We start from the raw sequence: 55,773 nt of genomic DNA, 5'->3' as shown, positions 1-55,773 counted from the left end.
AGACGTACTTCACTGCAGGCGTAAAGGAAGTCCGCGCCTGGACGGTCAAGCGCGGCGCCACCGCACCGCAAGCCGCTGCCGTGATCCACACTGATTTCGAGAAGGGCTTTATCCGCGCCGAAACGACTGCCTACGACGACTTCATTAAGTACCGCGGTGAGCAGGGCGCCAAGGAGGCAGGTCGTCTGCGTCTCGAAGGCAAGGAGTACAAGGTGCAGGAAGGCGATATCCTGCACTTCCGGTTCAACGTCTGAGCCCTTGTCTGCAATGAAAAACGCGCCCGGAGGCGCGTTTTTTTTGGTCAGCTGACTTTGAGTTTTTCCTGCAAGCGTGACTGCAGATAACCGCGAGCGCGGATATGTTCTTCCTGGATCGAACGCGTTGGCTTTTTCTCGAGCGTGGCGTTGAACAGTTCGCCGCCGGTTTCCATTTCCCACAGGCGCGCGTAGTAGAGCTTATCTTCGCTGAGGTGGGCCAGGACAACCATAGCGGTCAGCAGCGGGTGGTTGTTGGTGACATTGGCGCCACGGGTGCGGCCATGTTCAAGCTCTACGGCGAGCGCGTATTGGAACTCCCACAAATGTCCTAGCGTCTTGGCACCTTTGTAGCGACGGCCCTTGGGCAGAAAATCCGAAATGATGTCCATCTGCGGCTTGCCGCCTTCCTTGGGCTGCAGAATGTTCTTGTCGAGCGCATGCTTGATCTGTGCCAATACGGCGACGGCTTCCTTTTCTGGGACTACGTTCGGTCCCATCGGCGACTCGGGTGCAATCTTATCGAGCTCCAACAGTGCCCAGTTGCGATTCTTGGCAAATCCAAGCGCCCTGCAATAGCCGCCCACGGACTGGCGGCTCAGGAAGTTAAAATCCACCGTGTTGCCGAGATTGAACACCGACAACTCATGGATGATCCACGCCGTCAGTTTTTCGGCAGAGGCAGAGGCATTAATGAGGTCTTCGTAGTCCGGGCGTTTAGCCATGAGCAGTTCTCCGGGTTGGAATTAGAAATTGCGAATCACGAATGGATGACGGGCGAACGATCACCTACCGGCGCTGGCATCAGGCAGGAACAGCGCCAGCGTGTAACGGTCGAGCAGAATGATCGGCAGGATCAGTGCAAGGGTCAGCAGAAAGTTAAAGAGCACCCCGGTGCGGGCAATGCCTTCGACACGGTCCCAACGGCGTGCACCGACATTCTGTGCCGCCATCGAGGAGCAGGCAGCGCCAATCGCCATTGCCGGCATCTGCACGTAAGTCCATAGCTGCAGCGCGGCGCCGTAGGCCGAGGTCATGTCAACACCGTAGCTGTTAACCATGCTGATCATCATGATCATGGCCAGCGAGATCACTATCATCTGCAGGCCCATGGGCACGCCTTTGACGATCAGTGATTTCAGTATGGTCAGGTCGGGAATGTAGACCGCATTGTCGGCGCGACTGATCCACAGCGGATGTCGCCGATAGCGCAGCCAGAACACCAGTGCGATCAGGCTGATCACGTTGGAAACCAGGGTTGCCATCGCGGAGCCGGCAATACCCATCTTAGGGAAGGGGCCAATACCGAAGATCAGCAGGGGATTGAGCACGATATCGAGGAGAACGACCAGTAGCAGGAACGCAAATGGCGTGCGAGTGTCGCCGGCACCGCGCAAGATCGCGGAGAAGAACGCGAACATATAGAGGAACGGCACGGCCATAAAGATCACGCGCAGATAGCTCTCGGCCATGGCGAGTGCGGCGGGCGGAGTACTCATCCATACAAGGATGTGGCGTGACAGTGGTAAACCGAGTAGCGCGATGGCGATCGAGACACCAAAGAAGAACGTGGCACTGGTGCCGATCACGCGCTTGGCCTGCGCCTGATTGCCGGCGCCCATGGCTTGACCGACTAGAATCGTTGCAGCCATCCCCACGCCGAAGACCACACCAATCAGGAAAAACATGATGTTGTTGGCATTGGCCGTTGCGGTCAGGGCCTGTTCGCCGAGGTAGCGTCCCACCCATACTGCATTCACCGAACCGTTCAAAGATTGCAATACGTTGCCAGCCAAGATCGGCAGGGCGAACACCAGCAGCGTTGATGCAACGGGACCTTCGGTGAGATTGCGGTTTGGTTTCATCGCCCGAGTGTAGCCGAGTAATGGTCAAGAACCCGTGGATAAGATCGGTTATCCTGCATAGACGGTTTACCATTCGAGGGTATGGCTGATGACTATGGAGCTCGATCGTCCGGTTTCGCTTTCGGCGGCGGAGTTCACGCGTCGCGTGACTGCAGGTGAGCCTGTTTCAGGCTGCATGGTGACGGAGCCTGCGTATTTGCATGGCCAAGTCGACGCACCCATGCTGTTGCGAACCACGGACTGGAACCGCTGCGTGTTCCTGCACGGACTGCGACTGACCCACGTTCAGGCCGATGCCGATGGCATTCTCGCAACGACAGTCGACGAGCGCCTGCCGAATGAACTGACGCTACTCAATCTGCACGGCATTCAATGTCATGGCGACTTGGCAATTGACGGGCTGTATTTGCACGATCCGCAGCAGCGCCTTCGCCAGTCGCAGTTGACCCTGCGTATTAGCGGCTCCCGCATCACCGGAAGTCTTGGCGTTGAACGGTTGTTGCGTGATAGCAGCAATGTACCGTTCGCTGCAGCCTTGAATGTTCACCGCAGTATGATCGATGGCGATTTCGGCGTCTGGCTCAGCGGCCCGGTTGATTTGCACATCGATGGTGAGGCCTCGCGTATCGAGGGTTCTGTCGAGCTGACTGAGGGTCTCGGTGGACAAATCAGTCGTGCGTCATTTCAGGCGGCACGTATCAGCGGCGGGATGAGGCTGAATGTGTCAAGCGAAGAGCCCTGCAAGTTGTTTCTGCGGGGCATTCATCTCGGTGGCCCTTTGCGGGGTGACGGTACGTTCGCGTTTGTATCGGCATCGTATTCGCGATTCGATTCCGAGGTGGCGATCCGACATCAATGTGCGCCAGGTTCGGCTGATGCGGCGCCGATTTTCATGGACTTCACGGAGTCGGTGCTTGGCGCCGCCTTGCGACTGAAGGCAGACGCGCCGCAACGTGTGACCTACCACTTGTCCTTAGCGCGGATTACCGGCTCGGTGGTGCTCGCCGGTCGCATGCACGGTGAAGATGACAAACCGTCAGTGTCGGCAATCGGCGCATCCATTGGCGGAAATCTGGAGCTAGCGTTCGCTCCTTCGCCCGTGCGAGCGGATCAGCGCGGGCGTCGTATCGAGGCTGCCACCATCGAAGTCGGTGGTGATGTCAGTTTTTCGATCAGTGAAGATCGCGACGGTAACACCGACGCGTCCAGCTATGCCCTGGAGCTGTATTTCTGGAGTGCCAAGATCGGCGGCGAGTTCCGTTTGCGTGGCGATGAGATTCTGGATGCCGGCAACGCCGCGGGCCGCTTTGAGGTGCGCTGTCTCGTTCTTGATGGCGCCATCGTCCGAGGTTATATCGGAATTGGACGCGTGGATCTCACCGCAACATGCGGTTGGTCGACCGGCACCTCGTGCATCAATCTTCGTCACGCTCAAGCTCCGGAGATTGTTGTACGTGATGTCCGTATTCGCCTTGGCGGTAGCGAGGGTGCGGTATGGATTGATGGTGAGCAGGAGCTGAAGCCACTGGCAGGCAGATCGGATGCCCTCAATCCCTTCGCTGTGATCGACGCGCGTTTTGCCAAGATCTCAATGTCGCTGCGAATTGGTGATCTGCGCGGATCGTTCCGGACGCCACATGCAATGGCCTTTAAAGTCCCCGTCGCCGTACGGCTAAGCGGTGCCAAGTGCGGCGATGTAGACCTTGACGGGATCTTTGTGGAGGCAAATGACACGTATCTTCCGATCGTTGCAACGGATCTGGAGGTTGCCGGAACCTTTGATTGGCGCCCCGGTGAGGATACAAACCGTGATCAGACGTCATTGCCGCGGGTGCCCTCGCTGGATCTGAACAGTGCGCAGATTGTTTGCCTGCGATTGACTGATCCGCCGCCGCCAAAGCTGATCGATTTGCGTGGCGCGCAGGTGACACGTTGGCGTGTTGCTGATTCGCTTCAACCCGAAGTCGAGAGTGCGCCGGTTTACTTGCGGCTGCTGCGCACCCTTCGCGAGTTTGATAGCTCGGTCTATTCCGCCGTGGAGACCCGACTCGCAGACATCGGTAAGAAGGCCGATGCCGACGCCATCTTTATCGAGCGTCGAAAGTTGGAACAGGAGCGCGACCGGCAGGATGGCAATTACTTGCGCTGGTTGGGCTCGTGGTTGCATGGCATCACCGTCGGCTACGGCACCAAGCCGTTTGTGCGGCCCGGCTTAGCGCTTGCGCTGATTTTTGTGGTGGCCGTCGCTCTTTCCTATGTGAATTACGGTCAATGGTTTCGCCAGTCCACCGCATCATTAGGGGCAATGCAGGAATGCGGTGCGCCGTGCGAGGAGCGACTCGCGGCTTCGCAGGAGCAGTTCCATCGCATGAAAGCCCATGCGCCGGGTACCGCCGGTAAACGGCTTGCGGATGCGGCCGGATTCGTAACGCGCAATGTGGTGCCGCTTGTGGATCTGCAAGTAGGGGCGGGCATTGAGCCGATCAGCGGATCGGGTGCGGGTATTCTGTCGCTGCTGCTCAAACTCTGCGGTTGGGCCCTGTGGCCGATTCTGATCAGCAGTTTCGTCGTCACGATCCTGCACAGCCGCCATCGCGGCTAAGCGCCGGGCCCGCTATCGTTTGAATCCGATAAAACGCGGTGCCCATGACTTTTGCCATGGGCGCCGACGGTGTTCGGCAAGCAGAATCGAAGATTGCCCTTAATTTCGGATCGAACGACGACTATGCGGATCTCAACGACGCTCGCAGCTCTCACTATTGGCCTGACACTGGCAACGACCGGCAATGCTCAGCCTATGGATCTCAACGTCGTTAGCCGCATTCGCCAGGAGGCCTTCTACAACTCGCAGGTCATGCAGACGTTCACGCATCTGACCGAAGAGATCGGTCCGCGCCTGACCAACTCGCCGAACATGCAAAAGGCCAATGACTACGCCAAATCCAAGTTCAACGAGTGGGGCCTGAGCAACGTCAAAGATGTCCCGTTCGAAGACTTTGGCCGCGGCTGGGATTTCCGCAGCGCCCATGTCGAGATGATCGCCCCGCGTGCCTTCCCCTTGCATGCATTGCCTAAGGCCTGGACGCCCGGAACCAATGGCCCAATCGAAGGCGAAGCCATGGCCGTCACGCTCAAAAGCGCTGAAGATTTCAAAAAGTATCAGGGCAAGCTCAAGGGCAAGATTCTGTTCCTTTCCGAGTTGCGGGCATACAAGCCCGGCACGGAGCCCGATCAGCGTCGTTATGACGATGCGGGCCTGGCTGCATTGCAGTCGTTCGCAGTGCCCAAAACCATGACATCAGATCGCGCAAAACGCATCAAGGACTTCCGCGACCGCGAGAAGTTCACGCGCGAGTTGAACAAATTCTTAGTTGACGAAGGCGTGCTCGCCACCGTCAGCATCAGCGGTTGGGATAACGGCATCATCCGCGTTGGCGGTGCCGGCTCCCGACGTGCAGGGGAGTCGGTCGGCGTGCCCGATCTGGCCATGATTGCCGAGCATTACAACCAGGTCATGCGCATGCTGGATCACAAAGATGTAGTTCGGATTCGCGCCGACATCGAAGCGCGCTTTACTTCGGACAGCAACGACCCCGGGTACAACACTTTGGCTGAACTGCCCGGTACGTCTAAGGCCGATGAAATCGTGATGCTCGGTGCTCACATGGACTCGTGGCATACCGGTACCGGCGCCAACGACAACGCTGCAGGTACCGCCGTCATGATGGAGGCCATGCGCATCCTCAAGTCGATTGGTGTCAAACCCAAGCGCACGATTCGTGTTGCGTTGTGGGGCGGCGAAGAACAGGGTCTGATCGGTTCGGCAGACTATGTGTCTAAGACGTTTGCATCGTATCCGCTGTCGACCAAACCGGAAGATGCCGATCTGCCCAAGTCATTGCGTCCGCGCACCGGCGCCATGCAACGCAAACCCGCGTACGACAAGTTCTCGGTGTACTTCAATATGGACAACGGTTCCGGCAAATTCCGCGGCATCTATGCTCAGGAAAATCTGGCCGCCATGCCGATCTTCCAGGAATGGCTCAAGCCGTTCAACGATCTGGGCGCAACCACCGTGGTCTCGCGCAACACCGGCAGCACCGACCACATCAGCTTTGATCGCGTCGGTTTGCCCGGATTCCAGTTTGTGCAGGATGGCCTGGACTACTTCACCAACGTGCACCACAGCCATCTCGACACGGTCGATCACGCCTCCGAGGAAGATCTCAAGCACAACGCCGCCATGGTCGCTGCCTTTGTGTACGCCGCTGCCATGCGCGATGAACGCATGCCGCGCAAGGCCGTAATCGAGGAATAAGGAGTAGGACGAAGGCGCACTGTGCGGGGACACATGGTTTGCACAATGTGGGAAGAACTTAAATAACGTGGGTTAACACGGGACGGAGCCCACTGTTGAGCCTTATCAGGCATGTGGCGGTAAAAATTAGGCGGCAATTATGGTTTGCAAACAAATCGGCGTTTCAGCCGTTTTGGGACACATGGTTTGCAAAATTCAACGCGGCGGCAAAAAGCGTTTAAATCCCCTTCAAACCTTCAAATGCCAGGCGGGGCGTCCGGCGGCCCAAGGCCGTTCTGAAGACAGTCCTCCAGTTGGCGCAGGCGGCGACGCAGCTGGGCGAGCTGATCCCCACTCAGATCCTCGACGCGCCTGACGTCGGCAGCGGCCAGCGTCCAGGTGATCTCACGCTGCAGCCCGTACCAGGTGGCAATCCGGTCGATCTCGGCGACGTCGTAGGAGCGGCGCGCAGGCGGCGCGTATTCGCTTGAATCCCCTTGTAAATAAGGGGTTTGGTGCTCAACCGGCACACTGTCCCTCAGCAAATCCCGTACTTGGGCCACCCACCGCTGGTCCGCCATTTGTCTCCCTGATCAGTCCTCTAAGCCTTTAGATGCCGGCACGGCAAACTTCAGAATCTGCGCCTCGGGGAGTCCATTCGTGATGGCGTCATAAATGAGGGCTACCAGCTTTGCGTAGCTCTCACGACGCAGCGTGCGGCCTGAAAGTGCCTCGTCGGCGAGATTCATAGCAATTATCAGGTCCTCGGTTCTCACGGTTTGAGAATCGGCCGGGAGACCGAGTTGTGACGCATTTTGAGGGCCGGCACCAGTTGCAAGCCACTCTAGTGACGCATTCGCTGCGTGGCAAAGTCGCGCGGCCACGTCCAGCGGAGGCATATTCTCCCCGCTGATATACCGCTGTAGCGATGAGGGTGCTACACCCGCCGCCTTTGCCGCTTCTGGGCGTGTCCCTACCACTTTTGCGAGCGCAGCCAATCGAGTTCCGAGTTCTCTGGCAGAAGTCGGAACTAAGTCGGAACCGAGAGTGCTATTAGAGGCTATCTCGTAACCTACTGATATTGTTCGTTTTTTTGCCATTTAATCCCAGATGTAGTTGTAAAAGAAGTCGGAACTAGAAAAAAACTCCCAAAAGTAGTTGACATTAATCCCAGATGTGGGAATATTGGTTTTAGATGGGACGCCTATCTAAACCCTTTAAGCCGTTCACGTAGGGATCTGAAAAATGTCAGGAAAATCTCCAGTTCTAAATTCAAATGAGGCAAAAGCCCGGATCCGGGCGTCGGGAATAACGGTCACGCAGTGGGCAGAACAGCGGGGCTACCGGCGCGAGACGGTGTACCGCGTCCTCAACGGACAACTCAAGGCCAACTTCGGCCAGGCGCACGAAATTGCCGTGCAGCTGGGCATGAAAAAGCCCAGTGATGAGTTTACCAGCCACAGCATATCTGGCAATCCGCAAACGAAGGTCGCCTGATAGAAATGGGCGCCGCCAAATCCCCATCCCGACGTTCTCTCGTGGAGCGGGCCGAATCAAACATCAACATAGGACATTCCAATGAGCATCGATTTAGTTCGGCTGCCGCTTCGCTGTGCGCTTCGTCCAATCGTCCGGCTATTCCGCTGGGTGATGGCCGATACCCAACAGGAAATCGACGCGCGCAACTATCACTTCCTCATGAAACGCTTGCAAGAAACAGAACGGATGGAGCGCGACAGCGCGGACCCCAGCTAAAGCTTCAATCCAGCGGATCCAGTCCCAAGTTTTGCAGCACCTCATTGATGCCTGCGATGAATTCGGCATTTGATTTCAACGACATCGGTGCCGTCACCTTATGCAGCGTGACTGAATCCCGGACACTCGACCCTGCGCCTGTGGCGTTCATTAGGCCTTGGATTGCCGCGACTATCGCCAAGTGCTGTCCTGCCAATTTCTCGTCGTTCATCTTTTTGCCCTCCTTTGGGGCTGGTTTGTGTGAGAGCTTCCAGCGTAACCCAGAGGAGGGCTCCCCCTCGTATTTCACATGCCTGACCCGGGCTCAACGGGTGGGGATTGGCCGGTTCGTGCCCCGCGTTCATCCGCGCGAAAACACCGGCAGCACGGGAGCTGGTGGCCACGCAGTGGCATTACTCCTCGACCAGTGCGACCGTGGCCAGGTGGCGGTGGGGGTGGCGCGTGCTTAAGCGTGGCGACACCCTCACCGGTGACTTGTTCCCCGGATTGAAAGCGACACCGCTGCCGCCGCTCGGCAGCATGGACTACCGCGGCGAAGTTGCGTTGCTGGTCAGCAAGCTGCTCAAGGATTACGCGGCCAACGCCGCGCATCCGTTGACCGGCACCCGATACGAATTTGCAGCCCGCGTCAGCGAGCTCACTGACGTCGAGACTTCCAAGCTCGTGCTCGACAGCTACACCTCGGTTGCCCGAGAAGATTGCAACCTGCCGCTCTGGAAAGTGCCGGCGATGGACTGTGTGGCATCGGCCCGCGAACTCAGCGAATGGCCGGTGCTCAAACTCGGCGGTCGTGTCCTTTGGGGATCGGACATTGTGGACGCGGAAATTGTGCGCGCCCAGGCCGAAATGGACCAGCTGCGTGAGGAGATCCGCAGCCTGAAACAGATGAAGAAGAGGGCGGCCAATGGCTGACGGGAACTCACCGAACGAACGCTGGTACTCGACCGCCGAACTGGCGGGTCGTCCGGGCATGCCGACGTCAGAACGAGGCGTTCGAAAAGCGGCCGCAAATCAGGGGTGGAAGTACATCGCCCGAAAGGATCAAGGCGGCGGCAAACTTTTCGCTCTAAGCTCGCTTCCGCAAGTTACGCAGGTTGCACTCGCCAAGCCACTGCTTGAACTGCCTGATCACGTCCGCGACGTCGTCGAAGAGCGTGCGCTCGAAGAGAGGGCGGCATGGGAAACATACCGCCGGTCTCCGGAGTCGCTGCGCCTCGCCGCGGACCGGCGCGCAGGCGTACTCCGCTCGGTCCGCGCCCTGCGTCGCAACGGCACGTCGCTGATGACCGCGCGGCAGCTGGTGGCCGCCGCCGAATCCGCCGACGGTCACCCGATCTCAGCGGCTACGATCGCGCGTTGGGAGTCGGACGTCAAAGGCTACCCGTCAGCGCACTGGCCCGCACTTCTGATCCCCCGATACACCGGACGCGTGTCAGTTGCCGACATCGAGCCCGAGGCATGGGAAATCTTCAAGGCCGACTATCTGCGGCCGGAACAACCGACGATGGCTGCCTGCTACAACCGGCTGCTGCGCATTGCTGCGCAGCGCGGCTGGACGTTGCCCTCGTTGAAGACGTTTCAACGCCGCGTTAAGGACCTCCCCAACACGGTCGTCGTGCTCAAACGCCAGGGCGCCGACGCGCTCAGCGACATCATTCCCTCGCAGCGCCGTGACAAGTCCTCGCTGCATGCAATGGAAATGGTCAACGCCGACGGCCACAAGTTCGACGTGTTCGTGCGCTGGCCGGACGGCACGATCGCACGGCCGATTCTGCTCGGTGTGCAGGACATGTACAGCGGCAAGCTGCTCGCTTACCGCGTGGCGAGCACTGAATCGACGCAGCTGGTGCAGCTGGCATTCCGTGACCTCGTCGAACGCTACGGCATCCCGCGCAAGGTGCTGCTGGACAACGGCCGTGCTTTCGCATCCAAGAGCAACACCGGCGGCACCCCGAACCGGTTCCGCTTCACCGTCAAGGAAGAGGATCCCAAGGGCCTGCTGGTGCGCCTTGGCTGTGACGTTATCTGGGCGACGCCGTATCACGGCCAGGCCAAGCCGATCGAACGTGCGTGGCGCGATCTGTGCGAGACCATTGCCAAGTCGGTCGATTTTTCGGGCGCCTACACAGGCAACAAACCGGACGCCAAGCCCGAAAACTACCAGTCGGCCGCCGTGGACCTCGATACGTTCGTGAGTGTGCTCGAACGCGAAGTCACGCTGCACAATGCCCGCACTGGCCGCCGCTCGGCGGTCGCCCGCGGCCGGAGTTTTGATCAGGTGTTTGCAGAGAGCTACGCCGTGTCGCCGATCGTCAAAGCGACGGGTGCACAGCTGGCCGATCTGCTGTTGTCCACCAAACTGCGCAAGCTGAGCTCGCGTGACGGTTCGCTGACACTGTTTGGCAACCGCTACTGGAGCTCGGAGATGGTCGAGTTCCTGGGCATGCAGGTGCATGCACGGTTTGATCCCGACCATCTGGATCGACCGGTGCAGATCTACAGCGTCACCGGCACATGGATGGTGGAAGCGCCACTGCTGTCGGATACGCCGGTCTTGTCGGAGGAGGGAGCGCAACAGATTGCCCGCGCCCGCCGTCAGTTACGCCATGCGACGCGCAAGATGGCCGACGCCGAAATCAAACTCACGGTCGCACAGGTCGCGGCCATGCAGCCCGACGCACCGCAACCGGACGCACCGGTCAGCAACGTGGTCGCACCGTTTGCCATGCGTCGGCACGCCGCGGTCGTTCCGCTGCAACGCACCGGTACGGACGACGCGCCGATCGAAGACGACCTGTCCGAGATTTATGCACAGATGGCTGCAAACGCCGATCGCGCCAATAGCTGGAATTACGACGATGAGAACTGATGGACGCCCCGGCGCGCGTTTACGCGCCATGACCGAATTTAGGGCCTCACATCCCTGTGCCCCGATCCCATTTGGATCCGCTGCGCGTGACCTCGAACGATATTCCCATCGACGGTTGAAGGCGCCTGGCGCACTGGTCGCCGCCGAACTCGCGAAGCCGTCGCGTCGTGACAGCAGTCCGCCAATGTGGCGCTCAATTCCGACGTGCCGATATATCTACCCTCCCTTTCCGTCCAAAGAGCAGCAGCGCATGAACAAAACTCCTTCCCATGTCGTAACTCCCATCCGTCCCGAGGTCGAAGTGACCGTGACTGACGAGCAGCATCTGCGTGCCCAGGTCGACACCATCATGCAGGCCGAAGAGATGACGCAGAGCGAACTCGCGCGTCAGGTCGGCATTGCCTCGTCCACGCTCAGCCAGTGGATGTCGGGGAAGTACGGCGCCCGAACCGACAAGCTGGTCGCGGCCGTGCAAAAGTGGGTCGCCGACTACCTGCAGCGCAAGCAGCGCGGCGACATGCCGACCGCCCCCGATTTCATCATGACGCCGACGGCCAAGCGGATCTCCGGTGCGCTGGATTACGCGCGCTCCGCAGGCGACATAGTGCTCGTGTACGGCGGGGCTGGGGTGGGTAAGACGTCGACGATCATTCACTACCAGCGCACCCATCCCAACGTCTGGCATCTGCAGATCTCGCCCGCCACCTCGTCGGTCATGAGCCTGCTGGAAGAGATCGCCAGTGCCGTCGGCATTGTGGGCTACGTGCGCAACCGCGCCGCGCTGCAGCGCGAGATCGTCAAGCGCATGGCCGGTACGCGCGGCCTGCTGGTCATTGACGAGGCGCAGCACCTGGGCGTGGTCGCCCTGGAGCAGCTGCGCTACTTCACCGACAGTCTGGACATTGGCATGGTCCTGTGCGGCAACGTGTTTGTCGCCAGCCAGTTCACGGCCGGCAGCAAGGGCGCATATCTCGATCGCCTTTCATCCCGCGTGGGCATGCGAGTCCACATCAAGTCCTCGCTGCAGCCGGACATTGACGCGATCATCGACGCCTGGGGATTCACTGACGAGAAGTGCCGCGCCCACGCACGCGACATCGGCAAGAAGCCGGGGGCGCTCCGCTCGCTCAACAAGTGCTTCTCACTGGCCACCAACTATGCGAATGCGCGCGGTAAAGCCATGTGCTGCAGTGACCTGAATCGGGCCGCGAAGGAACTGGGGCTGTTCGAATGAATGCGAACGTCAGCCTCAGCAATGCGATTCTTTCCGTGCTTGAAGATGGGCCGGCACTCACTTCGGAACTTCGCACGCTATGCGATTGCGATTCGTCCGATGACTATCACGCGCTAAGAGTGGCACTCACATGGCTGTACCGCTGCGGCAAGGTGACACGGAAGGAGCACTACGGACACAACTGCACGCGCAGCGTGTTCTTGTGGAGTAGCGCAGAGCCGGCGAGCGACGGCTTGAGCTTCATAACACCAATGCAGCGCGCATTTGAGTATGTCAAGGCACACCCGGGTGTTTCTACGACCGTCGCTCGCACTGAGCTCGAATTGTCCAGTGCCACAGCAAACTACCTGCTGTCTTCGTTGTGTCGTCGTGGCTTGATTCAACGCACCGGAAGAACGGTTCTCAATGGCAATGCCTCGACCTGCTGGATTGCCATTGCCGAGTATTTTACTGCTCACTTGCGTCCTGGACAGGCATCGAACCGTCGGCAGACGGATGCCGTGCGTGTGGATAGGCCACTAGATCCTCTCAGTGAACCTTTTTCATACTGGCTCGCCGAGGATGCGCGCACCTGCATTCGGCCTGCGTTTCGCGCCTTACTCGCCGTAACCTCGTCGGAGACCGTTGCATGAATCTCGACATGAGCAAGGTGCATCAGCACCTCACCGCCAATGCCAACGCGATGGTCTGCGCCGAGCACGAGCTGTCGCAGGTGTTGGAATCATTGGAGCGCCAGGATCCGGCCGATCCCTTAGCCATTGAAGTAGGGATGGCGCTCGACGCGCTGAATGCCGCCGCGCGGCACATTTGCCGCGTCCGTCAAGGGCTCGGCCTACAGGGAGGCAACTGAGATGGAGATCGACCACGCCAAGCTGCTGGCGATTTTGCAGGATCGTCACCTCGGAGCCGCAAATGGGGCCACCGCCTCGCAACTGGTCTTTGAAGTCTGCGGCGGCAAGCGCGATGCCGCTCTGGAACGGCACCTGCGATCGGCGATCGTCGAGCTGCGCCGGCACGGGGTGCCCATCTGTGCCACGCCTGGCGAGGGCTACTTCTATGCCACCTCCATCGCAGAACTGGACCAAACCTGCGAGTTCTTATTTCAGCGATCGATGACGTCACTGGAACAAGTGGCCGCGTTGAAAAACGTGGCGCTGCCCGATCTGGCCGGCCAGCTCGGCCTTCAACTCCAATCCACTACGACTAAAGGGACCTCTAATGAATGACATTGCGAATCGTCTGCGCGCCGCTGCGGAAGCGGCAGACGCCCTCGTTGCCCAGGGAATTCCCGTGCATGGCGGCCACACTTTCTCGACCTCAGTAAACGACCCCGTGGTGCTGTTCGTCGCCCGCATGCCAGTCAATGCGATCCCGGTCGCGTCTCGGCGTGAGCAGGTCGTTGGCATGCCATACGCACGCCGTGTTCTGCGCGCGAGGTTTGGAGGCGTTCTGATTGAAACCGTCGAACACATCCCGAATGCAAAGCAGGGTGAATCGCATGTGCTCCACTGATCGCCCGCGCTACTTGGTGCTGCGCAATGCGATCGCGATGTCCGGTACTCCCTGCCAAACTCTGAAGGCCGCCACGGCGGCCGCCGAACAGGCCGTGCAGCGAACCGGCGAGTGCTATGTCGTCGTGGCCATCGAAGCCGAACTCTCCCGCGATCCACAGCCGCGCATCATTATCCGCCAGTTCCCTCAACCCCACTTCAAAGCCCCTTTAAAGGACCTGTAATGAGCAAGAAAACCCGCATCAAGGCCAGCGCGATCGAAGCGCCCAAGAACCGCGACGAAGCGGCGGAGATGGTCGGCCGTATCGGCGCCGCGCAACGTGAGCGCCAGCGCATCCAGGCGCAGATGAACGATGATCTCAATGTCATCCGCGCCAAGTACGAATACGACGGCCAAACGCAGCAGGCCATCATCGACGCCAACTTTGCCGCCGTGCAGATCTATGCCGAGGCCAACAAGGACGATCTGCTCAAGGGCAAGCTGAAGACCGTCAAGCTGTCCACCGGGGAGCTGTCGTGGCGCAAGCGGCCGGCGAGCGTCAGCATCCGCGGCGTCGACGGCGTGCTGGGCGCTCTGAAGTCGCTGAAGCTCGACCGCTTTATCCGGACCAAGGAGGAGATCGACAAGTCGGCGATTCTGGCGGACCGCGATGCGGCGGTCGTCGTCAAGGGCATCACGATCAACGACGATGCCGAAGACTTTGTCGTCAAGCCGTTCGAGACCGAACTGGAGGAGACGCGCTGATGGCCGTTCGCACGATTGAGGGAGTCCGCGTGCGTTCCCGCCACCACCAGCACTACGATGGCCGCGCGGTCGTCACGATCAGCTGGAACACCAAGACTCACAAGGTCGACGTTAACCTGCACTTTGCCAGCGGCAAGACGGAGGAGGCGTTCGACCGGGATTTTGACGTCGGCCGTTACGATCCCCTGATCCGAAACACGATCTCCGAGATCGACGAGCTGGTGACCTCATGAACCGCGGTCTCTGGATCGTGCTTGCGCTGCAGTTCGCGCTGTTTGTCGTCCTCGCACCGCCCGGTCCGCTGACCGGCTGGGCGCGAATCCTTGGGCTGGTCGAGACGGGTGTGTTGGCATGGCTGCTGTTCACCCTGCTGCGCTCGTGGATGCGATTTGTTGAAACCCTGGACGAGGCGCGCTACTGGTGAGCGCACGTCGAGCCCAGCCGAATCCGCGCAAAAGTCAGCTCGTGCGCATCCACATGGCCAAGTCCCAACTGGGGCTGGACGAGGACACGTATCGGTGTCTCCTTCGCCGTGTGACAGGTTTGGACTCGTCCGCCAAAATGTCCACCGCACAGCGCAACGACGTCATTGCGGAACTGGTCCGTCTGGGATTCAAGGATCGCGACCGCAAGGACGGCCGCCGGGTGTTCAAGGGCGAGCCGAAGAACTCCAAGCGCGACGACGTCATGAGCAAGATCCGCGCGCTGCTGACCGACGCCGGCCGTGAGTGGGCCTACGCCCATTCAATGGCCAAGCACATGTTCAAATCCGACCGCCTGGAGTGGCTGTCACCGGAGCAGCTGCACAAGCTGATGGTGGCGCTGCAGGTGGACGCCAACCGCCGTAAACGGAGCCAATCCCAATGACCGACAGCAATGACGATCTGTTTCAGGACACCCCGATGGACGCGCGGATCCTCGACGCCGGCGACGACATCCCCACGGAGTCGTGGGCCAAGACGCTGGTGCGCGTCATTGAGGTTCAGGAGGCCGCGTTCAAACGCGCCGGAAAAGGCGATGAAGAGGCGTTTAAACTCGCCCAGATTGCGACGCTTGCGCTGGCTCAGTACATGGGCGGCGCGAGCCTGTACATCCCCCGCGGCGATACGCTGGAGATGGCCGTGCGTGACGCCGCCATCTTCCGCGACGCGTTCCGCGGCAACGTGCCGGATCTCGCGCAGCGGTACAAGCTGACGCACCGACACATCTGGCGTATCCTCAACCGCCAGCAGAAGCTGCACATCCGCAAGCTGCAGCGCGACATGTTCGATGAGGGCTAATTTGACGAGGCGGCTGATTTTGAACATTCTTAGCTGAACGAAACTGCTTTCAGCTGGGGACCAATGAACTTGACACATCTCGTTTTTGACCTGTATCGGTATCAAATACTTCCCATCGATCGATTCGATGAGTTGCCGTTGGCACCCGGCGTCTCAACTCAGGAGACAGTTCCGAATAAGAATAGGTACTTTAGGGAGGCACTTACCGGAACCAAGAGTTATCAGTACACGACTCAGCGGGGAACTGATCGGACGGCAATTTTTAAGATTGACCTGGAATCAAAAAACGACCTGCTGCTGAGAATCGCAACAAATAAAACTGTTGTAGTGGAGAACGAGGACCTCGAGTCCATTGAGGTTGATGACCACCCATCGGTTTATGTAATTGTGTTGGACAGTGAGCAAATAATCGCAGTGCAACGCCGCGCAAAAGCCTTTAGCTCCACTGCTACCGCAATCCGATTAATTGCAGAGGTCGTGAATGACAAGCTGTATCAGAAGGAGTTGCAAGCCCACTTCGAACCGATACGAAAAGCTGCGGATTTTTGGAATCTCGTAAAGACGTACGAAAACCGCATTGTTCAGGTCCGTTTTGATATTGTTACGCCAAACATGTCGGACCTGTCAAAGGTGCTCAGCGACGATATCAAGGATTTTGCGAAGGCCACAAATGCCGTGAGGACAACCTATGACATCGAGTCCCACCACAATGCAGCGCTTAAGCTTGATCCAAAAAACGAAATATTGAACGGTCTGGTGGAGTACTCCTCAATGGGTGGCGGCTCCATCACGGTTAAAGTCCGATACGGTTCAATGAAAAAAACGGTTAGCACCAAGCAGGGCATTCAAACCGCAGAGTTGGAGAATGTGGAGTTGGAGGCGACCGGTACGCTGGAAAACATTAAGAGTCTACTTGGCCATTTCACACTCGGCGATGATTAAATCAGTCCTCAAGAAATCTCTTCAGTTTCTATTGGTGGCATTTGTCGTCACGCTCTTCATGCGCACGATTGGGTCGGCGTTTCTTTCAACCTTTCTGAAAGATAATTTGGTCCAATTGCAGGTAGCGTTGCTGGCGCTTAATGTAACGACGATTGCGCTAGTTTTGACGCGAATACGTGAATTGATTGAAATGGCTGCGCAACGAGGTCTGAAATCGGGGGCGACCTTTTTTGCGAAGTCAGTAAAGGAAATTAAGCTTTCACTCGCGGAACAGCTATCACTTGTGGCTGTCGCAATATTGGCTCTGTCGATCAATCAGGGGACTGCGTGGCCAGCGCAGGATTGGATTGCACTTGCCTGCAACACGGTGACATTAGCCGCGTTTATCTACACGCTGGATGTTACTTGGGACTTAGGGAAGGCACTCATTGGAATCATCAGCGCGTCAATTGAGTGACGCAGGTCAGCAGCGTCAGCACCCATTCTAAAGTGACACTTTAGGCTCAACGGAGCCACTTGTGTGTTGCGGCTCCGGGCGGGTCGCGACGGTCCCTCGTGCCCGCCATTTCATTTTCCATGAATGGGCGGTGCACGCATGAAGAACTACCTTTCCCTTTACCTCAAGGATCTCGGCCGCGCGTGGCCGCTGCTTCTGGTCTTCGCCATCACGTTTGCCGTCGTCCTGACGCTGAACCCGGCCAAGGCCGGCTTGGCTATCTGGGGTCTGAGCAAACTGGCGCTGGGCGCTTACGTCGGCTACTGGGCCGACCGTCTGACCTTCCGTCCGGAAGATCGCCCGCACGTGCTGCAGGGCGTTGAGCGGGGCACGGCGTGGAAGCGTCGTGCATGGATCGTCTCGGCTTCGATCGTCGCGGTGGCGCTGCTGCCGTGAGGATCCTGTTTGCCGCCCTGGCTCTCGCGCTCGTCGGCAACGCCGCGCATGCGCAGGTGCCGGCCGACTCCACGCGGTACCGTCTGCAGCTGGAACGCGAGGCGGTACGCAACTTTGGACTGACGCCACCGATTACGGTGCTGGCCGCGCAGATCCACCAGGAGTCGTCCTGGAATCCCAAGGCGGCTTCCGCGTTCGCCCAGGGACTCGCGCAGTTCACGCCGGCCACGGCCAAGTGGCTCCCGCAAGTCTGCCCAGCCGTTGGTACCCCAGATGTGTGGGATCCGGCTTGGTCCCTTAGGGCACATGCCTGCTACGACGCGTGGCTGTACCGCCGCGTGACGCGTTACGCGGCGCCTACGCCACCGCTGTCGACGTGTGACCGGCTGGCGTTCATGCTTCGTGCGTACAACGGCGGCGAAGGCTGGCTCAACCGCGAGCGCAAGCTGGCATTTGAAAAGGGTGCGAACCCCAACAGCTGGAAGGCAGTCGCGGCCTATCGCGTCCGCGCTGGCTGGGCCCATAAGGAAAACACGGAGTACCCGCACCGGATCCTGACAGTTCTGGAACCGCGTTACTACAACGCCGGCTGGGAACGACTGCTGCCGTGCGCCTGAACCTCTCCAGCCCGGTCCTGATCAAGGCGTGGCCTTACGCAGCCGGCGCGTTGCTGCTGGCACTGGCGCTCGGTGCGGCATCGGGCGGCTACGCCTCCTACAAGTGGATGTCCGGCAAGGTCGAGCGTGCGGAACGCCGCCTCCTAGAGAAAGAGCGCGACGATGCGGTCGACGCGGTCAGGCAAGTCAGCGACGCCGCGGAGGCCCTCCGGGCAGACGCGGCTGCGGCATCGATACGCCGACAGGAAGCGGCGCGTCGCATGGAGTCCATCGCCAATCAACTGGAAACCCAACGCCATGCGATCGAAAAATTCCAGCAACAGCAAAAGCAGTCTCTGGAGTCGCTGCTTCGCCAGCATCCTGATCTACGCTATTTGGATCTCGGTGACGACATCTTGCGCCACTGGAACCAAAGCAATAAAGGTGCCGCCACCGGTTCCGGAAGCGCCCCCGCCACCACCCCAGCAAAACGCGATGCGGCTGTGTCCGCCCTTGCCCCTGGCTGCGGGGTCCTCGTTGCCGGAACTGCTCGACAACCACGATGCGGTCACGGCGGCCTACCACGACTGCCGGGCGACACACGCGGCGCTGGTCGAGTCGGTCCAGGAGTGGCAGGCAACGGCACGTCGCTGGTATTGCTCCGCGCTCAAGCGCACCAACCTTCCGACGAAGGACTGCGCCAGTGACTGAGATCGTTCTCTCGACGCCGATTGTCGTCACCCTCATTCTCGCGTGGCTCGGCAGCATTGTGGCCTTCGGCAAAATCCTGCTCGCGCAATTTGAAAAGCGTGTTGAAACGCAATTTAACGCCGCCGCACAGACGCGAGACCAGCAGTACAGCTCCCTTTCAAGGGACTTTCTGACGGAGCGCGAACGCGTCACCGTATTGATTACCGAATTCCAAGGGATCTGCAAGGAGCTGCCGCTGGCCTATGTCCGCCGCGAGGATTGGATCCGTTTCTCCACGCAGATTGACCACAAACTCGACAAGCTCGCAGAACTTGTCATTTCCGCCGGAAATACCAATGCACGAAATTGATCTCGACAAAGCCCACCGCGAACAGGCGCGCTGGCGCATCCTCAAAGTGCTGGACTCCGGCCGCCCGATGGCAGTGTCGGAGCTTGTCATTTTGCAGGCCCTCAACGATGCGACCCTGTCGCTGACCCCGAACGGCCTGCGCCGCGAACTGAAGTACCTCGAAGACCGCCGGCTTGTCACGCTGGCCAATCTCTCGTCCACGGTCTGGGCCGCTGCGCTGACGCGATTCGGCGTGGACGTCGTGGAGTACACGGTCGACTGCATGCCGGGCATTGCCCGCCCGGCCAAGTGGTACTGAGCCATGCCCCCGCGTTCGAAGGTCCATCAGCTTCCCGAGGACATCCGTCAGTCCCTTGAGCAGCGCCTAATCCAGTCCGGATTCTCCGACTATCAGGGTCTCTCGGACTGGCTGGCGGAACAGGGCTTCGAAATTGCCCGATCGTCCTTGCACCGGTTCGGTCAGGGTTTCGAGGAGCGATGCGCGGCGCTAAAGATTGCCACCGACCAGGCGCGTGCGATCGTCGAGGCATCTCCCGACTCCGAGGGCGCGATGGGACAGGCGCTGACGCGTCTTGTCCAGGAGAAGATCTTCAGCGTCCTCCTGGACATGGAGATTGACCCGGAAGAGGTCGACATTTCAAAACTGACTCGCGCGATTGCCGACCTGTCGCGCGCGGCCGTCAGCCAGCAAAAACACGCCAGCGAAGTTCGCCGCGCGGCGCGGGAAGAAATGTTGGCCGCGCAGCGCGAGGAGCTGGCCAAGCAGGTTCGCAACGGCGGACTCAGTGACTCGGCGGCCAAGGTGATGCGCGAAAAGATTCTGGGGATCGCATGACCGGCACCAAACCCAAGCGCGCGCGCACGGCTCGCAGCAAGACTGACAAGGGGCCGCTGATCGGCCCCTTGTCGGCTGCGATCGCCAATGAGCTGCAGCGGCTCGACGACGCCGTCCTGCTGCGCTACCAGTCGGAGTGGATCGCCGATCGCTCCCAGCTCAAAGTGGCTGAGAAGTCCCGCCGCATTGGCCTGACCTGGGCGGAGGCCAGTGACAACGTGCTCACGGCCGCCAGCCAGCCCGTGGCCGGCGGCATGAATGTGTATTACATCGGCTACAACATGGACATGGCCATCGAGTACATCGAAGCCTGTGCCATGTGGGCGCGTGTGTTCAACGAGGCTGCCGAGGAAATCGAGGAGGGCGTTGAGGTATTCAAGGACGGCAACGACGAAAAGGCGATCAAGACCTACACCATCCGGTTTGCCAGCGGATTCCGGATCGTCGCGCTCAGCTCGCGCCCGGCCAACCTGCGCGGCAAGCAAGGTGTCGTCGTGATCGACGAGGCCGCGTTCCATCAGGATCTCGGCGAGCTGCTCAAAGCGGCAATGGCACTCACCATCTGGGGCGGCCAAGTCCGCATCATCAGTACGCACAACGGCGACCAAAACCCGTTCAACGAACTGGTCAATGAGATCCGCGCCGGCAAGCGCGCGGGCTCGATACACCGCATTAGCTTTGACGACGCGATCGCGGCCGGACTCTACCGCCGGGTGGCGCAGCGCCAGGGCAAGCACTGGACGATTGAAGGTCAGGACCAATGGCGGCAGTCAACCTACTCGTTCTACGGCGACGCGGCCGCCGAAGAACTGGACGTCATTCCGTCCCAGGGCAGCGGTGCGTGGCTGTCCACGTCATTGATCGAGTCGCGCATGGAAGACCGGCCGGTTTTCCGTCTGACGTGTCCGGTGGGCTTTGAGCAGCGTTCGGATCATGACCGCTGGCGTGAAGTGCAGGAGTGGCTGGAGTTCTATGTCGGCCCTGCAACCGAGTCCCTTGACGCCGCGTTGCTCAGCTACTTCGCACAGGACTTTGGCCGCAGCAGCGACCTGACCGTCATGGCGCCCTGTCAGGTCGACCAGAAACTGGTCCGCCAGGTGCCTTTTCTGGTGGAACTGCGCAACGTTCCGCACAAGCAGCAGACGCAGATCGCGGAGTTCATTCTGGACCGCATGCCGGGACTGGTAAAAGGCGCCGTGGACGGCCGTGGAAATGGCCATGCAGTTGCAGAGTCCCTGGCACAGAAGTACGGCTACAACCGCATCGAGATCGTCATGCTCACCGAGAGCTGGTATCGGGAACAAATGCCCGGGCTCAAGATAGCCTTCGAAGATGACACGATCCGTATCCCTCGCGACAAGGACACGCTGGGCGACCTGCGCTCGGTCAAGATGATCCGCGGCGTCGCGCGGGTTCCCGATACCAAGGGCACATCGCAGGATGGCGGCAAACGCCACGGCGACTCCGCGATCGCATTGGCACTGATGCACTACGCCACGCGTCAGGACATCGAGATCATCGACTTTCACCGCGTACCGCTGCATGGCGGCCGCGATTCCAAACTCGGCGCCGGCTGGCGTCAACGGGGACATTGAACATGGCCATGCGCCGCTCAACCATTCTTGACCACAACGGCAACGCAATCGAGCTCAAGGTGCTCGATGAAGAGGTTGCACGGCCGTCCGTCACCGGCATTCGCCAGGTGTGGCACAGTTCGGTCGCCGACAATCTGGGCCCTCAGCGCCTCGCGTCCATTCTGCGCAGCGCCGCAGAGGGCGATGCCTACGACTACCTGACGCTTGCCGAGGAGATGGAGGAGCGCGACCCGCACTACGCGTCGGTGCTCTCCACCCGCAAGCTCGCACTCGCCGCGCTGGACATGCGCGTCGACTCGTACTCAGACGATGCTCGGGACGTGGAAATTGCTGACGCGCTACGGGAGGTCATCGGCGGGCCGGAGTTCCGTGAAGCGGTGTTTCACCTCGCCGACGCGCTCGGCAAGGGCTACTCCGTCGCAGAGCTGATCTGGGACCGCAGCTCAACACCGTGGGTCCCGGCACGTATCGAGCATCGGGATCCGCGCTTTTTCCGTTTCGACCGCGACACCGGTCGCGAGATCCGATTGCTCACGGAGCAGGAGCCGGCGTTCGGTGAGCCACTGCAGCCCGCCAAGTTCATCGTCCACATGCCACGCCTGCGCAGCGGTCTGCCGGTACGCGGTGGTCTTGCGCGTCTCGCGGCGGTCGGTTACATGTGCAAAGCGTGGACGTGGCGCGACTGGATGGCGTTTGCGGACATCTACGGCCTGCCCATGCGTGTCGGCCGCTACGGACCCGGTGTGCGCGATGAGGACATTCGCAAACTGATTGCAGCGGTCAGCAGCCTTGGCAGTGACGCCGCGGCGGTGCTTCCGGATTCGACCCGCATTGAGTTCGAGCAGGCGGCCAACGTCGCCGGCAGCGCCGACTTCTTTGAACGCCTCGCCGACTGGTGGGACCGGCAGGTTTCCAAGGCGGTGCTCGGTCAGACGATGACCACGGACGATGGCGCCTCACTTTCGCAGGCGCAGGTCCACAACGAAGTGCGTATCGACCTGCTCAAGGCCGACGCAATGTCGCTCGACATCACCCTCAACCGCTACCTGATCCGCCCGTTCGTGGATCTGAACTTCGGTCCGGGCCGTTACCCGAAGCTGGTCACCGTGGTACCCGAGCCCGAAGACTTGCAGCTGCTTGTCAATTCGCTGGAGAAGCTTGTGCCGATGGGTCTGCGCGTCGAGGAGTCCGTAATGCGCGACAAGCTGGGGTTACCCGACCCCGGTGACTCGCTGGATGTACGGCTACTTCAAGTGCCCGCACAGATCGCAAACGCGATGTCTCCAATCGTTCAACGGCCAGTTGAACAGGCTTCAAACCGCGAACAGCGTAGGCCGGATGAGCCCGACCGCGAGGATCAGCTGGTGACTCTACTCAGCCAGTATGCGGATCCGGTGATTGACGGATGGGTTGGCCGGATGCGTCAGCACTTGGAAGAGAGTGAGTCACTGGAAGACTTCCGTGATCGGCTGCTGGATCTGCTGCCGGAGCTAAGTACTTCGGAATTGGCAAAGGCTATGCAGCACGCGCTGGCCGTCGCGCACGTCGCCGGCATGGCAGACGCGCTGGATGACAGCCGTGCCTGATATCGTCGGCAATTTCGGCTCAATGGACGAGGCTGTCCGTTATTTCCGCGACAAGAAAAATATCCCCACGCGACGCTGGGACGAACTGCTGCACGGAATGAACGCGCCTGCATTCACGATTGCCGGCGCAACCGAGGAGGCCTTTCTTGCTGACATGCACAAAGCGGTCGCGGCGGCGATCGAGAAAGGCGAAACTCTGGAGGACTTCCGGCAGCGATTTGACGACATCATTCGGCGTCAAGGTTGGAAGATGAGCGGAGCCGAGAAAGCCGACAACGCCGGGTACCGCGCTTGGCGTACCTCGGTGATCTACCACACCAACGTTCGCACGGCGTACATGGCGGGACGCTGGGAAACCCTTAAGCACTTTCCGTATCTCAAGTACAAGCACAACACCGTCAACAATCCGCGCAAAGATCACCAGGAATGGGACGGCCTGATCATTGCCACGGATGACCCCTGGTGGGAAACTCACTACCCACCCAACGGCTGGGGCTGCCGATGTACAGTGATCGGAATCTCGAAGCAACGACTGGGTACACAAAAGCCGGATGCGGCGCCAACGCCAGCAATGCGTGATGAAAAGGTGCCGGCCGAGTGGCGCTACAACGTTGGCATCGCCGCCTTTGGCAGGGCGATTGAAAAAACGGCAACTACGGATCCGCGAGACTGGCTGCCGATGGATCCTTATTTTCCTGACCACTATGATCGCCCGGACATCCCATTCGATGCTCCAACGGTTCCTCTCGCACCCAGAACCGACAGCATTCCCGAAATCCGGCAACGCTTTAGAGATCTCTTCGGTGGCGATTCGGTGACTTTTATCGACCCAACGGATGCGGTAATGAGCGTAACGCAGGCAATGATCACCCACTGGGCGGAAAAGCAGGGTGGATTCGAGGGGCGAGAAGCGTACTTGCCGCTGCTCCGAGAAATTATCGAAGATCCCTACGAAATCTGGGTAGGTTTTGAACGGCACCAGCGTACTGGCAAAGTTCGCATTCGCCGTCGATACATCAAAGGCTTGATGGTCGGAAAAAAGAAAATCGGAGGCGTGGTCCTGGACTCGATACCAGGGGAGTGGGTCGCACTGACGATGTTTCACGGCAGTCCTACCGGTGCAAAGAATTTACGAACCGGGCGGATGACGTGGTTTCGAAAATAGAAATGGTGACTATCGGCGTTCATCGCCACCGACGTCTCCCGATGCCTACCATTGAGCGATGACTCGATAGGTTCGAGGGTTTCGGATTTGAACCGTTACGCACCGTTTTCCAACAGCGCCCGTGAGCAAAGATTACCATGACTGACCGTTTCACCATTGAAGTCGACTCCGAAGACGCCGACCGTTGGTTCAGCAAGCTGACCCGAAAGCTAGACGACCTGACTCCCGTTATGCGCGACATCGGCGAGTTACTGATCGAATCCACGCAGGACCGGTTCAAGAAGTCGGAGGGCCCCGACGGCAAACCGTGGGCGCCCGTCAAGCGGGGCGGCCGGCCGTTGGTCAAGAGTGGCCGCATGCGCGACGACATCCATTCGCGCTTCGGCCGAGATTTTGCCGAGGTTCGCGCTACCGCCCGGCAGGCAGCATTTCACCAGTTCGGGACGCAGCCGTATGTGATCCTGCCCCGGAACAAGAAGGCGCTATTCTGGAAGGGCGGCCCGGGGCCGCGCCATAAGGTGAATCATCCCGGGTTGCCGCCTCGCCCATTCATGGGGCTCTCGGATGACGATCGGGCAAAGCTGGATCGTCTGACCGCCAACTGGCTTACAGAGGATTGACGGGCGTGCGTAAAACGCGCTGTGCGCCCCACGAAGCCCCAAGGGCGGGCGGAGATACCCCGAGCCCCCCAGAAGGCGAAATTGAACGCGTTTAAACGTGTTTTAAACACGGTCTGGGACCGCCTCGACCCGCCATTGTTGCCGGAAACGGCGAAATTGGTCGAAAGCGGCTTGAGTCCCCCCCCGAATCGATCCCTGGCGGCGGATCGTAACCGGCACGGGGAAATCTGTTAGGGTGAAGCCGGCTGCCGCCCCAAGACGCGTTCAGGCAGTGACATAGGTCAGCAGACCCGCAGGCGGATCCGCCCGAACAATGGGCCGATGAAGACGCTTTCCGCCGCCCTCAACTTTGAGCTCGACTTCCAGGGCAATGTTGCCCCCGCCTCGATCCAGCTGATCCCCGCTGGTGACATCCGCGGCATGGACGGTCGGCGTTGGACGATGGCGCCGGCCGATGCCGACCGGGTCGTCCAGTCATTCAACAGCCGCGGCCTGCAACTTCCGATTGACATCAATCACTCCACCCAGCTGGCGGCCCCGGCCGGCGGCGATTCCCCGGCTGCAGGATGGATTGAAAAGCTCGAAGTCCGGGACGGTGGCATCTGGGGCAACGTGCAGTGGACGACGAGCGGCGGCACCCGCGTGCTGAACCGCGAATACAAGTACATCTCCCCGGTGTTTGATTTTGATGCCGCGACCAAGCGCGTCGTGCGGCTGGTCAGTGCCGGCCTGGTCAACACCCCCAACCTGCGCCTGCAGGCGCTCAATTCCTTTTCCCCCTGCGAGAACGATTCAATGAACCGATCCACTGCTTTGGCGCTGGCCCTGTCCACCGCGCTCAACCTCGAAGCCACCGCCTCCGACGACGACCTCGCGGCTGCCATCATCGCGCTGAAGGATAAGGCCGACGAGACGTCCACGGCGCTGAATGCCGAAAGGGCCAAGGCGCCCGCTCTCGACCAATACGTACCGCGCGCGGATTACGACGCCACGCTTGAGCGTGCCAGCAATGCCGAAGCCGCACTTGCTGCGAAAGACAAGGAAGCGCACGACGCTGCCGTGTCGAGCGAAATCGACGCCGCGCTCAAGGCCGGCAAGATCACGCCTGCGACGGTGGAATACCACCGCGCCGCCTGCGCTGAGCAGGGCGGCCTGGAACGCTTCCGCGCCTTCGTCGCCGCCGCGCCTGCGGTGGCCGAACCGAGTGATCTCGGTGCCCGCAAGCCAACCGGCGACACTACCGCGCTCAACGCGGAACAGGCCGCGGTTGCACGTGCCCTGGGCATGAGCGAGGACGATTACCGCGCCGCGCTCGCCCTGAACTGATTTATCCACCCCACTGACACGGAAACGACATGCTTCTCTCTGCCGCAATCATCAAGGCCCTCTTTGTGGGCTACCGCTCCGACTTCCAGTCGGCGCTCTCCAACACCCCGACCTCGTGGCAAAGTGTCGCCACCGAAGTGCCTTCGTCCACGGCATCCAACACCTACGGCTGGCTGGGTCAATTCCCGCAGTTCCGCGAGTGGGTCGGTGATCGTGTCCTCAAGGACATGGCCGCGCACGGCTACTCGATCAAGAACAAGGACTGGGAGTCCTCGGTCGAAGTGCTGCGCACCGACATCGAAGACGACAACGTCGGCGTCTACAAGCCGCTGTTCCAGGAAATGGGACGCGCCGCAAAGGCGCAGCCCGACGAGTTGGTGTTCGGTCTGATCAAGGCCGGCCGCACCACGCTGTGCTACGACGGTCAGAACTTCTTCGACACCGATCACCCGGTTTATCCGAACGTGGACGGTACCGGTGCTGCCGTGCTGGTCAGCAACAGTGACGTCGATCTGGCCGCGCGTCCGAACAATCCGATCTGGTACCTGTTCGACACCTCGCGCGCGATCAAGCCGATCCTGTTCCAGAACCGCAAGTCGCCGGTGCTGACGGGTATGACCGATCTCAACGATGAATCGGTGTTCATGCGCAACAGCTTCCGCTTCGGTGCAGACTCGCGCAACAACGTCGGCTTTGGCTTCTGGCAGTTCGCCTATGCGAGCAACCAGCCGCTGACAGCCGCCAATTACGCAGCTGCCCGCGCCGCCATGAAGTCGTTCAAGGCTGACGGGGGCCGCCCGCTGGGCATCACGCCCAACACGCTGGTCGTGCCGCCTCAACTCGAAGCAGCAGCCCGCAAGCTGCTGATCAAGGACGAGAACGGCGGCAACGAGTGGGCCGGTTCGGCCACGCTCGTCGAATCCAGCTGGCTGTCCTAACCGTCATGGGTACGGTTATCACGCAAACGCGCCACGGCCAGCCGTACTACCGCTGCGGTCAGCGCCACCTTCCGGAGAAGGTGGCGTTTGACGCGGAGCTGTTTACGGAAGAGCAAATCGCGCAGCTGCAGGCAGATCCTCATCTGTTCGTGTCGCTGTCGGATTTCGACGGCGAGCTGGTGGATCCGGTGGATCCATCGGGCGACGGTGAGGGCGGCACGGACAGCGATGACAGCACGGACGACGACGACACGGCGGAGACCGCAAGCGAAACACTTCCCAAAGGCACCAAGGCCGCCAAGGCGACGCGATCCAAGAAATGAGCTACGTCCGGCCATCGCACTTGACCGACGGCGCGGAGACCTGGAGAGAGGTCTCCGAGCTGTATGAATTGACGGTTGACGATCTCAAGGTCGTCATCGCATCGGACGGGGTGACGGACAATCAGCAGGCCGCGGAGGCGTATGCAAGCCTGCTGCGGTTCTGCGCTCAAGCGGATGCTGAGGTGGACAGCCGCTTGGCGCGCCGCGGCTATCCCTTGCCGTTGAGTGCCACGCAGTTCCCGGTCCTCACGGTATGGGCCCGGGCCATCGCCCGATACCACATTCACCGCAACCGCGATCGGTCCAGCGAAGAGACCGGCCGTATCGAACGTGACTACCGCGACGCGCTTCGGGCGCTGGACATGGTTGCAGAGGGCACCCTCTCGCTCGGGGCCAATGATCCGCTGCTGGCTACCGCCGGCGAGGATCCGGCAAGCGTTGAGGTTCACTCCAACGCACGACTATTTTCGCGTGACACCCTGGGGGGCTTGTGAGCACCGGACCGTTTCCGACCGACGCGGTCATCGCGCGCCTGCGATCGCATGCGCCGTCGCTGCGTATCGTCGGATCCTCGGCCGACCTGCGCACGGCACTCGAACAAAAGCCGTCGGTTACGCCTGCGGTGTATGTCCTGGTCGAAGAGTCCGCGCGACCGCCTCAGCTCAGCGGACCGGCGACCGTGCAGCACGTTGCGGTCTCCGTCCAGCTGGTCGCCTTTGTGCGCAGCGCAACGTCCGAGCGTGACGGAGCCGGAGCCCGGTCCATTGCCGACCAGTCGGTCATTCCGGAAGTCCGCGCCGCGCTGATCGGCTGGGCCCCGGGTAACGGGTACGACTCTCTCTCCTTCAGCGCCGGCCGCGACGAAAACTACGAGACCGGCTACCTCTGCTTCCAACAAGTCTTTCAATCCGAATACCGAATCCAACACCAGGCGATGCCATGAACGAGACTCCCTTCCCGACCCCCACCACGCACGGTGACTGGCACATCATCGACGGCGAGCTCGTCGACCTGTCGCAGACCAAACCCGAACCCAAGGCATCTCGCAACCGCAAGGCCGATGCGACCGACGCCGCCGCAAATGACACTTTAAAGGAACAATAAACATGGCTCAACCACCTCTGGATTACTTCAAGAAGCGCGCGGTCGCCGTCAAGATCGAAGCGACCGAGGGTGTCGACGCGGTGCCCACTGCCGCGCTCAACGCCATTGTGCTGATGAACGGCTCGTCTGGCACCGAGATCGACAAGGTCGAGCGGCCGGTCGATCTTCCATTCTTCAGCGGCACCCCGTTTGTTGTGGGCAATAAGCGGGCATTCATCGAGGGCGAGTTCGAGCTTTATCCACCGGCGACGCCGGGACAGGCTGCTACATCGAACGCAGTATGTGAACCACTCCTGCTGCCCTCCGGCATGACGGCCGTCAAAGATGGAGTGGCCAAGACCACTCGATATAACCCGATCTCCAACGGCATCCCTTCGGCAACGGCCTATTTCTGGCACGCCGGCACCCACAAGAAAGTATTGGGCGCCCGCAACGAGCTGTCGGGTCTGTCGATCGCAATCGGCGACCGGTTCAAGGGCAAGGTCAAGCTGATCGGCTCGTACAACACGGTTGAAGAAGCGGCGTTGCCGACGGTTACGCTGCCGACAACCGTTCCTACAGTGGCCAAGGCCGAGAACACCGTTACCAAGCTGTCCACGGTCGGCGGTACGGGCGCAGGCGTTAACGTGACTGCCCTGAGCGTACTTGGCAAGAGCTTGGAGATCGATTTTGGCAACGACGTCAAGAGCGTGGAATACACGACGCTGCGCGTGGGACGCATCGCCGATCGATCGGCGAGCTTCAAGCTCCGTATCGCCCGCACGGCGTCCGCCGACTTCGATCCGTGGAAGATCCGCGACGCCGGTGTCATCCTGACCGGCAGCCTGCGACTGACGGAAGCGAACGCGCTGTATTCGGAGCTGGGATTCCGCGGCCAGATCGAAGAGATCAGCGAAGTGGATATCGACGGTGACTACGGCTGGGACATCAGCGGCCCCTGCGTGGCCAGTGCCACCGGTGGTGACGAACTCTACGTTTTGTTTGGCGGTCCGTAACGCGTAGCCCGCGTCACCCGCGTCACTGACACAGGTCCTCCCGCGCGCGTGCGGGAGGACTTTTAGTATGGGGTTTCAATTCACCTTTCACCCAGGGACATCCCCATGCTCAAGCTTAAAAAAACCGAAACTTTTAAGATGCCCGTTGAAATCCAGCTGCCGGACGGCGCACGCGGCACGCTGACCTTTAACGTCAAATACAAGTCCAAGGCCGACCTCAAGCGAATGGGCGATGAGGAGTTCACGGACGAGCAGTACATCGCTGAAATCCTTGTGGGCGCTCCCGAGGGTTTGGGCGACGAGAACGGCAACGCCATTACAGGCGACGAGGCGCTGCGTGAATTCAATGACGGCGTCTACTCCGCGTTCTTGCAGAACGCGTTCCTTCAGGAGTTCTTCGCGCGCTTCGGGGAAGCACGAGTAAAAAACTCGAAGTCGTCGCGCTTGCGTTAATAACGGGGCGCGGCGAACGGGAGCTGATCGATGAGGAGCACGCAGCCAGTCTGTCTTCCGGGGAGGTTTTGCGCGGTGACGCGGGCGATGCGCCCGTCGGCGACGAATGGGTCGAGGTCCTGGCTTGCAACGCGCGCTCGGTTGAAGTCTGGTGCGCGTGCAAGCCGGCGTGGCTCGTCACCGCAAATGCGGCCGTCTACCAGGGCATTACCGCGCTGGAGGCAATGGCTGCGTGCGATCTGCTCGGGATTCCGGTTCGGGCCCGGCGACGGATCTTCAACGACATCCAGCGGATGTCGCAGGTGGCGTCAGCGCACTATGCGGTACGCAAGTAGGGCGAAGCCGGCAGCACTCACTGCAAGAAACCAGAGCGACTGGAAAACAAATCCAGCGAGAATCCCGAAAAAAATCAATCCGAGACCTTCCAGCATTTCGCGTATCGAATCGTCCATATCTCCATCCTAACGCATTTCATGGCCACTCAAGACGTCACCCTAAGGATCACAGCAAACGCCAACGGCGTATCGGCCACGGTTGTTAAGGTCAAAGATGACCTTGGCAGCCTTGGTGGCGCGGGAAAACGGGCCGGCAATGAGATCGACGCGGGCATGACGCGGGCGCGGCGCGGGGTTGAGTCGATCAGTCAGCAACTGGCGCAGACCAAGTCTCAGTTTTTGCAGCTCATTGGCGTGAATCTTGGCATGCAGCTTGTCAAGGACGTCGCCCGCGTTGCGGACGAGTGGAACAGTGTGGCGTCGCGCATCGATCTGGCCACCAAGGGCGCGGTGTCGCAGCAAGCGGCGATGCGCGGTGTGTACGCCGTCGCGCAGCAGACCGGGACGCAGATGGGCATTACCGGCGATCTGGCGGCGAAGATGTCGACCACGCTGATCGACATGGGCCGCAACTCCTCGACCGCGTTTAAACAGTCGCTGGATCTGACGCGAACGATCAATCAGACCTTCGCTGTGTCCGGTGCATCGGCCGAGGCACAAAAAAACGCCATTACGCAGCTCACCCAAGGCTTGGCCGGCGGCGTGCTGCGCGCGGAAGAGTTCAACTCCGTCATCGAAAATTCGCCGCGGCTGGCGCGTGCGCTGGCGGACGGCATGAACCTGTCGATGGGCGAACTGCGGGCCGCGGTCAACTCCGGGCAGGTAAGCTCCGAGGCGCTGGTCGCGGCGCTGCAGAATCAGGCGTCCGTCATCGAGGCCGAATATAACAAAATGCCGCTGTCGATCGGCCGTGCGTGGACGATGATCCAGAATGGCGTGATGCAATACATCGGCATGGTCAACAGCAGCTGGGGCGCATCGCAGGCGATCGCTCAGTCACTGGCCTTTGTCGCACAGAATATTGGCCTGATTGCCAACGGCCTGCTGATGCTCGGCGGCGCGTGGGTTTCGACACTGATCGGCCGCGCGCTGCCGGCCCTCACGACGTTTGCCCAAGGCCTGATCGTCACCACCAACGTCACCCGGGCCACCACCGGCGCGACCCTCGGCATGTCCGTGATGCAGCAGGCGGCCGTCGTGACCACGACGCGCCTCACAGTCGCCCAGGTTGCAGCGACAGTCGCGACGCGAGCCCTCGGCGCAGCAATGGCGTTCCTGTCGTCCAGCACCGGTATTGGTCTGGTCATTACCGGCGTTGCGCTGCTGATCTCCTACCTCAACAACATGGGTGAGACGGCCAAGGTCAGTAGCGACGAAGCGGCGGCATCCTTCCGCACCGCTAAGCAAGCACTGGACGAGTACAAGAACTCGGCCGGTACAGCCAACTTCAAACAGTTGGTGGATGCCAACGTTCCGCAGGAGCTGGACAAGATCACCGAACGCCTGCAATACCTGCGGGCCGAAAAGGAAAAGTACGACAACACCACGTGGATCTACGAGAGCGAGCAGGGCCGGCAGGCCTATCGCGAAATGAGCAACGAGATCGACGTTCAGTACGAACGTCTGAAGCAACTCAATCCGGCGTGGGCACAGGCGACGCAGGACATGGCCCAGCACATTCTGACCACGGCCGGTGCCAAGAACGCCAGTGCCGATCTGACGGCGGAGGTCGCCCGCCTGATCGATATGCATGAGCGCAATAAGATCAGCACCGAAAACTACAAGATTCGCGTCGAAGCCGCTGTCAGAGCTTCGTATGACATGAATACGGCTTCGCGCGCGGCATCTCAGGGCATCGATGAGGCCGCGCGCGCTGCGCAGAATGCGGCCGCCAGCATGGACTTCTGGTCCGGCAAGATCAACGGTGTGCTCGTCAACCTCGCCCGACTCCGTGCCGGTCAGAAGGGCGCAATGCAAATGGAAGCCGGGCTGCGCATTCGTCAGATGGCAATAGAGCGTGGCGGTGGCAAGAACAAGCCCGGTGCATACGAACGCGGCCGCGCTGCCATGATCGCCGACGGGTCCTGGCAGGAGGAAGGCAAGGGAATCCTTGAGATGAACCGCCTGCTCGACCAGCAGGATAGAGAGCAGGCCGCAGCAGACGCGCGTGCCAAGGCGCAACGCAATGCGGCCTCCAGTGGGGCCAAGGCAGCACGAGCTGCAGCCGCAGCCGCCAAGCGTGATGAACGCCTGAATGTTCAACGTGACAACAAGGCAGAGACCGCGCAACAGCAACTCACCAACCTGATCGAAGAAATGAACGGCCGCAACATGGGTCCGGTGGCCAAGGTCAATGCTGACTACGCCAAGAAGGCGGCGGACATTGCCAAGATCGAAAAAGACCTTGCATCCGCGAAGAGGCTAACTGCGGAGAACCAGCAGCTGCTCACTCAGGCCACCGAAGCCAGCAACGCCGCCAAGGAACGCGCACTCGTCGTCGCGCAGCGCGAAGAGGACGAGAACAAGCGCAAGCTCGACATCGTCGGCAACTTGACTGAGGAGTACGATCGAGAAACCAAAGCGATCGGCATGAATGCGCGCGAGCAGATGATTGCGGATGCGATCGAAAAGGCCCGGGCGACCGCCAAGCAGCAGTACATCGATGGCCAGCGCACGAGTATTGAACTCACCGAACAGGAAACGGCCGCGCTGCGCGGATTCATCGGCACGTCTTACGATCAGCGGCAACTCGCCGAGGTGTCCAAACAGGCGGCCGACGATTTTCACCGTAACTGGACGGGTGCGATCGATGCCGTCGGCGATGCGTGGACGGACTTCATTTTCAGCGGCCTGCGCGACTGGAAGTCGTTTGGCAATTCGCTCAAGGATATTGCCCGCCAGTTCATGGGCAACGTCATGCGGCAAATGCGTCAAAGCGGTGGCCAGGGCGGCGTCGCACAGCAGCTGCAGCAGCTGATCTGGGGCAATGCGCAGCCCGCGTCCGGCTTCGCTTCCGGCGGCAGCTCAATCGGAAGCATGTTCACCGGTGCGATCGACAAGTTGAGCGCATCGAACAACTCCATGCTCTCCGGACTGGGCAACCTGTTCGGCCGCATGTTCGGCGGATCTGCGGCAGCGGGGTCGAGCGTCGCGATCGGCCAGTCAGCCGGCATGATCGCGCCGGTGGCAACCGCCATGCCGCGCGCGACGATCTCGCCGTGGATGGGCGCAATGGCCGGCGGCATGTGGGGTTTGCAGCGCGGCGGTGACGGTCTTATGGGCAAGGCTGGCTCCATGAGCGCCGGATTAATTGGTGGGATCTATGCGGCGAAAGGTGTGTCTGCTGCGGTATCAGCGTTCAGCGCCGGGGGCGGACTGATGGGTGCAGCGACGTCTGCCTTGAAGGCCATACCAGTGGCCGGGTGGATTGCGCTCGGCGCGATTGCCGTGGACAAAATCAGCGGCGGCAAGCTGTTCGGCACGTCCTACAAGAAAGAGTCGACCGCGACGGGCTTCAACATCACCGGAACCGGTGCGGACGGGTTCACCTCGGTCACCGAGTCCAAGCAAAAGGCCCTCTTTGGTGGCAAGAAATACCGCACGACGACGACCGGACTGGACGCGGAAGCGGAAGCGCAGGTTGATTCGATGTTCAAGGCGCTGTCCAAGTCCATCGCGGACGCCGCGGCGCAACTGAATGTCGACATGCCCGCGATGATTGCCGCCAGCTACAAGTCCGAATACGACAAGGACGGCAAACTCACTCGCCAAGGCGGCACGATTAACGGCCGCAACTACAACGAGTCGCAGGAGGCATTCGTGGCACGGCTCGTCGGCGAGAACCTGCTGGCCGTGGCCAAGGGTGCTGGATCCTCTGCAGAGATCGAGCAGCTGGCCGAAGCCTACCGCAGCACCGGAGAGGAACTGCAGGCGTTCTCGGCTTTTATGCTGGCCGTTCAAAGCGACCTCAAAAACGGCACCAATCTCTGGAACGCATCTCAAGTCTCGCTCACGCGCCTGACCGAAGTGGTCGAGTCCCTGGGCAAGGCCGGCGAGACGGTTGCCGAAACCTACGGCCGCATCGTGAGCGTGGCCAACGAGTACGGAACTCTCATCGCGGGCATCGACACCCAGCTGCGCACGGCCGGCCTGAGCGACTACCAGCGGCAGGCGCTCGAAATCGAGACGGCGTACCGTTCCCAGATCAAGCAAGCCAACGCACTGGCCAAGTCTGTCGGTCTCGCCGGTGCCCGCACCGAGGATCTTGCCAAGGTCGAGATGCTGCGTGCCGTGAGCATGGCGAAACTGCAGCAACAGATGGAGGCGCAACGCGATTCGTTCCTGCAGGACTTGCAACTGTCCAACCTCTCACCGCTACGCGACGACCAAAAGTTGGCCGAGGCAATGGGTCAGTTCCGAACTGCCGTGGCCACCGGTGACCTTGCCCGCGCTCAGCAGCTCTCCAATACCGCGCTGCAGCTGGGCCAGACCCTGTTCGCATCCGGCGCGGATTACAACGCGCTTTACAACGAAATTACCGAGTCTTTGAAAGGCATTCAAACGCCCTCGCTAATTCTCGATGATGGCACCACGATGGGCGATCTTGCGCAGCTCCTGATGGACCTCCCGCACCAGTTCGCAAGTGAGTTCGCCTCTCTGATATATACCCCGGCCGCACCGGTCGTGTCCGCGCCGATTCTGGCGCCGTCAGTCGGCACGCCGTTGGTCGATAGCGGCAAGTCCGACGCGGTACAGCAGCAGCAGCTCGAAGCCCTCAACACGCTGGTCGACCTCACGACGCGCACACAGCGCATGACGCGCGCGGAGCAGATCCTGACATGAGCGAAAACATTATCCTGGTCGAGGTCGGCGCCGCTCCGCTACCCAACACCACGCCGGTGGTCCCCGTCTACCGCAACTGGTTCCCGGTACCCAACACGGCCGCACCGATCGCTTCGCCCGCCGTCACGATCGCACCGGTGGCGAACGGCCTGCTGCTGACGTGGCCCTCCTCTATCGCCGACGCCGAATACCGCATCGAAGGCGCAGACGACAACTCCGGGTCTCCCGGCACCTGGTCCCTGATCGGCACCACCTCCGACCTGCGCTACACCGTCACCACTGCCAGCCTTGCCACGCGCTGGTACCGCGTCACCGCCACGCTGCGCGGCCGCGTCTCCTCACCGTCTGCCGCCGTGCAGGGCACGCCGATCTCGCCGGCACAGCTACAGCAGTTCAACGATCTTGCCAACGACAACCTGCTGACGCCAGACGAAAAGCCGCGCGTCATCCAGGACCGCGACACGATCAACGGCGAACGCACCGGCCTCGAAGCCCAGGCCACCTCATACGGCATCACCGCTGAAAAGACGACCTACAGCAACGCGGTGGACGCGCTGACGGCATACCTCGCCACGCTGACGTCGCCGGTGCTTTGGAGCAACATCTCCGGCAACACCACCATTGTCGGCACCACGCTTCGCCAGAAGTTCGTGGACGTCGCCGTCGCCCGCCAAGCGCTTGTAAATAAGTTCGCGGCCGAAGCAAAGCGCCTGCTTGATGACATCGTCTCCGACAACATCATCTCCCGCGCCGAGAAACTGGGCGAAATCGTGCGTTGGAACGAAGCGGTAGCGGCGCTGTCAAGCGATCAGTCCAAGGCCGATGCCGCTGGGGTCTCGCGCACCGCCTACGATGCCGCGTACACTGCGCTCGAGACGCACATCAACGGGCTGTCTGGGTTTACCAACACAACCGTGGACACGCCCATTGTTGGCGCGACGTACCGCACAAAGTGGGGCGACTACCTGACGCAGCGGACCTTGCTGCTGAATGCGATTGCCGACAAGGCACGCACAATGGCGGCTGAAGCCAATGCAAGGGGCAACGGTTCGAACCTCGTGCCCTCTGCATCGTTCGGTCCCAATGACGGCTGGTATGACGGATGGGGTGAAACGTCTGCAACGTGGACGCTCAATAACGCGCCTGGCGGGCTGGCACCGATAGGTGTCAACGTTTATTGGACACAACCGACAGGCGTGCAAAATGGTTGGCTGACTTCCCGCGATGCACCGCCGTTCGGAATTGAAGGCGGTAAGCGATATTGCTGGCAAGCGAGGGCCTGGGCACAGCGCGCTAATGTTGGCATTGGCATCATCTGCTTCGACAAGGACGGCAACAACGTTTACGAGAGTGTAGTGCCGTATCCGCTTCGTGGGAGCGAACCGGCAAGCGCCGACGCATGGAAGCGCGTCAACGGCTATGAACTGTTCTTCGGGTTCTTTGATGCACCGGTGACTGCGGTGAGAGCAGTGATTTACTGCCGTCCTCACAGCAGCGGCGGTTTAGGCCCATACTGCGGATTCTTTCATCCGATGGTATCGGTGGCCACCGCAACGCAGACCGAGCCGCCGCCGTTCAGTGTCAACGATCAATCCCCGGCAATCAATGCGGCGCTTGCCGGTATTGACATCATCATTTCGGACGGCATCATTGACCGTTCGGAAAAGCGCACCGAAATCCTGCGCTGGACTAAGGCGCAAAATGAACGTGCAGATTTGGTTGCACGTGCGAGTGCGGCAGGTGTTTCCAGCACCAATTATTCAACCGCCTATACGACGCTATCCAACTACATCGGAACGCTGTCAAACTTCAACGATGTTGCGCAGGACACCGCCGCCAATGGCGTGACCTACCGTGGAAACTGGTCGGCTTACTACCTCGAATTTGAAGCATTGGTGCGTGCGATTGAAGCAGCGGCTGCTTCCACTTCGACGTGGAGTGGCGTGACTGGAAGTGGCAAGCCTGCAAACAACGCCACCGCAAACCCGATTTGGTACGGCGGCACGATGCCAGCCGTTCCGTTCGAGGGCATGATCTGGGTCAACGATACGGTCACGCCGAACGTTTCCCAAATGTATACAAGTGGCGCGTGGCGCATCACGGGCAAGAACGTCACTAACACCAACCAACTGACGGACGGTGCGGGGCTTGGCAATTCGTCGACCTGGACTGGCACGACCGGCAAGCCGACGGAGTTCACGGATGGTCGCGTTGCGGCTGGCATCAATTCTGACGGCACACTGGTATCGGGCAAGAATAACCTGGGGGCTATTGCGGACGGCGGGGGTTATTCGCGCACGATTCAAAGCCGTGTTTCGGGCGGCAAGCCAATCGTTGATTTCAGTGAAACGATCCACTTCAACAAGAACCTCGACAACGTTGGCGACGGCACCACATTCCGCCGTGTCGGTTCAGGCTATGCAGATGCAAGCGGTCGCATCACGAATGTCTACACTTCAAGCGGTCCGGCTTCCACGCAAACGGTTTACGACTATGCAAGTGCAGGAAAGGGCGCATCCGATGACCTGACCGCAGCGCCTCAGTTCGACCGGGTGAACAAGCGCATCAACGGCTTCTACGGTGAGGGCGCACTGGCGCGAAAGGGAAGCGTAGATTTTGCCACTGGCGATGTCACGAACCGGACCGCCAACAACATCACCTACACGGCGGGCGGAACGGTGGATTCGCTCAAACCTGCCGAAGCGGGTGCGCAGGTCACGGCAGGAAAATCCATTGACATCCTCGCCGACGGAACAACGTATCGGCGCACTGGATCGGGATACGTGGATTCATCGGGTCGCATCACGAATCTGTACACGTCAAGCGGTCCGACTTCCACGCAGACGGTGTACGACTACGCCGCAGCGGGTAACGGCGCAAGCGCAGACCTTTCCGCATCACCTGACTTCAACCGCACGACGAAGCGCGTCACGTCATTCGTAAATCAGGGCGGGCTGTCCATCAAGAACAGCGTTGACCTTGCAACGGGTGAGGTGATTGGCAAGGTCGCCACAAACATCACGTATTCCGGTGGAGGAACGGTTGAATCGCTGAAACCTGCGCAGGCCGGTGCAGATGCAACAGCGGGCAAGTCCATTGACGTATTGGTTGATGGTACGAATTTCCGCCGCACAGGTGCGGGCTACGTTGACACCACAGGACGGGTGACGGGTCTTTACGACCCCGCAGTTGGCATCCGTGACGGCGCTTACATCGGCTCCGCTGCATCACGCGCAACATCGGGCTTGCAGACCGACGGCAAGTTGGTAGCAGGCAAGAATGACCTCGACCTGATTAACGACAGTGCAACCTACGGAAAGGTGCGGGGCAGCACCCTGCAATCGGGCATCCCAAAAGGCATGTCAGCAGGTCAGAACACCATCCAGAACGCATCGTTTGAATCAAACCTTCTCGGAGTTGCCCTTAACCAATGGCGCTCGTCCGGAGACCTGATTGACGGCTGGAAAGTTTACGATGCAAGTGGCGGTTCAGTTATGGTGCAGAGCGGAAGTGGCGCAGCACCGCGGACTGGCTCGAATAAGTTGCTGGCAACCATCGGCAACTCAATTAACGTTCCTGCATATGGTCGCGTCGAGTCCTTCGCAAACACGCCTTACGAAATCGAGGTCCATGCCGGCGAGTGGTGGACAGTGCAGGCGTATGTCGGCATCTATTCGGATGTTGCAATCCCAGCCGGACTTTCCACGCGCACCCTTGTAGCCCTGATCTACCTCAATGCAAGTGGCGGCTACGTCGGAGAAACCTCTTTTGACCTCTGGAACAATGTCGGCGCGAATGGCATGGCGGGCGTTCCACATATCGCGACGGGGCAAGTTCCGACGGGGGCGGCAAAGGCAGAAATCTGGATCGGCGTAGCGGCTCACAACACAACGGGCGCTCCAATTTCGACACCTGCAAGCGGCAATGTCTGCATGCCGTACTTCGACGACATCCTAGTTGCACGTTTGAGCAACCTCGACACCGAAGTTCAGCACGGCACGGTGTATGGAAAGACGGCCAACGAAGACCTCATTGACAGCGCAGGCATCCGCCGCATCGGTCTCCGCGTTGCAGGCTCAAACCAGCGCATCGGCGACCAGCGCAATTTGCCACAGAGCCGCGCCACAAGCTACGGCGTGATCCGAAACGTTCCGACGCTCGCGGCGACTTCATCGGGCAGCGTGTCCGTCAACGCGCACGTGGCAAATTACGGCTCCGTGTCCATCAACTACAGCGCCGTCTCTAACGCGGTCACGGGCCTGACAGTAGGTAAGACGTACGTCATTTACGCCAGCGATCCGGACTACAGCGGCGGCACGCGCACGTGGCAGGCCAGTGAATCGGCGAACTTCGTCATGACGCAGGGCGATGGGATCGTCGTGGCTGGCTACGTCACCATTCCGTCCAGTGGGTCATCAGGCGGCGGTGGCGGACCGATTGGACCTCCGCCGAACGAACCTTAAAACAAGGAAAATACCATGCAAGCAACTGAACTGCCCAACCGCCCAGCGACCATTCCCACCAACTGCACAATCATGGACTTCGAGGATGGCGGCAAGTATTTCCGCGTATCCATGAAGCTGGTGGACGCATCAAGCGGTTCGATATCCATTGACGCACAATGCTTCGAGGTGGACGCGAATGGCAATTTCATGACGGCACCCGATGGGCGGCCAAGCCGCACCGCTGGCAGCGTCAAGACGGTCATGGCATCAAGCCTTGGCGACACGCACACGCTCAACCCCGGCTGGGTACGGAAAGTCGGCACGTATCAAGAGGCGGACTTCGAGAATGCCGCGCCGACCACGCCGCCTGCCATTGGCGATACGTACTTCGACACGGCAAAGCAAACCGCGTTCGAGTATGTCGAAGGCGAGAAAATGCGCATCGCAAAGGGCGCGGTGGACGACATGATGGCCATCATCGCCAACAGCAGCGCGATCGCGGGAATTGGCTGGTAATGCCCGTATACGGAAAATTCGCTGCAGCACCGATCGGCGCCGGCTTGGTCGCGCGCGACGGTGGCGTCACACTCGCCACCAACGCGGATGGAATTGGATTGAATCGGGTCGCCCGCAGCGATGTTTCTGTGACCACCGGTGTTCGTGGCGCAGGATTTGCATTCTGGGGCGATGCAAGCCTTGTGGCGGCGGTCGGTATCATTCAAACCGGCGGATCGCTCACTGCCGTGCTCGGCAGTGCTGCCGACAGTATTGGCTGGCGCGTGGACGCTGGTGTCGTCACCCAAGGGAACTCAACGTTGCGCAGCGGTCTGCCACTTGTCGTCAAAGGCGACACGGTTGGTATCCGAATCAATATCTCGGCAGGTACCATCGAGCTGTACCGTAACGGCGCGCTCATTGCGACGCTCAGCGTCATTCTGACCGGTTTTAGCTGGCACTTCGCCTGCAGCCTCTCCGCACCCCTGTCCGGACAACTTTTCGCCGCCGTAAACAGTGGACAATGGCCCGCGTCCAACGCCGCCGAGCTCGCAGGCTGGCAAGCGAATCCGATCGTTCCGGCGGCCGTCTACCTCGCCGATCGCGAGTTCATCACCGCCGCCACGGACACCCCGCCACACCTCCGTTACGAAGGCATTCTCGACAGCGACGACATCACACTCGCACAGGGTGTCACCTTCTGGCCGTGGTCGAACGAGCAGGCATCCCACGCTGCAGGCGGCGCAATCTGCCGCGTGTTCGACCCGCGTGGCCAGCTCGACGCGCTGGTCACTGCCGACAGCGGCTCCATGCCGGTGGCGATCGTCATTGCCGCACCGGGCAGCACGAGAGCGGCCGCTACCGTGGCCGCTCGCTTCCGCTTGGACAGCGTGGAAGTCGAAAGCGAGACCGTCAAAGTCCTGCACCTGACCGATGCCGATGAGGCTCTCGACACTCCAGTCGCGCGAGGCGTCTTTGCCCCCAATGTGCCTGCACAGGCGTGGAAGGTTCAGCCGGCCATCATCGGTGCGGTAGCTAACGTTCCCGGACTGTCTTGTACTGCCGACGGAAGCACGCAGTTTGTCGCGGACTCGCGTGTCACTGTTACCTCCGTCCGCGATCGCGGTGATTTGATGGAGAACGGGACGTGGGTCGCTGATGCCAGTGGCCAGCAGCTGATGTTCGTGTCGCCACCCCAGAATCCGGTCACGTGTGATGCCTCGTCACTCGGTGCGGGTCCGCAGGCTGCAACGCTGGCACAAGCTCTGACCGATCTGATGCAACGCGCTAATTCGGCCGCTTGGTCGCTTGCCGATGCGCAGTCTATCGATGCCGCAACCGGCTATGGCGTGGGCTACTACTCGGCAGACGCCACGAGCGTCGGTAAAGCGATTGACACGGTGCTCTCGTCGTTCACCGCTGCGCGCTACCGCGGAGCGGATGGTGTTCTGCGCCTGGTCCGCCTAATTGATCCGGAAACGGTCGCGGATGCGAGTCTGGTCTTTGACGTCGACGACTTCGAGGGCGACCTGCTGCGCGATCCCGACACCGCGCCTGGACTGACGCGCACCCTGAATTTCAGACCGAATGCCAAGGTCCTGGCCGAGAGCGATTTGGTCACCGATTACGTGGACGTACCGCAGTCCCTTCGTGACCGCCTCACGGCCACTCATCAGGGACGAGTCTACTCACCGGTCACGGTTTCTCGAATGTACGATCGCATTGCCGCAGCCGATGCATTTAACAGCGTGTTCTGGGCGGAAAGCCATGCTCGTGCGGAACTGGACCGAGTGCTCGCGCTGTACGCGGTGAACCGCTATTTCTACCGCGGAACGTTCGCATGGACAAGTGCAGTGCCGCCGCAACCTGGCCAGGTTGGCCGCGTCCGTTTCGTGGATAGTCAGGGCGCCGCGCAGGCACGCAAAATTCTAGTGCGATCGTGCGTTTTTGACCCTGTAAAGGGAACGGTCGACATCGTCGGATGGGGAGCGTAAATCATGCTTTTGGGAATGAATATGGCAGGCGGCTCTACGGTCTCACTCTCATCGAGCAAGAGTGGCGCGGCCGTCATGACCGCAGATGCCGGCTCGGCGCTAATTGATGGCGTACCCGGCCGCCGGACGCGTCTGCGTTGGATGACTGCCACAGGGCAGGTACTGACTGACCACGTCGTTTTAAAGTTCACGCTGCCGGGGCCAACCGCAGTCAATGCTGCGGCACTCCTGAACACATCTTTGCCTACGGGTGTCAAAGTCAATATTGAGCTCTGGAATGGCGGCGCCACACTAGGCAGCGGTTCTGTGCGAACGGCTCGACTTGGAGATGGGAACGTAGGTGCTGTCTGGCGGCCGACACGGCAGACGACCGTTACCGAAGTCCGAGTGGTAATTTACAACGATGTGAATGGGTCGGTCGGTATTCCCGCGGGGACGCTTTTTGACCTCGGCGAGGTCATCTTTGGTGATCTGGTGGACATGCCGCACGTTGACGAATGGGACAACGAACTGGTTGATCCATCGAGCGCCAGTCGTACCCGAGGCAGCCGGCCGATCGTCGCTTCAAAGACTCCTTACAGGCGCTTTGAGAGCGCATTGACGCCGCAGACAAAAGCCATCGCACGGCAGGGCGGCCTGACCAACGGTCAGGACTGGGAGACGCTCCGGAGGGCCATGCTTCCAGAGTCCGCTCGCACCATCGCGATCGTCCGTCACAACACGCCTGCTGGTGCGGTGGATCAGCCCGAAATTGAAGACACGCTGCTGTTCGGCATTGGCCGGATGGCGGCCATTTCACACCGAGGAGGTGACTGGTACGGCACGACCGTGACCGTCGAAGAAATCCCCTAAAACGAAGCGACGGCCAGCCACCGCCAAGTGGCCGGCCGCCGCCAGCACCACGTCTCATTCACGTGGATCGGCCAGGGCTCCGTTGCTCCCGGGGAGCACGGAGATTCTGGCCCACCCAAATCCCACTGAATGAGACTACTAACAATGACCAAACCAATCATCCCTTGGCCCGGCGGCAAGCGCCGTCTCGCCGACAAGCTGTTCCCGCTCTTTGACAATTCACACACCTGCTACGTCGAGCCCTTTGCCGGAGCCGGCGCACTCCTGTTCATGCGCGCTGACCCTGCCAAGGTGGAGGTTCTGAACGACATCAATGGCGACATCGTGAACCTCTATCGCTGCGTTCAGCATCACCTAGACGAACTCGTCCGCCAGTTCCGCTGGCAGCTCGTCAGCCGGGAGGAGTTCGACCGGCTTCTCCGATCCAGGGCAGACACGCTAACGGACATCCAACGAGCCGCCCGGTTTCTTTACCTGCAGAAGGTCGCCTTTGGTGCCAAGGTCACCGGCCAGACTTTTGGGGTGGCAAAGACCAGCCCGCCCCGGCTGAACCTGCTCCGGATCGAGGAGGATTTGTCGACCGCCCACCTGCGGCTGGCCAGAGTCTTTGTCGAGAACGAGTCCTGGCAACAGACGGTCAAGCGCTACGACTCGCCCGGCACGTTCTTCTTCATGGATCCGCCCTATTGGCAGACGGCTGGCTACGGTGTCGAGTTCGGCATGGAGCAGTATCAGCAGCTCGCTGACGTCATGCGGACGATGGCCGGCAAGTGCCTCCTGACGGTCAACGACCACCCGGACATGCGCGCCGTATTTAAGGGGTTCAAGACGAGCCGTCTGCAGATCGCGTACAGTGTTGGAGGACAGGGCAAGAGCCCCACGGTAGGGGAGCTGGCGATTCGCAACTACTAATAGACTCCCAATGCAATTTGAACGGGCTTCGGAGCGGTTTCAAACCCCGTTCGAATTGGGGTCCAACGAGGTCTCCAGGAGCGACTCGACATGCATCACGACCTCCGCAAGGTCGGGGTTCAGATCGTGAAGCGCGAGGCGCAGGCAGCAGAGCAGGGCCGCTATTAAGGTCGCTTGTTCTTCTTTCATGAGGGTCTCCGGGCCAAAATGACATGATCCAGTAGCCTCAGCTTGGTGTCTGTCAGCGGATTCTGATTTTGCTGTCAGAATCAACCTTGTTAGGGTGTAGGTAATCTGAACGCAAAATCTAGGCGATCGGCATACAGCGGCCCGCTAAACTGACTTCGCAAACCAAGTGTCCCGATTTTGCAAACCATGTGGCCGCTTACACGCACCGAGCTCCGACAGGTCGCCTCTCCATAGGGAAGGCCAGCCCGGCCTTCCTAAAAACAATTGAGAATTAGTGTAGAAATAAGAATCATTATCATTTAAGATATGTCCACGGCCCAAGGCCGCCGCAATTCATGCAATCGGACGTATCCATTCAATGATCAAATCCCGCAAGCTCGCTCCTCATCAATCCCTGTCCCGCTCCGTCATGGCGGGCGCCACATTGGCCACGGGTCTCGGCATGGCCTTCGCTGCCAATGCGGAGGCACTGGTTGGCGATGCCCACGTCAAGCATTTGGGCCATGTCGAAGTGAAGGGCAAGCGCGAGCACATTCCGGATCATGCTGATTCCGACAAGTTCACTCAGAAATTGCAGGACACGCCGCAAACCATCCAGGTCATCACTAAAGATCTGTTCAATCAGCAGGGCGCGACGACCTTGACTGAGGCACTGCGCAATTCGCCCGGCGTCGGCACGTTCTATGCAGGCGAAAACGGCAACACTGCCACCGGCGACACCGTGTACATGCGCGGCTTCGATTCTTCATCCAGTCTGTTTGTCGATGGCGTTCGTGACATCGGTTCGGTCGCGCGCGATCTCTTTAATGTCGAACGTGTCGAAGTGTTCAAGGGCCCGGCCGGTACCGACAATGGCCGTACGCCGCCCAGTGGTGCCATCAACATGGTCAGCAAGCGCGCCAAGCTGCGCCGCGATGCATCGGCTTCGGTCACTGTAGGGACGGATGCCCAGCGTCGCGCAACGTTTGATATCAATACGCCCTTGTCGCTGCCCGGTGCCGCCTTGCGTGTCAATGTGGTGGGGCAGGACAGTGGTGTCCCCGGTCGTGATCACGTCAAAAATCAACGCTGGGGTGTGGCGCCGTCGCTTGGCTTTGGCCTGGACACCGATACGCGTGCCTATCTGAACTTACTGTACGTGCAGCAAAACAACGTACCCGACGGCTACGTGCCGACCATTGGTCTCCCGGGCTGGACTCCGCAACCGGGTCTGGAGGCCTTGGTCGGCCATCCGGTCGATCCGAGCAATTTCTACGGAACGCGATCGGATTACGAAGACACCACCGGCAAGATGGCCACGCTGCGTGTGGAGCATGAAGTCTCCGACAACCTGCTGATCTCGAACACGCTGCGTTGGGGCGAGACGCATCAGGACTATATGCTGACGGCGTTCATGAGTACCGGTAACAACATCGGCACAGGTGCGTTGGGCAACATTCGCTATACCGACGTCAATGATCTGAGCAGCTACACTCTGCGTCGCAGTAATCCGACCTTTAAGGATGTCACTAACGAGATTCTTACCAATCAGTTCAATGTCAATGCCAATTTCAAGACCGGCAATATCGGGCACGCATTGAGCACCGGTATTGAACTGACGCGCGAAAAGCAGGCTTCGCTGGGTCGTGCCGCCACGAACGGTACGATCTGGACGCCGGCCAATCTCTATCAGCCCGACTGGAATGCGACCGGTCTGACTTGGGCGTATAACGGTGCGGATGGCTACGGCAAGACGCAAACGGCCTCCGTCTATGCCTTCGACACTTTGAGTATTGGTGAGCACTTGCTGGTGACGGGCGGATTGCGTGCCGATCGCTACAAAACCGCGTTTCGTAATTCGGTGGCCTGTACGGTCAATGCCAAGAACTGCGGCACCAACGCACTCGGGACTGTGGTTCCCGGTGTCGACCTGGAATCGTCGGACACGCTGCTGAACTGGAAGCTCGGCGCCGTTTACAAGCTCAACCCGACGGTGAACCTGTACACCAACTTTGCGGTGTCCCAGCAGCCTCCGGGTGGATCGAACTTCGATCTGAGTGCCGCAGCGAACAATCTCAATAATCCGAACATGGATCCGCAACAGGCTCGCACAGCGGAAATCGGCGCCAAATTTGCCTTCAACCGTGATCGTTTCTTTGTGGATGCCGCGCTGTTCCGCACGCAAGTATTGAACGAGATCAACACGCAGGATCTGGACAGCAACGGCAATCCGACGCAGACCGGTGAAAAGCTGGTGCGTGGTGCCGAACTCACTGCAACCGGCAATCTGACGCGTCATTGGTCTGTTTCCGCCGGCTATACCTATATGGATACCGAAGTGACTAAGGGCGCCGGTGTGACTGCCGATGGCACCAGTGATCTCGCGTACACCCCGGGTTCTGCGATCACCACGTGGACGACCTATCGATTCCCGTTTGGTCTGACCTTGGGTGGTGGTGCCCGTTACAACGAAGGCCTGCATCGCGGTACCGATGGCGCCGTCGGCACGCCCGCATTCACCAAGTCGTACACCGTGTGGGATGCCGTGGCTTCGTTCGATGTCACGCCGGACCTGAGTCTGCGCCTGAATGCCTATAACCTGTTTAATAAGCAGTACGTGGCCTCGATCAACAAGTCGGGTTACCGCTATCTGCCGGGCACGCCGCGCACATTCACGCTGACCGCCGACTTCCGCTTCTAACCGATTTGCAGGAGCCGCACATGTTGCTACACATTCCGGGAGTTCTGACCGCTGACGAGTTGCAGGCCATCCGTCATGGCCTGGAATCGGCAACATGGACCGATGGCAGGCAGACTGTTGGCGCGCAGGGCGCTCAGGTTAAGCGCAATCTGCAGGTGGACGCTGATGATCCGGCGAGAGCCGAACTGTCGGCCCTGATTGAAACTGCAGTACGTCGGCATCCGCTGTTTTTTGCCGCTGCGTTGCCGCTACGCATTCTGACGCCGCGTTTTAACTGCTATCAGCAGGGCGGCACTTACGGGATGCACGTCGATGGCGCCGTGATGCAGGTCGATGCGCAGACCCATTTGCGTAGCGATCTGTCCTGCACGGTGTTTCTGAGCGATCCCGACACTTATCAGGGTGGTGAGCTGGTGATCCGTGACACCTACGGCGAGCACGACGTCAAGCTCGCAGCCGGTGATGCCATTCTGTATCCCGCCGGGTCTTTGCATCAGGTCACGCCGGTGACGCAAGGTCAGCGTCTGGCAAGCTTCTTTTGGGTGCAGAGCATGGTCCGAGATCCGCAGCAGCGCTCGCTACTGTTCGATATGGATACCGCCATTCAGGCGCTAAGGCAGTCCGATGCCGACGAGCAAGCCATCGTGCAACTGACCGGCGTGTATCACAATCTACTGCGTCAATGGGCCCAAGTATGAGCGCAACCTCGACCGATTCCCAACGCCGCCGCGGCTACTGGATGCGAACCCTGCATCAGTGGCACTGGATCAGCTCAGCAGTCTGTTTAGTCGGCTTGCTGCTGTTCGCAGTCACCGGCATCACGCTCAATCATGCGACCCGTATCGAAGGCACCCCGACCGTCGTGACGGGGTCGGCGCAACTACCGGGCCCGATGCTGAAGCAATTGCAGGGTTCGAATAACGACCCGATCCCGGACGCTGTGGCGCGGTGGCTGCAGGATCGTACCCGGCAAACGGTAGCGACCGGCACAGCAGAATGGAGCGAGACCGAAGTCTATGTCTCCATGCCACGTGCCGGCGGTGACGCCTGGCTGAGTATCGATCGTGCCAATGGCGCTGTGGAGTTTGAAAACACGACGCGCGGCCTCATCTCCTATCTCAATGACCTGCACAAGGGCCGCAATACCAGCACCGCCTGGAATGCCTTCATCGATGTGCTGGCCGTTGGCTGCCTGGTGTTTTGCATCAGCGGCCTGTTTCTACTGGTATTCCACGCGCGGCAGCGCCGCATGACCTGGCCGCTGGTCGGTCTGGGTCTGATGGTCCCGCTGATCCTGTTACTTCTGTTTATTCACTGAGGTTGCTCATGTCCCGTACCACTCTCCCTGTTGGTGCCACCTTGCTGGTGGGTTCGATCCTGGTGGCATCGCATGATGCGGCTGCCACTGAAATGACAGTCAGCGTCGAGATCCCGCGCTTGAACGTTGCGGAATATCACCGTCCCTATATCGCGGTCTGGCTCGAAGATGCCGATCAGAAAATGGCCGCCAATCTGTCGGTCTGGTATCAGCAGACCACCGGCAAAGAGGGCGCTGGCACCAAGTGGTTGCCGGACCTGCGTCAGTGGTGGCGCAAAGGCGGTCGCAGCTTGAAAGTTCCGGTCGATGGCATCTCGGGGCCCACCCGTCCTGCCGGTCGTCAGTCGATCAAGTATTCGGCAGCCCAGCTGTCGCGCGTTGCTCCCGGCAATTACACGCTGGTCATCGAAGCCGTACGCGAAGTCGGCGGCCGCGAGCTGGTCAAAGTGCCGGTCGTGATTGCACCGGGTAAGTCGTCTACCGCTACGGCCAAAGGTAAGGCCGAACTCGGCGCCATTGCCGTCGCCATTAAGCCCTAATTGCACATCGAACGGAGCACACTCATGCAACTGAAAACTAAAGTCCTCGCAATTTCCGCCTTGCTGGCTTTGATGCCGTCCCTGGCGCTGGCTCATAAGGCGTGGATCCTGCCTTCGCAAACGGTGAATTCCGGGGAATCGCCGGTGGTGACCTTCGATGCCGCCATCTCCAACGATCTGTTCTATTTCAATCACGTGCCGCTGGGCTTGGATCGCATTGCCGTCACCGCGCCCGATGGTTCCAAGGTCGAAATTGAGAATGGCTCGACGCTTAAGTACCGCAGCGTGTTCGATCTGTCGTTGCGTCAACAGGGCACCTATCGCATTGCTGCGGTCAATAGCGGTCTTTCTGCAAGCTGGACGGAAGACGGCAAGCCCAAGCGCTGGCGTGGTAACCCTGCAGAGTTTGCTGCCGCGGTACCGGCCAATGCAACCGATCTGAAAGTGATGCAGTCGCTGGGTCGCATTGAAACCTTTGTGACCAATGGCAACCCGAACGATGTGGCGATCAAGCCGGTCGGACAGGGACTCGAAGTTGTGGTGCAAGGTCATCCCAATGATCTGGTCACCGGCGAAACCGGACAGTTCCAACTGCTGCTTGATGGCCAGCCCGCTGCCGGCATCGATGTGGAGATCGTCCGCGGTGCCACGCGTTATCGCAACAGCCAGGACGAGATCAAGGTCAAGACCGATGCGCAGGGCCGTTTCAGTGTCGAATTTGCCGAGCCGGGCATGTACTGGTTGGAAACGGCAACGTCCGATGCCAAGACCTCGCTCAAGCAGGCCAAGGAACGTCGTCTGACTTATGTCGCCACCTACGAAGTCCTGCCCGAGTAAGTGCAAGGTTTCGTTGAGCATGAGTGATTGGGCGCGCTTGGGCGGCGAAAGCATGGGCACGAGCTGGAGTGTCGTGATGCAATGCCCGCCCGCAAGCGATCTGCGTCGTTTGCATCAGGCCATTGAACACTGTCTGGATCGCGTCATCGCACAGATGAGCACATGGGAGCCGGACTCTGAGATCTCGCAATACAATCGCGGTGCGCCGGGTAGTTGGCATCGCGTGTCGTTCGAGTTCTTTAGCGTGCTCGAGTGTGCGCTGGATATCGCCCGTGCCAGCGATGGTGCCTTGGACCCCACCATTGGCCGACTGGTCGGTCTGTGGGGATTTGGCGCCAATGCCATCGCAGGCAGCGCCGGCATTCCGGACGCGGCTTCACTCGAAGCGGCGCGTCATGCGTCGGGTTGGCATCGCCTTCGACTGGATGCGCCAAGTCTGTCCGTATGTCAGCCCGGCGGACTGCATCTCGATTTGTCTGCCATTGCCAAGGGTTTTGCCGCTGACTGGGTCGCGATGCGCTTAAGTGAGTTGGGCATTCGCAACGCGCTGGTCGAAGTGGGCGGTGAACTGGTCGCGATGGGCACGTCCGAACGCGGCGCACCGTGGAACATTCTGCTGGAAAGTGGCGACGAGACCGACCGCGTGCAGCCACGTGTCATTGCATTGGGGCAGGGCGCCGTCGCTACGACCGGTGACCTTTGGCACGGCGAACGTCGCGGCGACCGTTGGGTCTCGCACAGTCTCGATCCGCGCACCGCTGAACCCATCCCCGCGGCGGTAAGTGCAGTAACTGTCGTAGCGGACTCGGCCATGCGTGCTGACGGTTGGGCTACAGCGCTGGCAGTGCTGGGGCCGTCGATCGGCTTACAACGTGCAACGGCTTTAAATATTCCCGCCCGATTTGTAGTGCGCGAAGGCACCACAGTCACCGAACACTGTACGCCCGCTCTCGAGCCTCTGCTGGTGGATGCATGAACTTACGCGTGATCTTCAACGGACTGGCGCTGCTGCTGCTGTTCGCTACAGCTGCAGCACTCATCTCGCTGCAGCCTTCGCTGCTGTGGACTACCGAGCGCAATCATTGGTGGCTCGCAGCCGGCTTGATGACTGCCTACGCCGTGATCTCCTGGTGGTGGGTTCGCCGCAGTCGCACACCGGCTATCAACCACACCGGCATGAGCGCGCAAACGGTACTGGTGGTGCATGCCAGTCAGACCGGTACGGCGACTGCACTGGCACAGCAGACCGTGCAGACCTTAAGGAGTAGTGGCGTGGCCGCTGAGCTGTGCCCGATTGGCGAGCTGCACTCGGATACATTGCAGAACGCTGCGCGTTCGTTGTGGATCGTAAGCACCACCGGCGAAGGCGATGCCCCCGACGAGGCGCTGGCCTTCCTGCAGACATTGGAGCAGCCGTTGCAATTTGCGGGCAATCATACCTATGCACTGCTGGCCTTGGGTGATCGCAGCTATACGCAGTTCTGCGCCTTTGGTCAGCGGGTGGCGCAATGGTTGGATGCCTCGGGTGCAAGAGCAGCGCGACCGTGGATTGCCGTCGACAATTTGGATCCTGAAGCGCTGGAGCAATGGCAACCGGTCTTGCGTCAGTTCGGAGCACACGAGGCCGGCTCCATGAAGACAACCCGTGCGCCCTTCGTTTACGGACAGCTGATGCAACGTGAATTGCTGAATCCCGGTAGCCTCGGCGGTGAGGCGCATCGGATTCGACTTGGCACCGAACTGGCATTGCCGTCGTGGCAGGCGGGCGACATCGTGCAGGTCGCGGTTCTGGACGAGCAAGGCGCATTGCCCGCGCCGGACGCGGCCGCCTCGCAATGGCGTGAATATTCGATTGCCTCTATTGAGCAGGATGGTGCCATCGAACTGCTGGTGAGGCTGATGCATGACTCGGCGGGACGGCCTGGGGCGATGAGCGGACTGCTGTGCCGGCACTGGCCGATTGGGGCGCGCATGGCATTGCGAATCCGCAGCAATCCCAGTTTTCATCTGCCGCAGGATAATGCGAGCCCGCTGATTCTGATTGGCAACGGCACCGGGATCGCCGGCTTGCGTTCGCTACTGCGCGAGCGGATTCGTCGTGGTGGCGGGCCGATGTGGCTGCTGTTCGGCGAGCGTCAGCGTGATCACGACGCATTCTTCAGTGAAGAGTTGCAGGCCTATGCCGATGCCGGCACTCTGCAACATCTCGATGTGACCTTCTCGCGCGATGGCGACGGGGAGTACGTTTGGCAGCGGTTGCAAAGCAGGGCAGCGCAGTTGCAGTCCTGGATCGAGCAGGGCGCCACCCTGATGGTCTGCGGAAGTCGGGCCAGCATGGCGACCGACGTCGACCGTATTCTGCGCGACTTGCTGGGCTCAACAACGGTCGACGACCTAGCGCGAACCGGCCGCTACCGCCGCGATGTGTATTGAGCACCGCGTCCGCCTTATAGCCATCTTAACGAGGCCGGTGGTAGCCTAAATTCCGATGCCACCTCCATTGCCCCAAGCCCAACTGAATCTGCGCGAACGCTTCAGCGCGATGCGCAATATCCGGCCGTTTCTGGCCGAAATCTGGTCGACCAGCAAATCGCTGACCATTGCGGCGGTGATCATCCGACTGCTGCGCGCGCTGTTTCCGATCATCACCCTGTATATCGGCAAGCTGATCATTGACGAGGCGATTCGCCTGGTCGGTGTTGGTGTCACCGATGACCTGATGCTGGCGCTGCAAAATGGCGCGCTGAACGACTTGCTGCTGTTCCTTGGGCTTGAATTCGCACTGGCGGTAGCGAACGATCTGTTCGGTCGGCTGTCGGGCTATGTGGACTCGGTGCTGTCCGAGATGTTCACTAACGCCACCTCGGTCAGGCTGATGGAGCATGCGTCGACCCTGGATCTCGAGGATTTCGAGAACGCCGATCTGCAGGATCAGCTGGAACGGGCGCGCCGCCAGACCATGGGGCGCATGAGTCTGATGTCGCAGCTGTTCGGTCAGGCACAGGATCTGATTACCATTCTGACGTTTGGCGCCGGTCTGCTGGCGTACGCGCCGTGGCTGATCGTGTTGCTGGCGGTTGCATTGCTGCCGGCATTCATTGGCGAATCGCACTTCAATGCGCAGAACTACTCATTGAACTTTCAGTGGACGCCGGAACGTCGCCAGCTCGAATATCTGCGGCAGATGGGATCCAGTGTCGAGACCGCCAAGGAAGTCAAGATTTTTAACTTGAATCGGTTCTTTATCGAACGATTCCGGTTTCTTTCGCAAAAATTCTTTGATGCCAACCGCAAGCTCGCGGCGCGCCGTGCATTCTGGGGCACCTTGCTGTCTGCCCTGGGTACGCTCGGTTACTACATTGCATATGCATACATTGCCTGGCGTACCGTTCGCGGCGATTTCAGCATTGGTGACCTGACGTTCCTGGCGGGTTCATTCCGCCGCCTGCGGCAGCTCCTGGAAAGCCTGCTGACGGGCTTCTCACAGGTTGCATCGCAAGCGCTTTATCTCGACGACTTGTACTCGTTCTTCCGCATTCAACCTGAAATCATCAGCAAACCCAATGCATTGCCGGTGCCTTCGCCAATCAGACAGGGCTTTGTGTTTGATGATGTCGGGTTCCGTTACGAGGGCAGCGACCGCTGGGCGTTGCGTCATCTGAGTTTTGAATTGCACGCCGGCGAGGTGTTGGCATTGGTCGGTGAGAACGGGGCCGGCAAGACTACCTTGGTTAAGCTACTTGCTCGTCTCTACGATCCGGACGAGGGACGCATTACTCTTGATGGCATTGACCTGCGCGAGTACGATCTCGACGACCTGCGTGCAAATATCGGTGTGATTTTTCAGGACTTTGTGCGTTATCACATGACGGCCGCAGAAAATATCGGTGTCGGTCAGGTCGAGGACATGACTAATCGCAGCCGCATCGAGGATGCGGCGCGACGCGGTATGGCCGATCAGGTCGTTGCCGGCCTCGAACGCGGCTACGACCAGGTCATCGGCCGACGCTTCAAGGAAGGCGTGGACTTGAGTGGCGGTCAGTGGCAGAAGATAGCCATCGCACGGGCTTACATGCGCGATGCGCAAGTCATGATTCTCGATGAGCCGACTGCAGCTCTGGATGCGCGCTCCGAGTTCGAGGTGTTCGAGCGCTTTAAGGAGCTCTCCGATGACAAGACCGCGATCCTGATCTCGCACCGGTTTAGCAGCGTTCGCATGGCCGACCGCATCCTGGTGCTGGCCGACGGCAAAGTGGAGGCAAGCGGCACCCACGCGGAGCTGATGGAGCAGGGCGGCCGCTACGCGGAACTGTTCGAATTGCAGGCTGCGGGCTACCGATAGGAGCGATTGATGAGAATGACGGCCAGTTCAATAGCAGCAGTATTGGCGATTGCTGCGTGTGACGGCTATGCGGGCATGCCGGCGGCGGAGACCAGTCAGGGTAAGACAATCGCTACTGAGTACGCATCCGTGCCGGCAACTGCATGGCGGGATGCCGGCGGTGGGGCGGTGTTCCGGGAACTGCACACCGAATTGTCACATCCCTGGTCCGTCGCAGAACTGCCTGGCGGTGATCTGCTGATCACGTTGCGCGAGGGCAAACTGCTCCGCATTGACGCGCATGGCCGCCGCCATGAAATCAGCGGCACACCCGAGGTCTTTGCACAAGGGCAGGGCGGTTTACTGGATATCGCGGTCGCACCCGATTTTGCGGTATCGCATCGGGTGTACTTGAGTTTTGCCGAGGCAGATGCGCAAGGTCTTGCAGGTACGGCGGTCGGCTTCGGCGAGTTGCAGGGCAATCAGTTGCGGGATTTCCGCGTGATCTATCGGCAGCTGCCGAAACTCGGCGGCGGAATGCACTTTGGTTCGCGTCTTGTGTTTGATCGTGACGGTATGTTGTGGATCAGTCAGGGGGAGCGCAATCAGAAGGAGCTGGCGCAGGATCTCGAAGTGCTGCAGGGAAAGATTGTTCGACTTCATGCTGATGGTGCGATGCCTGCGGATAATCCGTTCGCCTCCGGTGTCGGTGTGCGCAGAACCATCTGGTCGTTCGGGCATCGCAATGTGCAGGCCATGGCCATGGATCCGCGTACCGGCAAGGTGTGGGCAGCTGAACATGGCCCGCGCGGTGGCGATGAAATCAATGTCTTGCAGGCCGGCAAAAACTACGGATGGCCCATTGCCAGTTTCGGCATGGATTACGCCACAGGCAGGCCGTATCCGCAGACTCAGGCAGCATACATTGCCGGAACCGAGCCGCCGCATCACGTGTGGATGAAGTCACCCGGTGTCAGCGGTATGGCTTTCGTTGTGAATCGTCCGGAACATGCGTGGAACAATAGCCTGCTGGTCGGTGCATTGGCCGATAAAAGCCTGATCCGACTGACTCTGGACGGGGATAAAGTGACCGAGGCTGAGCGCCTTCTAACGGACTCAGGATGGCGCATTCGGGATGTGCGGGTCACGGCTGCAGGGCGAATTCTGGTCCTGACCGACGAGGATGACGGCCGATTGCTGGAAATTGTTCCAAACCGTTGACACGGCGAAAAAAACACCCGTATAATGCTGGGCTCATTGGAGGGATACCCAAGCGGCCAACGGGGGCAGACTGTAAATCTGCTGGCTTACGCCTTCGGTGGTTCGAATCCACCTCCCTCCACCATTTTGCCTTCGGGCGGATGGAGCTCCGTATGGAGCTGTGAAACAGCCGGAGTTACCACCCGGTTGTGCAGTACCCAAGCAACTTTGCGCGGGAGTAGTTCAATGGTAGAACAGTAGCCTTCCAAGCTTCTAGTGAGGGTTCGATTCCCTTCTCCCGCTCCATTGCACTTTCCTGTGTTGCTTGTCTTACTGCTCACGTAGCTCAGTCGGTAGAGCACCTCCTTGGTAAGGAGGAGGTCGATGGTTCGATTCCATTCGTGAGCACCAGTTTTTTAATCCACGCTATTTTTTGGGAATTTCCTCATGGCAAAGGGTAAGTTTGAACGCACCAAGCCGCACGTTAACGTCGGCACCATCGGTCACGTTGACCACGGCAAGACCACGCTGACCGCCGCACTGACCAAGATCGGCGCCGAGCGTTTCGGTGGCG

General features: G+C 60.1%; 60 protein-coding genes, 3 tRNA genes and 2 pseudogenes (1 of these 65 only partly in view). 58 read left to right on the top strand and 7 right to left on the bottom strand.

Annotated features, from left to right (window positions below):
* Positions 1 to 254: the final stretch of a redox-regulated ATPase YchF gene (ychF, locus tag V3390_RS00320; protein WP_331702869.1), read on the top strand. Its footprint begins 841 nt before the window's first position; 254 of the gene's 1,095 nt are visible here — the last part of the coding sequence; the start codon falls outside the window, past its left edge; its stop codon occupies positions 252 to 254.
* Between the two features lie 47 nt (positions 255 to 301).
* Here the strand turns inward: ychF and V3390_RS00315 are convergent, their stop codons facing one another.
* Positions 302 to 979, bottom strand: a complete 678-nt coding sequence (locus V3390_RS00315; RefSeq protein ID WP_331702868.1) for a DUF5661 family protein — start codon at positions 977 to 979, stop codon at positions 302 to 304.
* Positions 980 to 1,051: 72 nt separating this feature from the next.
* A pseudogene (locus V3390_RS00310) lies at positions 1,052 to 2,119 on the bottom strand (MATE family efflux transporter); the annotation flags it as partial.
* An 88-nt stretch (positions 2,120 to 2,207) separates the two neighbouring features.
* Between V3390_RS00310 and V3390_RS00305 the strand changes: the two are divergent.
* Complete coding sequence (locus V3390_RS00305; RefSeq protein ID WP_331702867.1) at positions 2,208 to 4,721, top strand: hypothetical protein; 2,514 nt, start codon at positions 2,208 to 2,210, stop codon at positions 4,719 to 4,721.
* Positions 4,722 to 4,844: 123 nt separating this feature from the next.
* Entirely contained in the window at positions 4,845 to 6,437 is a 1,593-nt protein-coding gene (locus V3390_RS00300) for a M20/M25/M40 family metallo-hydrolase (RefSeq protein ID WP_425492962.1), read from the top strand.
* A gap of 236 nt (positions 6,438 to 6,673) precedes the next feature.
* Here V3390_RS00300 and V3390_RS00295 read toward each other — a convergent pair whose 3' ends face one another.
* From V3390_RS00295 to V3390_RS10205, 3 genes and pseudogenes are all read right to left on the bottom strand, one after another.
* Positions 6,674 to 6,997, bottom strand: coding sequence for a hypothetical protein (locus V3390_RS00295; protein ID WP_331702866.1), 324 nt, complete (start codon positions 6,995 to 6,997; stop codon positions 6,674 to 6,676).
* A gap of 12 nt (positions 6,998 to 7,009) precedes the next feature.
* A complete protein-coding gene (locus V3390_RS00290) occupies positions 7,010 to 7,165 on the bottom strand; it encodes a hypothetical protein (RefSeq protein ID WP_331702865.1) in 156 nt (51 codons plus the stop codon).
* A 99-nt stretch (positions 7,166 to 7,264) separates the two neighbouring features.
* Positions 7,265 to 7,516, bottom strand: a pseudogene (locus V3390_RS10205) (helix-turn-helix domain-containing protein); the annotation flags it as partial.
* A gap of 145 nt (positions 7,517 to 7,661) precedes the next feature.
* Between V3390_RS10205 and V3390_RS00285 the strand changes: the two are divergent.
* Both V3390_RS00285 and V3390_RS00280 read left to right on the top strand, forming a co-directional pair.
* Positions 7,662 to 7,913 carry a DNA-binding protein gene (locus tag V3390_RS00285; protein ID WP_331702864.1) on the top strand — a complete coding sequence of 84 codons (252 nt, stop codon included), beginning with the start codon at positions 7,662 to 7,664 and terminating at the stop codon, positions 7,911 to 7,913.
* 81 nt (positions 7,914 to 7,994) lie between these two features.
* On the top strand, positions 7,995 to 8,171 hold the full coding sequence (locus tag V3390_RS00280) for a hypothetical protein (protein ID WP_331702863.1): 177 nt from the start codon (positions 7,995 to 7,997) through the stop codon (positions 8,169 to 8,171).
* A gap of 4 nt (positions 8,172 to 8,175) precedes the next feature.
* Here the strand turns inward: V3390_RS00280 and V3390_RS00275 are convergent, their stop codons facing one another.
* On the bottom strand, positions 8,176 to 8,382 hold the full coding sequence (locus V3390_RS00275; RefSeq protein WP_331702862.1) for a hypothetical protein: 207 nt from the start codon (positions 8,380 to 8,382) through the stop codon (positions 8,176 to 8,178).
* Positions 8,383 to 8,489: 107 nt separating this feature from the next.
* Between V3390_RS00275 and V3390_RS00270 the strand changes: the two genes are divergently transcribed.
* The 40 genes from V3390_RS00270 to V3390_RS00075 all read left to right on the top strand — a co-directional run bounded on the left by V3390_RS00270 (position 8,490) and on the right by V3390_RS00075 (position 44,115).
* On the top strand, positions 8,490 to 9,083 hold the full coding sequence (locus V3390_RS00270) for a hypothetical protein (protein WP_331702861.1): 594 nt from the start codon (positions 8,490 to 8,492) through the stop codon (positions 9,081 to 9,083).
* A complete protein-coding gene (locus tag V3390_RS00265; RefSeq protein WP_331702860.1) occupies positions 9,076 to 11,040 on the top strand; it encodes a transposase domain-containing protein in 1,965 nt (654 codons plus the stop codon). The genes V3390_RS00270 and V3390_RS00265 overlap by 8 nt, the downstream gene beginning before the upstream one ends.
* 250 nt (positions 11,041 to 11,290) lie before the next feature.
* On the top strand, positions 11,291 to 12,274 hold the full coding sequence (locus V3390_RS00260; RefSeq protein WP_331702859.1) for an AAA family ATPase: 984 nt from the start codon (positions 11,291 to 11,293) through the stop codon (positions 12,272 to 12,274).
* Entirely contained in the window at positions 12,271 to 12,906 is a 636-nt protein-coding gene (locus V3390_RS00255) for a MarR family transcriptional regulator (protein ID WP_331702858.1), read from the top strand. Before V3390_RS00260 ends, V3390_RS00255 begins: the two co-directional genes overlap by 4 nt.
* Positions 12,903 to 13,124 carry a hypothetical protein gene (locus V3390_RS00250; protein ID WP_331702857.1) on the top strand — a complete coding sequence of 74 codons (222 nt, stop codon included), beginning with the start codon at positions 12,903 to 12,905 and terminating at the stop codon, positions 13,122 to 13,124. Before V3390_RS00255 ends, V3390_RS00250 begins: the two co-directional genes overlap by 4 nt.
* 1 nt (position 13,125) lies before the next feature.
* Entirely contained in the window at positions 13,126 to 13,500 is a 375-nt protein-coding gene (locus tag V3390_RS00245; protein ID WP_331702856.1) for a hypothetical protein, read from the top strand.
* Positions 13,493 to 13,786: a hypothetical protein gene (locus V3390_RS00240; RefSeq protein WP_331702855.1), complete on the top strand. Its 294-nt coding sequence runs from the start codon at positions 13,493 to 13,495 to the stop codon at positions 13,784 to 13,786. The genes V3390_RS00245 and V3390_RS00240 overlap by 8 nt, the downstream gene beginning before the upstream one ends.
* Complete coding sequence (locus tag V3390_RS00235; protein WP_331702854.1) at positions 13,773 to 14,009, top strand: hypothetical protein; 237 nt, start codon at positions 13,773 to 13,775, stop codon at positions 14,007 to 14,009. Before V3390_RS00240 ends, V3390_RS00235 begins: the two co-directional genes overlap by 14 nt.
* The gene (locus V3390_RS00230; protein WP_331702853.1) at positions 14,009 to 14,530 is read left to right on the top strand and encodes a host-nuclease inhibitor Gam family protein; all 522 of its coding nucleotides are present in this window, start codon (positions 14,009 to 14,011) and stop codon (positions 14,528 to 14,530) included. Before V3390_RS00235 ends, V3390_RS00230 begins: the two co-directional genes overlap by 1 nt.
* Positions 14,530 to 14,763: a hypothetical protein gene (locus tag V3390_RS00225; protein ID WP_331702852.1), complete on the top strand. Its 234-nt coding sequence runs from the start codon at positions 14,530 to 14,532 to the stop codon at positions 14,761 to 14,763. Before V3390_RS00230 ends, V3390_RS00225 begins: the two co-directional genes overlap by 1 nt.
* Positions 14,760 to 14,954, top strand: coding sequence for a hypothetical protein (locus V3390_RS00220; RefSeq protein ID WP_331702851.1), 195 nt, complete (start codon positions 14,760 to 14,762; stop codon positions 14,952 to 14,954). Before V3390_RS00225 ends, V3390_RS00220 begins: the two co-directional genes overlap by 4 nt.
* Positions 14,955 to 15,007: 53 nt before the next feature.
* A complete protein-coding gene (locus tag V3390_RS00215) occupies positions 15,008 to 15,397 on the top strand; it encodes a gp16 family protein (RefSeq protein WP_331703611.1) in 390 nt (129 codons plus the stop codon).
* Positions 15,394 to 15,810: a Mor transcription activator family protein gene (locus tag V3390_RS00210; RefSeq protein WP_331702850.1), complete on the top strand. Its 417-nt coding sequence runs from the start codon at positions 15,394 to 15,396 to the stop codon at positions 15,808 to 15,810. The genes V3390_RS00215 and V3390_RS00210 overlap by 4 nt, the downstream gene beginning before the upstream one ends.
* Positions 15,811 to 15,873: 63 nt before the next feature.
* Complete coding sequence (locus V3390_RS00205) at positions 15,874 to 16,752, top strand: hypothetical protein (RefSeq protein ID WP_331702849.1); 879 nt, start codon at positions 15,874 to 15,876, stop codon at positions 16,750 to 16,752.
* Positions 16,724 to 17,209 (top strand): hypothetical protein, encoded by a 486-nt coding sequence (locus V3390_RS00200; protein WP_331702848.1) that lies wholly within the window; start codon positions 16,724 to 16,726, stop codon positions 17,207 to 17,209. The genes V3390_RS00205 and V3390_RS00200 overlap by 29 nt, the downstream gene beginning before the upstream one ends.
* A 138-nt stretch (positions 17,210 to 17,347) precedes the next feature.
* Positions 17,348 to 17,644: a putative holin gene (locus V3390_RS00195; RefSeq protein WP_331702847.1), complete on the top strand. Its 297-nt coding sequence runs from the start codon at positions 17,348 to 17,350 to the stop codon at positions 17,642 to 17,644.
* On the top strand, positions 17,599 to 18,261 hold the full coding sequence (locus V3390_RS00190) for a transglycosylase SLT domain-containing protein (protein ID WP_331702846.1): 663 nt from the start codon (positions 17,599 to 17,601) through the stop codon (positions 18,259 to 18,261). The genes V3390_RS00195 and V3390_RS00190 overlap by 46 nt, the downstream gene beginning before the upstream one ends.
* On the top strand, positions 18,252 to 18,947 hold the full coding sequence (locus V3390_RS00185; protein WP_331702845.1) for a hypothetical protein: 696 nt from the start codon (positions 18,252 to 18,254) through the stop codon (positions 18,945 to 18,947). The genes V3390_RS00190 and V3390_RS00185 overlap by 10 nt, the downstream gene beginning before the upstream one ends.
* On the top strand, positions 18,944 to 19,300 hold the full coding sequence (locus tag V3390_RS00180; RefSeq protein ID WP_331702844.1) for a protein kinase family protein: 357 nt from the start codon (positions 18,944 to 18,946) through the stop codon (positions 19,298 to 19,300). The genes V3390_RS00185 and V3390_RS00180 overlap by 4 nt, the downstream gene beginning before the upstream one ends.
* Positions 19,287 to 19,598 (top strand): hypothetical protein, encoded by a 312-nt coding sequence (locus V3390_RS00175; RefSeq protein ID WP_331702843.1) that lies wholly within the window; start codon positions 19,287 to 19,289, stop codon positions 19,596 to 19,598. Before V3390_RS00180 ends, V3390_RS00175 begins: the two co-directional genes overlap by 14 nt.
* A 3-nt stretch (positions 19,599 to 19,601) precedes the next feature.
* Positions 19,602 to 20,135 carry a DUF3486 family protein gene (locus tag V3390_RS00170; protein WP_331702842.1) on the top strand — a complete coding sequence of 178 codons (534 nt, stop codon included), beginning with the start codon at positions 19,602 to 19,604 and terminating at the stop codon, positions 20,133 to 20,135.
* A complete protein-coding gene (locus tag V3390_RS00165; RefSeq protein WP_331702841.1) occupies positions 20,132 to 21,730 on the top strand; it encodes a hypothetical protein in 1,599 nt (532 codons plus the stop codon). The genes V3390_RS00170 and V3390_RS00165 overlap by 4 nt, the downstream gene beginning before the upstream one ends.
* Positions 21,731 to 21,732: 2 nt before the next feature.
* Positions 21,733 to 23,316: a DUF935 domain-containing protein gene (locus tag V3390_RS00160; RefSeq protein WP_331702840.1), complete on the top strand. Its 1,584-nt coding sequence runs from the start codon at positions 21,733 to 21,735 to the stop codon at positions 23,314 to 23,316.
* Positions 23,309 to 24,481, top strand: coding sequence for a PBECR2 nuclease fold domain-containing protein (locus V3390_RS00155; protein WP_331702839.1), 1,173 nt, complete (start codon positions 23,309 to 23,311; stop codon positions 24,479 to 24,481). Before V3390_RS00160 ends, V3390_RS00155 begins: the two co-directional genes overlap by 8 nt.
* A gap of 137 nt (positions 24,482 to 24,618) precedes the next feature.
* Complete coding sequence (locus tag V3390_RS00150) at positions 24,619 to 25,101, top strand: phage virion morphogenesis protein (protein ID WP_331702838.1); 483 nt, start codon at positions 24,619 to 24,621, stop codon at positions 25,099 to 25,101.
* A 321-nt stretch (positions 25,102 to 25,422) separates the two neighbouring features.
* Positions 25,423 to 26,427 (top strand): phage protease, encoded by a 1,005-nt coding sequence (locus V3390_RS00145; RefSeq protein ID WP_331702836.1) that lies wholly within the window; start codon positions 25,423 to 25,425, stop codon positions 26,425 to 26,427.
* Positions 26,428 to 26,456: 29 nt separating this feature from the next.
* A complete protein-coding gene (locus V3390_RS00140) occupies positions 26,457 to 27,365 on the top strand; it encodes a Mu-like prophage major head subunit gpT family protein (protein ID WP_331702835.1) in 909 nt (302 codons plus the stop codon).
* Positions 27,366 to 27,370: 5 nt separating this feature from the next.
* A complete protein-coding gene (locus V3390_RS00135) occupies positions 27,371 to 27,688 on the top strand; it encodes an HI1506-related protein (RefSeq protein WP_331702833.1) in 318 nt (105 codons plus the stop codon).
* On the top strand, positions 27,685 to 28,182 hold the full coding sequence (locus V3390_RS00130) for a DUF1320 domain-containing protein (RefSeq protein ID WP_331702832.1): 498 nt from the start codon (positions 27,685 to 27,687) through the stop codon (positions 28,180 to 28,182). Before V3390_RS00135 ends, V3390_RS00130 begins: the two co-directional genes overlap by 4 nt.
* On the top strand, positions 28,179 to 28,631 hold the full coding sequence (locus V3390_RS00125) for a phage tail terminator protein (RefSeq protein WP_331702831.1): 453 nt from the start codon (positions 28,179 to 28,181) through the stop codon (positions 28,629 to 28,631). Before V3390_RS00130 ends, V3390_RS00125 begins: the two co-directional genes overlap by 4 nt.
* Positions 28,628 to 28,792, top strand: a complete 165-nt coding sequence (locus tag V3390_RS00120; protein WP_331702830.1) for a hypothetical protein — start codon at positions 28,628 to 28,630, stop codon at positions 28,790 to 28,792. The genes V3390_RS00125 and V3390_RS00120 overlap by 4 nt, the downstream gene beginning before the upstream one ends.
* A 2-nt stretch (positions 28,793 to 28,794) precedes the next feature.
* Entirely contained in the window at positions 28,795 to 29,787 is a 993-nt protein-coding gene (locus tag V3390_RS00115; RefSeq protein WP_331702829.1) for a phage tail tube protein, read from the top strand.
* Positions 29,788 to 29,892: 105 nt separating this feature from the next.
* Positions 29,893 to 30,240 carry a phage tail assembly chaperone gene (locus tag V3390_RS00110; RefSeq protein ID WP_331702828.1) on the top strand — a complete coding sequence of 116 codons (348 nt, stop codon included), beginning with the start codon at positions 29,893 to 29,895 and terminating at the stop codon, positions 30,238 to 30,240.
* Between the two features lie 68 nt (positions 30,241 to 30,308).
* Complete coding sequence (locus tag V3390_RS00105) at positions 30,309 to 30,575, top strand: DUF1799 domain-containing protein (RefSeq protein ID WP_331702827.1); 267 nt, start codon at positions 30,309 to 30,311, stop codon at positions 30,573 to 30,575.
* 138 nt (positions 30,576 to 30,713) lie between these two features.
* Positions 30,714 to 35,417, top strand: coding sequence for a tape measure protein (locus V3390_RS00100; RefSeq protein WP_331702826.1), 4,704 nt, complete (start codon positions 30,714 to 30,716; stop codon positions 35,415 to 35,417).
* Positions 35,414 to 39,880, top strand: coding sequence for a hypothetical protein (locus V3390_RS00095; RefSeq protein ID WP_331702824.1), 4,467 nt, complete (start codon positions 35,414 to 35,416; stop codon positions 39,878 to 39,880). Before V3390_RS00100 ends, V3390_RS00095 begins: the two co-directional genes overlap by 4 nt.
* 15 nt (positions 39,881 to 39,895) lie before the next feature.
* Positions 39,896 to 40,378, top strand: a complete 483-nt coding sequence (locus V3390_RS00090) for a hypothetical protein (protein ID WP_331702823.1) — start codon at positions 39,896 to 39,898, stop codon at positions 40,376 to 40,378.
* On the top strand, positions 40,378 to 42,351 hold the full coding sequence (locus V3390_RS00085) for a hypothetical protein (RefSeq protein ID WP_331702822.1): 1,974 nt from the start codon (positions 40,378 to 40,380) through the stop codon (positions 42,349 to 42,351). Before V3390_RS00090 ends, V3390_RS00085 begins: the two co-directional genes overlap by 1 nt.
* Positions 42,352 to 42,426: 75 nt before the next feature.
* A complete protein-coding gene (locus V3390_RS00080) occupies positions 42,427 to 43,203 on the top strand; it encodes a hypothetical protein (RefSeq protein WP_331702821.1) in 777 nt (258 codons plus the stop codon).
* 144 nt (positions 43,204 to 43,347) lie between these two features.
* Positions 43,348 to 44,115 (top strand): DNA adenine methylase, encoded by a 768-nt coding sequence (locus V3390_RS00075; RefSeq protein WP_331702820.1) that lies wholly within the window; start codon positions 43,348 to 43,350, stop codon positions 44,113 to 44,115.
* Between the two features lie 39 nt (positions 44,116 to 44,154).
* Here V3390_RS00075 and V3390_RS00070 read toward each other — a convergent pair whose 3' ends face one another.
* On the bottom strand, positions 44,155 to 44,304 hold the full coding sequence (locus tag V3390_RS00070) for a hypothetical protein (protein ID WP_331702819.1): 150 nt from the start codon (positions 44,302 to 44,304) through the stop codon (positions 44,155 to 44,157).
* 358 nt (positions 44,305 to 44,662) lie between these two features.
* Here V3390_RS00070 and V3390_RS00065 point away from each other — a divergent pair, with 358 nt between their 5' ends.
* From V3390_RS00065 to V3390_RS00005, 13 genes are all read left to right on the top strand, one after another.
* A complete protein-coding gene (locus tag V3390_RS00065; protein ID WP_331702818.1) occupies positions 44,663 to 46,984 on the top strand; it encodes a catecholate siderophore receptor Fiu in 2,322 nt (773 codons plus the stop codon).
* A gap of 20 nt (positions 46,985 to 47,004) precedes the next feature.
* On the top strand, positions 47,005 to 47,682 hold the full coding sequence (locus V3390_RS00060; protein WP_331702817.1) for a Fe2+-dependent dioxygenase: 678 nt from the start codon (positions 47,005 to 47,007) through the stop codon (positions 47,680 to 47,682).
* Entirely contained in the window at positions 47,679 to 48,302 is a 624-nt protein-coding gene (locus V3390_RS00055) for a PepSY-associated TM helix domain-containing protein (protein WP_406805139.1), read from the top strand. Before V3390_RS00060 ends, V3390_RS00055 begins: the two co-directional genes overlap by 4 nt.
* An 8-nt stretch (positions 48,303 to 48,310) precedes the next feature.
* Positions 48,311 to 48,841, top strand: coding sequence for a DUF2271 domain-containing protein (locus tag V3390_RS00050; RefSeq protein WP_331689497.1), 531 nt, complete (start codon positions 48,311 to 48,313; stop codon positions 48,839 to 48,841).
* Between the two features lie 24 nt (positions 48,842 to 48,865).
* Positions 48,866 to 49,678 carry a DUF4198 domain-containing protein gene (locus V3390_RS00045; protein ID WP_331702816.1) on the top strand — a complete coding sequence of 271 codons (813 nt, stop codon included), beginning with the start codon at positions 48,866 to 48,868 and terminating at the stop codon, positions 49,676 to 49,678.
* A gap of 19 nt (positions 49,679 to 49,697) precedes the next feature.
* Positions 49,698 to 50,654 carry an FAD:protein FMN transferase gene (locus V3390_RS00040; protein ID WP_331689495.1) on the top strand — a complete coding sequence of 319 codons (957 nt, stop codon included), beginning with the start codon at positions 49,698 to 49,700 and terminating at the stop codon, positions 50,652 to 50,654.
* Positions 50,651 to 52,111, top strand: coding sequence for a sulfite reductase subunit alpha (locus V3390_RS00035; RefSeq protein WP_331702815.1), 1,461 nt, complete (start codon positions 50,651 to 50,653; stop codon positions 52,109 to 52,111). The genes V3390_RS00040 and V3390_RS00035 overlap by 4 nt, the downstream gene beginning before the upstream one ends.
* Positions 52,112 to 52,166: 55 nt before the next feature.
* Positions 52,167 to 54,020, top strand: coding sequence for an ABC transporter ATP-binding protein (locus V3390_RS00030; protein ID WP_425492960.1), 1,854 nt, complete (start codon positions 52,167 to 52,169; stop codon positions 54,018 to 54,020).
* Positions 54,021 to 54,035: 15 nt separating this feature from the next.
* On the top strand, positions 54,036 to 55,220 hold the full coding sequence (locus V3390_RS00025) for a PQQ-dependent sugar dehydrogenase (protein WP_331702814.1): 1,185 nt from the start codon (positions 54,036 to 54,038) through the stop codon (positions 55,218 to 55,220).
* A 38-nt stretch (positions 55,221 to 55,258) separates the two neighbouring features.
* Positions 55,259 to 55,344 (top strand) — tRNA-Tyr (locus V3390_RS00020).
* Positions 55,345 to 55,431: 87 nt separating this feature from the next.
* Positions 55,432 to 55,505, top strand: a tRNA-Gly gene (locus V3390_RS00015).
* 29 nt (positions 55,506 to 55,534) lie between these two features.
* A tRNA-Thr gene (locus tag V3390_RS00010) sits at positions 55,535 to 55,610 on the top strand.
* A gap of 36 nt (positions 55,611 to 55,646) precedes the next feature.
* On the top strand, positions 55,647 to 55,773 hold a 127-nt coding region (locus tag V3390_RS00005; RefSeq protein ID WP_049472805.1), incomplete at its 3' end, for a GTP-binding protein.

This window comes from Aquilutibacter rugosus, assembly GCF_036541335.1.
Classification (GTDB): domain Bacteria; phylum Pseudomonadota; class Gammaproteobacteria; order Xanthomonadales; family Xanthomonadaceae; genus Aquilutibacter; species Aquilutibacter rugosus.
The sequence above is the reverse complement of the archived record's forward strand: the minus strand, read 5'-3'. Positions and strand labels throughout refer to the sequence as shown.

What these genes read in the sequence shown, in the direction of transcription:
- V3390_RS00315 (WP_331702868.1), bottom strand. Translation starts at nt 979, where the DNA reads ATGGCTAAACGCCCGGACTACGAAGACCTCATTAATGCCTCTGCCTCT.
- V3390_RS00305 (WP_331702867.1), top strand. Translation starts at nt 2,208, where the DNA reads ATGACTATGGAGCTCGATCGTCCGGTTTCGCTTTCGGCGGCGGAGTTC.
- V3390_RS00300 (WP_425492962.1), top strand. Translation starts at nt 4,845, where the DNA reads ATGCGGATCTCAACGACGCTCGCAGCTCTCACTATTGGCCTGACACTG.
- V3390_RS00295 (WP_331702866.1), bottom strand. Translation starts at nt 6,997, where the DNA reads ATGGCGGACCAGCGGTGGGTGGCCCAAGTACGGGATTTGCTGAGGGAC.
- V3390_RS00290 (WP_331702865.1), bottom strand. Translation starts at nt 7,165, where the DNA reads ATGAATCTCGCCGACGAGGCACTTTCAGGCCGCACGCTGCGTCGTGAG.
- V3390_RS00285 (WP_331702864.1), top strand. Translation starts at nt 7,662, where the DNA reads ATGTCAGGAAAATCTCCAGTTCTAAATTCAAATGAGGCAAAAGCCCGG.
- V3390_RS00280 (WP_331702863.1), top strand. Translation starts at nt 7,995, where the DNA reads ATGAGCATCGATTTAGTTCGGCTGCCGCTTCGCTGTGCGCTTCGTCCA.
- V3390_RS00275 (WP_331702862.1), bottom strand. Translation starts at nt 8,382, where the DNA reads ATGAACGACGAGAAATTGGCAGGACAGCACTTGGCGATAGTCGCGGCA.
- V3390_RS00265 (WP_331702860.1), top strand. Translation starts at nt 9,076, where the DNA reads ATGGCTGACGGGAACTCACCGAACGAACGCTGGTACTCGACCGCCGAA.
- V3390_RS00260 (WP_331702859.1), top strand. Translation starts at nt 11,291, where the DNA reads ATGAACAAAACTCCTTCCCATGTCGTAACTCCCATCCGTCCCGAGGTC.
- V3390_RS00255 (WP_331702858.1), top strand. Translation starts at nt 12,271, where the DNA reads ATGAATGCGAACGTCAGCCTCAGCAATGCGATTCTTTCCGTGCTTGAA.
- V3390_RS00250 (WP_331702857.1), top strand. Translation starts at nt 12,903, where the DNA reads ATGAATCTCGACATGAGCAAGGTGCATCAGCACCTCACCGCCAATGCC.
- V3390_RS00245 (WP_331702856.1), top strand. Translation starts at nt 13,126, where the DNA reads ATGGAGATCGACCACGCCAAGCTGCTGGCGATTTTGCAGGATCGTCAC.
- V3390_RS00240 (WP_331702855.1), top strand. Translation starts at nt 13,493, where the DNA reads ATGAATGACATTGCGAATCGTCTGCGCGCCGCTGCGGAAGCGGCAGAC.
- V3390_RS00235 (WP_331702854.1), top strand. Translation starts at nt 13,773, where the DNA reads ATGTGCTCCACTGATCGCCCGCGCTACTTGGTGCTGCGCAATGCGATC.
- V3390_RS00230 (WP_331702853.1), top strand. Translation starts at nt 14,009, where the DNA reads ATGAGCAAGAAAACCCGCATCAAGGCCAGCGCGATCGAAGCGCCCAAG.
- V3390_RS00225 (WP_331702852.1), top strand. Translation starts at nt 14,530, where the DNA reads ATGGCCGTTCGCACGATTGAGGGAGTCCGCGTGCGTTCCCGCCACCAC.
- V3390_RS00220 (WP_331702851.1), top strand. Translation starts at nt 14,760, where the DNA reads ATGAACCGCGGTCTCTGGATCGTGCTTGCGCTGCAGTTCGCGCTGTTT.
- V3390_RS00215 (WP_331703611.1), top strand. Translation starts at nt 15,008, where the DNA reads ATGGCCAAGTCCCAACTGGGGCTGGACGAGGACACGTATCGGTGTCTC.
- V3390_RS00210 (WP_331702850.1), top strand. Translation starts at nt 15,394, where the DNA reads ATGACCGACAGCAATGACGATCTGTTTCAGGACACCCCGATGGACGCG.
- V3390_RS00205 (WP_331702849.1), top strand. Translation starts at nt 15,874, where the DNA reads ATGAACTTGACACATCTCGTTTTTGACCTGTATCGGTATCAAATACTT.
- V3390_RS00195 (WP_331702847.1), top strand. Translation starts at nt 17,348, where the DNA reads ATGAAGAACTACCTTTCCCTTTACCTCAAGGATCTCGGCCGCGCGTGG.
- V3390_RS00190 (WP_331702846.1), top strand. Translation starts at nt 17,599, where the DNA reads ATGGATCGTCTCGGCTTCGATCGTCGCGGTGGCGCTGCTGCCGTGAGG.
- V3390_RS00175 (WP_331702843.1), top strand. Translation starts at nt 19,287, where the DNA reads ATGCACGAAATTGATCTCGACAAAGCCCACCGCGAACAGGCGCGCTGG.
- V3390_RS00170 (WP_331702842.1), top strand. Translation starts at nt 19,602, where the DNA reads ATGCCCCCGCGTTCGAAGGTCCATCAGCTTCCCGAGGACATCCGTCAG.
- V3390_RS00165 (WP_331702841.1), top strand. Translation starts at nt 20,132, where the DNA reads ATGACCGGCACCAAACCCAAGCGCGCGCGCACGGCTCGCAGCAAGACT.
- V3390_RS00160 (WP_331702840.1), top strand. Translation starts at nt 21,733, where the DNA reads ATGGCCATGCGCCGCTCAACCATTCTTGACCACAACGGCAACGCAATC.
- V3390_RS00150 (WP_331702838.1), top strand. Translation starts at nt 24,619, where the DNA reads ATGACTGACCGTTTCACCATTGAAGTCGACTCCGAAGACGCCGACCGT.
- V3390_RS00145 (WP_331702836.1), top strand. Translation starts at nt 25,423, where the DNA reads ATGAAGACGCTTTCCGCCGCCCTCAACTTTGAGCTCGACTTCCAGGGC.
- V3390_RS00140 (WP_331702835.1), top strand. Translation starts at nt 26,457, where the DNA reads ATGCTTCTCTCTGCCGCAATCATCAAGGCCCTCTTTGTGGGCTACCGC.
- V3390_RS00135 (WP_331702833.1), top strand. Translation starts at nt 27,371, where the DNA reads ATGGGTACGGTTATCACGCAAACGCGCCACGGCCAGCCGTACTACCGC.
- V3390_RS00130 (WP_331702832.1), top strand. Translation starts at nt 27,685, where the DNA reads ATGAGCTACGTCCGGCCATCGCACTTGACCGACGGCGCGGAGACCTGG.
- V3390_RS00120 (WP_331702830.1), top strand. Translation starts at nt 28,628, where the DNA reads ATGAACGAGACTCCCTTCCCGACCCCCACCACGCACGGTGACTGGCAC.
- V3390_RS00115 (WP_331702829.1), top strand. Translation starts at nt 28,795, where the DNA reads ATGGCTCAACCACCTCTGGATTACTTCAAGAAGCGCGCGGTCGCCGTC.
- V3390_RS00110 (WP_331702828.1), top strand. Translation starts at nt 29,893, where the DNA reads ATGCTCAAGCTTAAAAAAACCGAAACTTTTAAGATGCCCGTTGAAATC.
- V3390_RS00100 (WP_331702826.1), top strand. Translation starts at nt 30,714, where the DNA reads ATGGCCACTCAAGACGTCACCCTAAGGATCACAGCAAACGCCAACGGC.
- V3390_RS00095 (WP_331702824.1), top strand. Translation starts at nt 35,414, where the DNA reads ATGAGCGAAAACATTATCCTGGTCGAGGTCGGCGCCGCTCCGCTACCC.
- V3390_RS00090 (WP_331702823.1), top strand. Translation starts at nt 39,896, where the DNA reads ATGCAAGCAACTGAACTGCCCAACCGCCCAGCGACCATTCCCACCAAC.
- V3390_RS00085 (WP_331702822.1), top strand. Translation starts at nt 40,378, where the DNA reads ATGCCCGTATACGGAAAATTCGCTGCAGCACCGATCGGCGCCGGCTTG.
- V3390_RS00080 (WP_331702821.1), top strand. Translation starts at nt 42,427, where the DNA reads ATGACCGCAGATGCCGGCTCGGCGCTAATTGATGGCGTACCCGGCCGC.
- V3390_RS00075 (WP_331702820.1), top strand. Translation starts at nt 43,348, where the DNA reads ATGACCAAACCAATCATCCCTTGGCCCGGCGGCAAGCGCCGTCTCGCC.
- V3390_RS00070 (WP_331702819.1), bottom strand. Translation starts at nt 44,304, where the DNA reads ATGAAAGAAGAACAAGCGACCTTAATAGCGGCCCTGCTCTGCTGCCTG.
- V3390_RS00065 (WP_331702818.1), top strand. Translation starts at nt 44,663, where the DNA reads ATGATCAAATCCCGCAAGCTCGCTCCTCATCAATCCCTGTCCCGCTCC.
- V3390_RS00060 (WP_331702817.1), top strand. Translation starts at nt 47,005, where the DNA reads ATGTTGCTACACATTCCGGGAGTTCTGACCGCTGACGAGTTGCAGGCC.
- V3390_RS00055 (WP_406805139.1), top strand. Translation starts at nt 47,679, where the DNA reads ATGAGCGCAACCTCGACCGATTCCCAACGCCGCCGCGGCTACTGGATG.
- V3390_RS00050 (WP_331689497.1), top strand. Translation starts at nt 48,311, where the DNA reads ATGTCCCGTACCACTCTCCCTGTTGGTGCCACCTTGCTGGTGGGTTCG.
- V3390_RS00045 (WP_331702816.1), top strand. Translation starts at nt 48,866, where the DNA reads ATGCAACTGAAAACTAAAGTCCTCGCAATTTCCGCCTTGCTGGCTTTG.
- V3390_RS00040 (WP_331689495.1), top strand. Translation starts at nt 49,698, where the DNA reads ATGAGTGATTGGGCGCGCTTGGGCGGCGAAAGCATGGGCACGAGCTGG.
- V3390_RS00035 (WP_331702815.1), top strand. Translation starts at nt 50,651, where the DNA reads ATGAACTTACGCGTGATCTTCAACGGACTGGCGCTGCTGCTGCTGTTC.
- V3390_RS00030 (WP_425492960.1), top strand. Translation starts at nt 52,167, where the DNA reads ATGCCACCTCCATTGCCCCAAGCCCAACTGAATCTGCGCGAACGCTTC.
- V3390_RS00025 (WP_331702814.1), top strand. Translation starts at nt 54,036, where the DNA reads ATGACGGCCAGTTCAATAGCAGCAGTATTGGCGATTGCTGCGTGTGAC.